The sequence below is a fragment of the Bacillus sp. FSL R5-0443 genome (genome assembly GCF_038608285.1).
Taxonomy (GTDB): Bacteria; Bacillota; Bacilli; order Bacillales; family Bacillaceae; genus Bacillus; species Bacillus velezensis.
On record NZ_CP152013.1, the window covers coordinates 997844 to 1053999 of the forward strand.

The window sequence follows — 56156 nt, forward strand, 5'->3', positions numbered from 1 at the left end:
TGAACCCTCAAAATGATGCGTCGTCGCCGATCAGTGCATTTCTCAATTTTAAGGATGTTCCCGTCTCGACGATAGTCTATGCTGTCATTTTCTATTTGCTCGGCTATTTTCTTTACGCGACGCTTGCCGCGTTTCTCGGCAGTGTTGTCAGCCGGATAGAGGACGTACAGCAGACGATTCAGCCGATGGTTTTTTTAGTCGTGGCAGGTTTTATGATCGCCATGTTCGGCATCGGCAATCCTGACGCCGGTTTTATTACCGTTACCTCTTACATTCCGTTTTTCACGCCGATGATTATGTTTTTACGCGTCGGGATGCTCGATATCCCGTTTTGGCAGGCTGCGGCCGGAATCGCCCTGACACTGCTCACTATCGTGATCTTTGCAGCGGTCGGCGCGAAAATTTACAAAGGCGGCGTTTTGATTTACGGAAACGCCAGCGGATTCAAAGCGATCAAACAAGCGCTGCGCATCTCCAAAAAATAAGTGAAACAGCCCGGAACAGCCGGGCTGTTTTTTTATTTTACAGAACGTGCATTCGTATAAAAACGGTGCTAAAATAAGGGTAATTCAATTTGCAGAAAGGGGAGGGCGAGATGGCTGATCTGACGTTTATTCATGCCGCTGACCTGCATCTGGACAGCCCGTTTTACGGCATTTCGAATCTGCCTGAACCGGTATATGCGCGTATTAAAGAAAGCACATTTCACAGCGTCCGCCGACTGACGGACGGGGCACTCCGGGAGCAGGCAGATTTCGTGCTGCTTTCGGGGGATCTGTTTGACGAAGCCAACAGAAGTTTAAAAGCCCAGCTGTTTTTGAGAAAACAGTTTACGAGATTACAGGAAGCGGATATCCAAGTGTTCGTCATATTCGGCAACCATGATCATTTGGGCGGTAAGTGGTCGCCGATTGAATGGCCGGAAAATGTACATATCTTCACCTCGGATACACCGGAGGAAAAATCTTTCTTTAAAAACGGAGAGCTTGCGGCAAGCATATACGGATGCAGCTATCAGGAAAGAAGCGTAACGGTCAATCAGGCGGCCCGTTACCGGAAAATGACCTGCGCGCCTTATCATATCGGCATGCTCCACGGCATGTTATCAGGAGCGGAAGGGCATGACCCGTACTGCCCGTTTACGAAAGAAGACCTTGAAAAAAGCGGCATGGATTACTGGGCGCTCGGACACATTCATAAACGGCAGGTTCTGTCCGCCCAGCATCCCGCCGCCATTTACCCGGGGAATATTCAAGCCCGGCATTTAAAAGAAACCGGGCCTAAGGGATATTATCTCGTCCGGGCGGCAAACGGTGAGATGTCTTGGGAATTCAAAGAAGCGCATGATGTGTTATGGGAGGAAATTGATCTTGATATCTCCGGAGCTGAACATATGACTTCACTTCTGAAAGCCGCATCGGATACATTCTCCGGCTTGCGCGCGGCGGGCCGCCCGGCATGTGTCAGGCTGGTGCTTCGCGGCGAGGCGCCCCGCTTTTGGACGGAGGCGCCCGCAGGCATCGCGGAGGAGCTTCTTTCCGCTTTACAGGAGGAAGAGGCCGAAGAGGAATGTTTCGTCTGGCCGCTTGCGCTTGAGGATCGGACGGATGAAACAGACACCGTGCCGCCTGATCCGTTTTTTAAAGGGCTCCTTCAGGACATAGAACAATGCGCGGACATGAGCGGTGTGTTTGAAGCCCTTGAGCGTCATCCCGTATACCGGCGTCAGATGGCTTCATTTACAGATGAAGAGATACTGGATATTAAGCGGCAGGCTCAAGCCGTTTTAAGACGCCAGATGAAGGAGCTTCAGCGATGAAAATAACGGCGATGCATATTTACCAATACGGAAAATTTTCCGACCGAAGTTTTCAGCTGTCAGATTCTCCCGTGCAAGTGATCTACGGGTTAAATGAAGCGGGCAAAACGACATTGATGTCCTTTATCAAAAGCGTGCTGTTCGGTTTTCCGAAATCAAAAAAATACGAACCGAAAAACGGCGGGGTTTACGGCGGCACTGTGGAATTGAAGCATGGCGATCACGGCGCTGTCAAAATCGAACGGACAAAAGGCGCTGCCGAAAAAGTCAGAGTGTATACGGCTTCAGGCGAAATCAAGGACGGAGAATGGCTCAAACAGCTTCTCTCCGATACAGACCGGGCGCTGTACGAAGCGATCTATTCGTTCGATGTATTCGGACTGCAGGAGATTCAAGCTTTTAACCGGGACAAAATCGGCGAGTTTCTCCTGTATTCGAGCTTATTCGGGTCGGAAGCGGCGGCAAAGCTTGACGGGCGACTGGCAAAAGAACTTGACAGGATGTATAAGCCGAACGGGCGGAACCCCCGCTTAAATCAGGAGTTGGATACATTAAAGCGGCTCAGCGCCCAGCTGAAACAGGAGGAAGCTGCGGAAGCGGGCTATCACAGCCTTCTGGAAGAGAAAAAAAGCGCCGGCGGCCGTTTGCAGGATGCCGAAGCACGATTGAAAGACATAACTGAAGAAATCAAAACAGTAAAATCGGCGATAGAAGCAAAGCCGCTCGCAGACAAAAAAACAGCCTTGGAAAGCGAACTTTCTTCTTATCCGGTAGCATTGAAGCAATTCCCGAAGGACGGAATGCATCAGCTTGAAAAATACGAATCGCATCTCCATCCGAAAGCGGCCCGTCTTGAGGGGCTTCGGGCAAAAGCGGCTGAACTCAGGCGGCAGGCTGATCTGCTCGCTCCAAATGAGGACTTGCTGCAAAAAGAGCGGCAGCTGCAGGAGCTTTCCGGCGAGCAGCATATGTACGAATCGCGCGGCGAACAGCTTGCCGCCATCCAATCACAGATCCGGCAGACATCTGCCCGCGTTTCGTCAGGATTGCAGCAGCTCGGAAGACATGAGGAGGACGGCATTCTTTCACTGAACACCGATTATGAATATGAATGGCGGCTGCAGGAAGCCGTGCAGAGCGCCGGACAGGCAAGAGAAAGAAAGACACAGCTTGATGCGATTTTCGAACAAGCGCGGCTGGAGCTGGAAGAAGCCGAACGAAAACATGCCTTGACGGCAGAAAACATTTTGGACCCCGCTGTCAGGAAAGAAAAAGAAGCCGCTTTACAATCATATAAGCAAATGGCTGATACAGAAGGAAACGAATGGCAGGCACATGTTCAGCATCTGGAAAAACAGCGCGCCAAACAAAAAAAGCTCTTTCTCGGTGCGGGCATTCTGTTCATTGCGATTTTCGCTATGTTAAAGGAATGGCTGCCCGCCGCCCTTTTTACCGGCGCTCTGCTGCTGTATATGCTGTCCGGCATGCAAAAACCGCTGCCGTCAGAAAGAGGAGGGCCCGGACACAAGAAAAAGAAGCCGGCGATCTCTAAAGAAGCGGCTGATCTTCTGCAGGAAGAGCTTTGGCGTGACGGCCGGCACCGGCAGCAGCTGATTGCGGATCAAGCCGTGCTTGAACAGAAAGAAGCGGCATATGAAAGAGTCATCCGCCAATATGAAGAATGGGAGGCCGAAATGGCGCCGTCTGAAAAACAGGCGGAACTTTTTATGAAGGAACTGGGGTTTTCAGGAAGTCCTTCCCATCTTCTTGACGCATATCATGTGATGAAAGATGTCAAAAAAGAAATCCTTAACAAGCATGAGCTGACCATTGAAGCGGGCAGGCTGCAAAAGCTGCAAAGAGCATTTGAGGACCGGGTCAAAAAGCTGAGTCCTTCAGACGGAAGGGAGCTGTCCGTAAAAGAAAGACTGCACGTTTTGCTGGCGCAGGCGGAACGGGCCCGTGAGGAAGCAAAACGAAAACAGGCGCTCGAAACGGATCTGCTGCATGCACAAGAGCAAATGCGTGAATTAAATGAAGAAGTTCATTACTACGAACAGCAGGTCAAACAGCTTTTCATGGCGGCAGGCGCAAAAAACCGCGAACACTTTTGTGAACTCGCCAGGCTGACTGAAAGCCGCCGGGAAACAGAGCGGCAGCTGCGCGAAATCAAAACGCACTTGTCCGGCATAGGCGGAAAACAGCTGGAGCCGTACATGAGCCGCACAGTGTTCGAACTTGAACATACAGTCGTTCAGAAGGAAACAGAGAAAAAAACGCTTGAGGAAAAAAGCGCCCAGCTCCGTGAGCAAACCGCTTTATTAACGGTGAAGCAAGAGCAGCTGGAGTCCTCGGGGCTTGTATCCGATTTAAAACAGCAGACAGAAATGCAGAAGGAGCGCGTGAAAAAAACCGCTAAAGAGTGGGCCGCATTACAGACGGTCAGACACATTATAAGGGAAAAAATGGAGCGGCATAAAAAAGTGACGCTTCCCCGTCTGTTAGAAACCGCCGGTGCATTATACGGACCGCTTACGGACGGACGCTATCACAAATTGTATTTTTCCGAGGCTGATGATTCCATTATGGTTATGCGGAAAGACGGAACGGTGTTTTCTGCAGGCGAACTGTCACAGGCGGCATGCGAGCAGCTTTATGCGGCGATTCGTTTTGCCCTTGCGTCAGAGAGGGAATCTGCGGTATCACTGCCGTTTTTACTTGATGACAGTTTTGTCCATTTTGACAGGCAGCGGCTGCAGCGGCTGTTTGATGTGCTGAATCAGCTTTCAGAAGGCGGGCGGCAGATACTTTATTTCACCTGCCATGAGCATGTCAGCCGGTCTTTTCACAGCGGACAAGTCATGCGGCTCCTGTCATAAAAGAGTTTATTTTCAAAAAAGAGGTATGTGCTATACTGGTATTATGTAAGATATGGAGGGAGCTTTTAATAGAATGGCAAAAGGTATTATGCTGCACGAGGTCGGCGAGCAGGTCGATCAATACTTTCTGATTAAATCTTCGACTAAGGGAATCGCAAGCAACGGAAAACCATTCCTGACGTTAATGCTGCAGGACCAATCGGGAGATATCGAAGCGAAGCTGTGGGATGCCAAGCCGACTGATGAAGTAACGTACGCGGCGCAGACGATCGTGAAGGTGATCGGAGATGTCCATCACTATCGCGGACGAAACCAGCTTAAGCTGAGAAACATCCGGCCGGCCGGCGAGAACGAAAATGTCAGCATTGATGATTTTCTGGAAACGGCGCCGATTCCGAAAAACGAAATGATGGAAACCGTCACTCAATACATTTTTGAAATGAAAAATCCAAACATCCAGCGGATCACGAGACATCTGGTCAAAAAATATGCGGCTGAGTTTATGGATTATCCGGCGGCGGCTAAAAACCACCATGAGTTCGTTTCAGGGCTTGCGTATCATGTAGTGTCCATGCTGAACCTGGCAAAAGCGATAGCCGATCTGTATCCGTCTCTTGACCGGGATTTACTGTATGCCGGAGTCATTCTGCATGATCTCGGCAAAGTAAAAGAGCTTTCAGGCCCCGTCTCCACAACGTACACCGTGGAAGGGAATCTGCTCGGACACATTTCGATCATGGTGACAGAGCTTTCAAAAGCAGCCGAAGAGCTTCAGATTGACGCTGAAGAAGTGCTGATTCTGAAGCATTTGATTTTAAGCCATCACGGAAAAGCGGAATGGGGAAGCCCGAAACCGCCGATGGTGAAAGAAGCGGAAATTCTTCACTACATTGACAATCTGGATGCAAAAATGATCATGATGGACAGAGCGCTGGAACGGGTGAAGCCGGGCGAATACACAGAGCGTGTATTTGCGCTTGAAAACCGTTCTTTCTACAAACCGACGTTCCATCAATAAGATAAAAAGGCCGATTCTCTATGATCGGTCTTTTTTACGTTCAGCTCTCATAACTTGTCTTTATCAAGCATAGCTTAGAATAAAGACTCTGGGTGAAAAAGGGAGGAAACCGACGTGCTATTTTTTCCTTGGTGGGTATACCTTTGCATTATCGGAATTATTTTCAGCGCCTATAAGCTTTTCACGACAGCTAAAGAAGAGGAAAAGCTTGACCAGTCGTTTATTGAAAAAGAAGGAAGGGTGTATATTGAACGGATGGAACAGGAACGCGAGCGCCGTATGGCGGCGCCCCCAAGTGAAAACGCGGATGCGGAAGAAAACTCCAATCATTCCATCGCATAAAAAAACTGTGCGGCTCGCCGAGAGCCCGCACAGTTTTTTTATTTAGATTCAGAAGAAGTTGAAGTGTTAAACGTGTCTTTTAAGTCTTTGTCTTCCACTTTTACGTCAGCTTTTTTCATGACTTTTTGAATTGCCGCCTGTACAGCTGAGTTGTCGTTTAATTTCTGTTTAAGAACTTCTTCTTTCAGTTCTTTTTTCATGTCATCATATTTGCCGCGTTCTTCCGTCTTTTTGATGATATGATAACCGAATTTTGTTTTGACCGGATCGCTGACTTGTCCGACTTTCAGGCCGAATGCAGCTTTGCTGAATGTTTCATCCATTGACTTTTTATCGAACCAGCCAAGGTCGCCGCCGTTGTCTTTTGAGTTGTCAGTTGAATATTCTTTCGCAAGCGTTTCAAACTTCTCGCCTTTTTTCAGCTTTTTCTCCACTTCGTCAGCTGTCTTTTTGTCAGCGACAAGGATGTGGCTCGCACGGATTTTACCTTTTAACCCGTCGTAATATTCTTTCGTATCGGAGTCAGTCACTTTGATGTTGTCTTTCGCCGCTTTTTGCGCAAGCAGTTCGTACTTCACCTGATCTTTCAGGTAATCTTCGCCGTACTGCTGTTTAAGGGCGCTGTACTGATCGCCGAGCTGCGTTTTGTACTCTTTCAGCTTGGTATCGATTTCTTTATCCGATACTTTGTATTTTTTTGCTAATACTTTTTCTTGTACGAGCTGTGTCAGCACACTTGCGCCCGCGGTTTTTTTCATGTTCGTGTAGAGCTCGCCTTTTGTTACATTTCCGGCATCCGTCTTGGCAATCACGTCGTTGTCGCCGCTGCTGCAAGCGCTGAGAGCCAGGACGCTCGTTGCCGTAATAGCTGCTATCGCGATTTTCTTCATTCCTTTAAACACTCCTAATCATCCAAATTAAATTGCATATGCGTATCATAACATATTGTGGCTTTCTGTAAAAAGATTTTAAATAAAGGGCATTCGTCTAGTCAAACTTTTTCCTGATACATACAAATATATTGATCATGAAAAGGAGGTAATGAACCATGGGCGGAGGATATTCAAACGGTTTCGCACTGCTCGTAGTACTGTTCATATTGCTTATCATCGTAGGTGCAGCTTACATTTGTTAAGCGAAACGGATCGCTTTTTCTAAAAGCGGTCCGTTTTCTTACCCGGGCGCCTAATCGTTTCAGTAGTAAATTGCATATGATGTAATTGGAAAAATAAAACGTTTTGTAGGAGGTGCTTTTGGAGATGGGTGAAGTATTTGCAGGCGGTTTTGCATTATTGGTTGTTCTGTTCATCTTATTGATCATCATCGGCGCTTCTTGGCTTTATTAAGAAAAAAATATGGCTGTCGGGGGTCAGACCTCCGTCAGCCATATTTTTTTGCCTGTTTACACAGTAAAGGAGATCTCGACGAATGAAGAGATCAGTAAAATTAAAATAGATACATTAATAAAACGGAATACCTTATCCTGCCGGTCTTCAGGAATCTCTCTGACAAGGCATAATGTATTTGTGAGCCTGTTTATGAAATAAAGAATAAACAGGGCAGCCACGATAAAATAGAATAAAATGATGGGAGATTCCCCCTCTCTCTGAACTGCTCCCATATTACATTACCAAATATTTATTAAAAAAGATAGAATGTAACCTGAAAAATCAGCGGGACATCAAGACTCCGGCACTTTTTTTACTAAAATATCAAAACCGTCGGATTCCTGGTCAATCAGACATGATTTGGGCGCTTTGACCAGATGCAGGGCAAACAGAAGATCAGGCAGGCAATACCCCGCATGGATGCTCGAAATCATATAAAAGTAATGAGCGTGTCTCGGAAATGCCAGTCCGGCATAAAACAATAACGGCGTAATGAATAAAAACGGGCTGATCGTTGAAATCAGCATCGTCGTTTTCGGTATGCCTTTCCATGTCGGCATCCGCAAGAAGTACATTTTCATTTCCTTTTTTCTTTTTTTACAGATCATCGGCAGGACATGTATGACTTTATGTACAAATAAAGTAACAACGAGCAGAACACAAAAAGCAAACACGTGCCCGTCACTTAAACTGATATTCGGACGCAGCAGCCCGAATGCCAAGAAGTTGCATATAAAAAACAGGATCATAAAACCTACAGCAGTCAATAATAAACGAACCGCACCATAATCTTTGATCAGATTAATGGTTTTCCAGCAATTCATCAGAGTCATCCTTCCGTACAAAGATGGAATACAATCTCAAAATAATTTACTCTCTTCAGGAGAAAAAATCAATCCTTTTTTAAAGAAAAAAATAAACCTGAAAAGAGAAGAACAGAAGAGCTCGGTGAAACATGGAAATGTACGGTTTAACCTTTCTTCTCCATTCATTATCAGCTAAAATAAGATTAAAGATAGAAAGAAGTGAAACGGATGGATTCAATGGATCAGCGTATCGGGCGTTTAGAATATTACATACAATTGCTGGTGAAAACGGTGGATATGGATAAGTACCCTTTTTATGCGATGATGATTGAAAAAGGGCTGACCGAAGAAGAAGGAGAAGAGGTCGGGCGGATCTGCCGCGAATTGGAGGACGAGCTGGAGTCGCAAAAAGCGCAAGGCTTTGTGACGTTTGACAAGCTCCTTGCGCTTTTTGCGGGACAGCTGAACGAAAAATTAGATGTTCATGAAACGATTTTTGCTCTGTATGAGCAGGGGCTTTATACAGCGCTGATGGAAGAATTTATTGAGATTATGAAGCACTTTGATTAACTGTTGATCGGTTCCAGCTCTTCAGCCGTTTCATGGACAGCCGATTCGTCCGTTTTTTTCTTCAGCCTTCCGTCTTCACTATCAAAATCATTGTTTATGTTTGTCAATGATTTCTCGAATATCTCCATAAAATCTTCGCCGTAAATGTGGCGGATGACACAGGTTAATTCTTCAACCTCAGGAAACTTCCCGAATAAGTGGTAGATCGGCTGTGAGCCTTTAAACACAGCGTTTCTCGACGGATCAAACTCCTCAAGCAGGCTTTCGAATACATTTTCCCCTTCTTCTGTTAACTGAATGTACGTGTTCCGTTTATCATTCAGCCGCTTGGAAAATTTCAGATATCCCCGTTCTTCAAGCTTTTTTGAAAAGTTAAATGCAGTTGATACGTGCATAACGCCGAATTTGGCGATTTCTGAAATAGAAGCTCCTTTAAGCTGATAGGCAATCCATAATATATGATGCTCATTAATATTAAGGTCGTACGGCTTCAGCCAATTCTGCCAGTCTTTCTCGATAGATTTCCAGAGCGCTTTGGACAGCTGCGCCATTTTTTGGGTATAGATTAAAGCTTCTTTTAGATCGTAAGGCGGTTCAACACGATTCAATACAGATCACCTGCTTCACATTTTCTTTTCCTCTATTATGCCAATAAAATAAAGATTAATAAAGATGAAAATTTAAGAATTTTATAATAAATTCTTCATCCGTTGCTGGGAAAGGCTTTAAACCGCAAAAAAAAGTGCGGAACGCAATATGTCCGCACTTTTTTTGGTTGTATAGGATATTAGTTTTGTAAGGTTTTCTCCAGCTGTCTGATTTTCTCTTCAATATCAGCGATTTCCTTTTGGAGATCCTGCTGGTGCGGCTTGATTTCCTCCTGCCACCTTTTAATGCTGGTCTGAAGCTCTCCGCCTACGTCTTTAATGACTTCTGCGCTTTCTTTCGCCGTTTGGACAAGCTGGTCCTTAAGCGCCATTCCGTCTTTTTTTAACCGTTTGATTGTGTCCTCAATTGAATTGCAATTCTCTTTGATTTTGCCCCGCAGCTCTTTTCCGGATGAAGGAGCCGAGAGTAACACCGCTGCGCCTCCGATCAATCCGCCTACGAAAAGGCCTGTTAAAAGGGAACGTCCGTCAGCCATTTGAAATCACCCCGTTTTTTTTCTCATAACTTTTATCATTTTTGTTCAGAAGAATAAACTTCTATACATAGCTTGCTTTATTTTAGCATATTTTTTAAGGGAAAAGGAGGGAGAAGGTTGTCTGTCTTTATGATTGTTTTATCTTGTATGGCTCTTGTCTTTGCGGCGGGCGCCGTTTATTACCTGAAACTGCTCGGCCAGGCCGCTTCTTATCCGCCGAAGCGGGTCGTCCGCCAAAAGGCCATCGTCTGCTCAGCAGGAACCGCCCTCGCATTGTTCCTTATTTTTTTCACAAAACTTCTCGTATAAAACATGCTGAAACACATTAAAAAACCTCTTCCGGCCGGAAGAGGTTTCGGTATGCGGTTATTTCACCGTTTCAATCATATTGGACCGTTTTAAGATCGTCTGCACAATCGGATGCATAATGATAATGGCGATCGTATTCAGCGCAGCCGCCGGAAGGACGACCGCGAGCACCAATGCGGTGAATCCGCCCGGCAGGCCGACAATCAGAAGGGCCAGCGCCAAAAAGAGCAAACCGGAGATGAAGGTGCCGGCTATCGTAATGACGGCGGCGGGCGCTGTTTTCACGCTCTTTTTCACCAAAAGCGCCAGCGCGAGAAACAGAAACGCCGTTACCGGTTTTTCAATGATATTCGGAAGCTGTCCGCCCGGAAAAGATGTCGTGAGTGCGGAAATGATTCCCGTTACAATCCCGATCATCAGCACGTTCTGCACACGGGGGAATAACAGAATACCCATAAACATCATCACAAGCATCATATCGGGTTTCATTCCGAATAATACCGGCGGCATAATGGAATGAAGCACCGCTCCGATTGCCGCAAACAGGGCCATAATGACTAATTCTTTTGTTTTCATACTAAGCTCTCCTCTGCTAAGCTTTTTCGCCATCCAATAATATGCTCGTCATTTATTGCGATGGCCGGAAAAATTGATATGCAAACAGTATATCAAAGGAACCGTTATGTTAGAAGAAATTTATTCGTTTTCCTGCTGGAACTTTCTCATAAACTGAGCCAGTTTTTCACAATCAGCCAGGCTGACGGCGTTGTAGATAGACGCCCTGCAGCCTCCGACTGAGCGGTGGCCGCCGAGTCCGGTCATTTTAGCCGCTTTCGCTTCTTCAACGAATTTTTTCGTGAGACTGCTGTCGCGGAGGGTGAACGTGACGTTCATGTGAGAACGGCTGTCTTTTGCGGCATGCCCCGCGTAAAACCCGCCGCTTGCGTCGATTGTGCCGTACAGGACATCGGCCTTTTCCTGATTGCGCCGTTCAGCCGCTTCGACACCGCCGTTTTCAGCCAGCCATTCAAGGACGAGGCTCAGCATATAAATCGCAAATGTAGGCGGCGTATTATACAGTGAATCGGCTTTTGTGTGAGTGGAGTATTTCAACATTTTAGGGACGTTGGCGTTTTCGTTTTCAAGCCATGATTTTTTCATGATGACGACCGTGACGCCGGACGGCCCGAGGTTTTTCTGGGCTCCGCCATAGATGACATCAAACGTTTTGACATCAATTTTTCTGCTCAGGATGTCGCTTGACATGTCGGCTACGAGCGGGATCGGTGAATTCGGGAACTCTTTCCACTGCGTTCCGAAAATCGTGTTGTTTGACGTAATATGCAGGTAGGCGCCGTCTTTGATTCCTGAGAGGTCCGCTTCCGGTATGTGGTTGTGGTTTGAATCTGCGCTTGTTGCCGTGACGGATGTGTTTCCGAACAGTTTCGCCTCGGCGAGTGCTTTTTCAGACCATGCGCCCGTTACGATGAAGTGCGCCGTTTTTTCCGGCGTTAAAAAGTTCATCGGCAGCATGGAGAATTGAAGGCTTGCGCCGCCTTGAAGAAATAAAATATCATAATCGTCGGGAATATCCATCAGTTCTTTCAGAAGGCTTTTTGCTTTTTGGTGCACCGCATCATATTCCGTGCTCCGGTGGGACAGCTCCATGACGGACATGCCGGTATCCTTGAAGTTGACAAATTCTTTTTGTGCTTTTTGCAGCACATCCAGTGGAAGGGCTGCGGGTCCTGCATTGAAATTCGTTGTACGTTCCATGTTTACGATCTCTCCCTGTTTTCCGCTTTAGTGTAAGAAATAATACAATTATCCTATCACAATTTTTTGATTTTTTTGATATAAAAAAATATAATTTATGTTTTTTGTGTTTCCGGACGCAAAAAAACCTCATCTTTAAGATGAGGCAAGCCGTTTTCTGACGGTTGAAGCGATCTCCTGAAGATCGTCAGGCGTATAGTCTTCGGCGTGGGTCTTCCAGACAGCCCCGAAACCGTCGCCTTTTCCGTAACGCGGAATGATATGCATGTGAAAATGGAACACCGATTGGCCCGCTTTTTCACCGTTGTTATTGAGAATATTCAACCCGATCGGCTCGAATTCATCGCGGATGGCGCGTGCGATTTTCGGCACCGCTTCAAAATATTCTTTAGAAAGCTCAGGCGTAAACTCGTACACGTTTTCGATATGTGTTTTCGGAATCACGAGCGTATGGCCTTTTGTGACCTGGCTGATATCAAGAAACGCCACGACGTGTTCATTTTCGTATACTTTTGAAGACGGAATGTCACCGGCAATGATTTTGCAGAAAATACAATCGTCCGCTTTGTGCATAGATGGGTTTCCTCCCTGAAAAGAAATATATGTATATTCTCATCGTACCACAAAAACGGCCAAAACAAAAAACAGGATGAACGGCTGCGCGTTCACCCTGATGCAGAAGTACGAGCTTTATCACAGAAAATTGAATATGCCTTTTGTAAGCACCTCATTTGTTTTTAAAATGAAGACTTATGGGTCTGCTTAATCATTCCTGGGACAAACACCTCATTTGATTATTTCATCATGAATGAAGAACATCATCAAAGCAGTGTGTGAAGAAATTGTAAGCACAGGACATGTTGATTTTCATCCAACTGTTCTAAGACGTCTTTTATAAACACCTCATTTTCAGTTGATTAAAGCTGTTTCCTTCTACATACATTATGATGTCCGCCAAAACGATAACTATGCACACTTTTCACGTGAGAAAAAAAGGGAATCGTTTCAAATCAGACTTTATTTTTGGTACTATGAAGAAAAACGAATCAGAAGGGGAGAAATTATGTCTCTGCTATCGGTAAAAGACTTAACCGGCGGTTATACGAGAAACCCGGTCTTAAAAAATGTTTCATTCACCCTTGAGCCGAACCAGATTGTCGGACTCATCGGATTAAACGGCGCGGGCAAAAGCACGACGATCCGGCATATTATCGGGTTAATGGACCCGCATAAAGGCTCGATCGAGCTGAACGGCAAGACGTTTTCGGAGGATAAGGAAAGCTACCGCTCGCAATTTACGTACATCCCCGAAACGCCGGTGCTGTATGAAGAACTGACGCTCAAAGAGCATCTGGAGCTGACGGCCATGGCGTACGGCCTTTCCAAAGAAACGCTTGAAAAAAGGCTTCCTCCGCTTCTGAAAGAATTCAGAATGGAAAAAAGGCTGAAATGGTTTCCCGCTCACTTTTCCAAAGGGATGAAACAGAAAGTCATGATCATGTGCGCGTTTCTCGCGGAGCCTTCGCTTTATATCATTGACGAGCCGTTTCTCGGCCTTGACCCGCTTGCGATCAATGCATTGCTGGAGCGGATGGACGCCGCGAAAAAAGCCGGATCAAGCGTGCTGATGTCAACGCATATCCTGGCTACGGCAGAGCGCTACTGTGACGCTTTCATTATTTTACATAACGGCGAAGTGCGGGCAAGCGGCACACTGGAAGAACTGAGAGAGCAGTTCGGCATGAAAGACGCAGCTCTTGATGACTTGTATATCGAACTGACGAAGGAAGACGCCGGCCATGAATAATATGTCTACGATTTGGCAGTCCCGGCTTGAAGAGCATATAAAGGAAACCAGAATGTATATGAAATATATGCTCAATGATCATCTCGTCATTGTGCTGATCTTTTTTATTGCCGGCGCGGCAAGCTGGTACAGCAAGTGGGTCAAAGACATTCCCGTTCATTTTCCGTCATTTTGGGTGATGGCGGTGCTCTTTTCATTTGTGCTGACCGGTTCATACGTCCGGACGCTGTTAAAGGAAGCGGACCTCGTGTTTCTGCTGCCGCTTGAACCGAAAATGGGGACATACTTTAAGCATTCATTTAAGTACAGCTATCTGTCACAGCTGTTTCCGCTTATTGCTCTGTCGCTTGTATGCATGCCTCTGTTTTTCGCTGTAAGTCCGGGGGCGTCGCTTGCGTCGTATGCCGCCGTATTTATTCAGATGCTGGCGGTAAAAGCGTGGAATCAGGCCATGGAGTGGCGGATGACGTTTATGAATGACAGAAGCATGAAAATGATGGATGCGGTCATACGCTTTATCTGCAATATGCTGCTTTTATACTTCGTCTTACAGTCGTTTTATGTGTACGCTGCCGCCGTCTACATTGTGATGGCCGGCCTTTATGTGTATTTCACATCGGCCGCAAAACATAAATCATTAAAATGGGAAGCCCATATTGAATATGAATTAAGAAGGAAGCAGCGGTTTTACAGAATCGCCAATCTGTTTACCGATGTGCCTCACCTGAAAAAACAGGCAAAACGCCGGGCGTATCTCGACTTTTTGCTCAGAATGATTCCGTTCGAACAGCGGAAAACGTTCTCCTATATGTATGCGCGGGCCTTTCTGCGTTCAAATGATTATCTTGGCATTCAGGTCAGGCTCACGATTATTTTTATCCTGATTATTATGCTCGTTTCCGCCAATCCGTGGATAACGGCGGCGTTAACCGTATTTACCGTCTTTATTACGGGAATACAGCTTCTGCCGCTGTTCGGGCATTTTCATCATCTTTCTCTGCAGGAGCTTTACCCGGTCAATCAGAAAGCGAAGCTGCAAAGTTTCTTTTCGCTGATGAAATCGGCGTTAACCGTGCAGGCGCTGCTGTTCTGTGCAGCGTCAGCCTATGCCGCGGGAGTCAGCGGGGCGCTGTATGCGGCTGTTGCTTCAGCCGTTCTGATTTTTGTGATCATGCCTTCGTATATGGGCGGAAGATTGAAAAAGTACGGCAAGCTGTAATCAATCGGGTTTTTGAAACCTCAATGAAAGAAGGAGACACAGATGACCGACGATCAGCAGCTGATACAGGAAGCACTGCAATGGAAAGCGCGTTTTTTGCGCAAAGATTCTATGCTTGAACGTTTTTCTAAAGGAATTCAGGCGAAAATAAATGAGCGGATTCCTGATAAAATTCATGCCGTCATCACAGAAAGCATTAAAAAAATGACCGAAGCAACAATGGCGGGTTCAAATCTGGTGAAAGGCAAGCGGGATACAAACGGTATGACGCTTGCTGAAAAAGATGCCCTCGCCAGACAAACCATCGCATCGTACCAAAAGGTCGCGGCAGCCGAAGGTATCGGTACGGGGGCCGGCGGAATTTTTTTAGGGATGGCTGATTTTCCTTTGCTGTTATCCATTAAAATGAAATGTCTGTTCGATCTTGCCTCTATTTACGGCTATGATGTGAAAGACAGGGATGAACGATTGTTTTTGCTGTTTATTTTTCAGCTGGCTTTCTCAAGCGGTGAACAGCGGAAACGCATATACTCAATGATTGAACAATGGGATTCGAAAAAGCATGATGTCGATTGGAGAGTTTTTCAGCAGGAATACCGCGATTATCTGGACGTGGTGAAATTGTTTCAGCTTTTGCCGGTCGTCGGAGCCGCCGTGGGCGGAGCGGCCAATTATAAACTGCTGTCACAGCTCGGTGAGACGGCAAGGCACGTTTTTCATTTAAGAATCACAGCAGCCGGTACGTAATGTACCGGCTGTTTTTTATGCCCTATCGGGGGTAGCTTACCGCGGCGCCGATAAGCACCTTGGCGGCCGTCAGCATCGCTTTTTCATTAAAATCAAATTTCGGGTGGTGATGGGGATAAATGGTTTCCGCATTTTCTAAAGCGGCGCCCGTAAAGAAAAATGCGCCTTTTGTATGCTGCAGATAATAAGAAAAATCTTCTCCGGCCATCTGCGGCTCTCCTTCAATGACCTTCGTGACGCCCTCTGTTTCCGCTGCGGCTGCCGCCGCGTGCGCCGCTTCCTCGGGATGATTAACGACGGCGGGATAACCGCGCTTGAAACGATATTCATAGGAAGCGGAGTGCATGGAACAGATTCCTTTTACGACGGCTTCTATTTCTGCTTCGAGCAGGCTGCGCACACTTTCGTCAAACGAGCGGACGGTGCCTGATATGACTGCCTGATCGGCAATCGCATTAAACGGATTTTCAGCGGTGAACGAGCCGGCTGAGATGACGGCCGGCTGCACCGGATTTACCCGCCGGCTGACGATATGCTGAAGAGCCGTGACGATTTGTGAGCCGATTAAAACGGCGTCCTTCGTATCGTGAGGAATCGCGCCGTGGCCGCCTTTACCGATGACTTTAATCGTAAAGCCGTCAGCGGCGGCCATTACTGCGCCCGGGCGGCATAAGACCGTCCCGACGGGTTCAGTCGCCCAAAGGTGAGTGCCGAAAATGGCATCGACATGCTCAAGGCACCCATCCTCAATCATTGCTTTTGCTCCGCCGGGAGATAATTCCTCGGCGTGCTGGTGGATCATCACAAATGACCCTTTCAGTTTTTCCCGGTTGCAGTACAGCACTTTTCCGACCGCGAGCAGAGCCGCCGTATGGCCGTCATGCCCGCAGGCGTGCATGACGCCGGGAATTTGTGAAGCATAGGGCACATCTTTTTCATCCTGTATCGGCAAAGCGTCAAAATCAGCTCTGAGTGCCACGGCCGGTCCCGGTTCACTCCGTTCAATATAGGCTGTGACACCGTTGCCCCCGACATTCGTCCGGATGGGAACGCCGAGCTTTTCATAAAATGAGGCGATGAACGCCGGTGTTTTTTTCTCCTTAAAGGATGGCTCGGGATTCATGTGAAGGTGACGCCTGATTTCAACCATTTCCTCATACAGCCCGTCAAGCTGAGCGTTTAAGCTTTTTTGAAGTGTCGTTAACGTCAAAAGCGATGCCCCCTCGTCTGCTTTTCCCATGATTGTATAGAAAATGTCAGAAGATTTCAATCCTTTTGCTACGGGAGAATGATGATGGCGGCGATCGTTGTGACGACTAGCCCGGCCGCAACCGGGATAAAGTTTTTCCTGGCAAGCTCAAACGGGTCAACTTTACAAATAGCCGCAGCGGGGATCAGTGCCCAAGGGACCAATGTTCCGCCCCCGACCCAGATCGCTGAAATCTGGCCCAGCGCCGTTAAAATGGCCGGGTCCGTATGAAGCGCGGCGGAAAACAGCTTTGCCATCGAGCCTGCAAGAGATATACCGGAAAACCCTGACCCGTCGAGCCCGGTAATCGCACCGACTGCGGTCAGGGCGATGCCGGCAAATTCTCCGGACATCGGAAAAGAATGGGACAGGGCCAATCCGAGGTCATTGACGATCCCCGCAGATCCTTTCGGCAGCGGGGTGTTCAAAATACTTTTAAATCCCGCGTCACCGAGATAAAAGAAGGCCGCGATCGGAATGACGGGGCCGAATACTTTAAAGCCGAATTGAAAACCGCCGATAAAATACTCGGTGATCTTTTCTAAATGCCGCTCTTTATATACAATGAAATGAATGATCAGGAGAATGCCGATCGCGGTTCCTCCGACGAGTGCCGTCGCATCGTTTCCTTGCAGACGGTATACGATCATGCAGATAATATCGGCGAGAAAAACAAGCGGAATGAAAACCGCCAGGATCACCCTGAGTTTTTTCGGCAGATACATACTTGTGTCCAAAGAACCGGAGCTGTCCAAGGAGAGGGGGGCCTTCGTTTTTTTTCGATCCCGCATGATGAGGAAGAAAGCGGTGATTGTCGTCGTGAACCCCATGATCAAAACGAGCGGAATACTTGCCTGCATGACATCGCTCACGGGAATGCCCGCGGCATCGGCCGTTAATTTCGGGGCCGCCTGAATGACGTAATCCCCCGATAAAGCGAATCCGTGGCCGAACAGGTTCATCGCCATTGCCGCGGCGATCGGAGAAAGGCCCGACCGGATCGCTGCGGGAAGCAGCACAGCGCCGATCAGCGCCACCCCTGGTGACGGCCAGAAAAAAAGAGAGATGGCAAACATCAGACAGCCGATAACCCAATACGCGACAGCCGGCCCTTTCATCACCTTTGCAAACGGAGAAATCATCGCTTCATTAATACCGGTTTTGGTCAAAAGGCCGCTCATCGCCACGATAAAACAAATGATAAAAATCGTCGGCAGCAATTCTCCGGCGGCATACGTGAAGCTGTGAAACAGGCTGCTGACCGAAGCGGAGAATGAATGCGTCGTCCATAGCGCAATCACAAAAATGCCGGCGAGTGAAATAAAGGTTGTATCTTTCCTGAGGAGCATAAAAACGATAATGGCCGCGATAAAAGCAACATAAAGCAGATGTACCGAGTAGACGCCGATCCCCAATTGAACCACTCCGTTTATAAATAGGATTGCTACAGGTTATTCATAGGCGGGCGGAAGGTGCAAAGAAGGATGCGTAAAATCGGGACATTAAAAAAGCCGGAGAATCTCCGGCGGTTTTCAGTCTATTGCGTAATAAGCGGTTACATAAGACGGGCGGGAAAAAATAGACGTCGTGTCGATGCCGGCAGATGTTCCGCGTTTTTTATGAGCTTCCTGATAAGAGTTTGACTGCTGCCAGTCCTGAAAGGCTTTTTCCTCTTCCCACAGGGTCAAAATGACATACGTATCGCCTTCAAGCGGCCTTAATACGCGGATGGCTTGAAAACCGGGTTCATTTTCCACCTTGCCGGCGCGGTTTTTAAACCGGTTTTCAAACAGCGGACGGCCTTCCTGGGTAACGGCAATGTTGTTGAGGACGGCGTAGCCCGGCTTTTTGATTTCCCCGACGCTGTCGATGCTCTCATATGAATGGGGCGCCTGAAAAACGGTTTCTCCATTTGTTTCATGAATTAAGACCGCATTTTCCGCCCCTTGCATCAGCACCATATTCTCACTCGGGTGTTTCTTTACAATCGTCTTTAAAAAATCGGCTGTCCCGTATGTAATATAAACCTTCATATCAGCCACCTCCTGCTTGCTAGTATATCAAAAGAGTGGTATAAGTTTCTATTGGCGACTCATTCTGACATAATTCGAAACAATATTTCCCATACTACAAGTTAAGAAAGGCGAGGTGACTTATGCTGAAAAAGAAAAAAAGATTCTTTATTCCGGCTGTAATTGCGGCGGCAACCGCTTTTCTCGCGTTAATCGGATACATTATCATTATATTTCTCGGCCATTATGTCATCGACGAAAAGAAATTAATACTGCACGCATCTTCAAAAATCGTCGATCAAAACGGTGATGAAATCGCGAGCCTCTATACGGAAAATCGCGAGCCGGTATCCATTCAGCAGGTTCCGGAAGATGTGAGAGATGCCTTTATCGCCGTTGAAGATAAACGGTTTTACGAACATCACGGCATTGATGTGAAGTCTGTCGGCCGGGCGGTGTTCCGGGATGTTTTAGCAGGCGGCAAGGTGGAAGGCGGAAGCACGATCACCCAGCAGCTGGCGAAAAACATTTTTCTGACTCATGATAAAACATTTTTGCGCAAGACGAAGGAAGTCATTATCGCCATCAATCTTGAGCGTGATTACAGCAAGGACAAGCTGCTTGAAATGTACCTGAACCAGCTTTATTTCGGCCATGGCGTTTACGGCATTCAAGCCGCGTCCCACTACTACTTTAATAAAGAAGTAAAAGATTTAACCGTTGCGGAAGGAGCCGTTCTGGCAGCGATTCCGAAGGCGCCATCTCTTTATTCGCCGATTCAGCATCCGGATAAAAATAAAGAACGCCGCGATACGATTCTTGCAATGATGAACGACCAAGGCTATATCAGCGCCAAGGAAGCCGTCAGAGCCCAGGGCCGGACATTGGGGCTTCATGTCAAGAAAACATCAGAAACGCCTTGGTTTGACAGTTATATCGATCTTGTCATCAAGGAGGCGGAATCCCGTTATTCGATGTCGGGTGAACAGCTGCTTCAAGGCGGCTATACGATCCGGACGTCACTTGATTCCAAGCTGCAGAAAACGGCATACACCCTCATGAAGGAAAGCGGCTATTTTCCGGGGACGGATCAGGCGGCAGAGGGAAGCGCCGTCTTTATTGATAATAAAACCGGAGGCGTGCGCGCGGCGGTCGGCGGACGCGACTACGTGACAAAAGGATACAACAGGGTTACGGCGAAGCGGCAGCCGGGCTCAACGTTTAAGCCGATTGCCGTATACGGGCCCGCCATGCAGGAAGACAAGTTCAAACCGTATTCGCTTCTCCAAGACAAACTGACGTCCTACGACGGGTATGAACCGAAAAATTATGACGGACAGTACAAGGGGGAAGTGACGATGCAGGATGCGATCACTTACAGCATAAATGCGCCCGCTGTCTGGACATTGAAGCAGATCGGCGTGGATACGGGAAAATCGTATCTTGAGAAAAACGGCATGAACATTTCTGACAACGGACTCGCGATTGCGCTTGGCGGTCTGTCAGAAGGCGTCACCCCGCTTCAGCTTGCCGGAGCTTATCATACCTTTGCGGCAAACGGAATGTATACGAAGCCATTTTTTATAGAGAACATCACGGACGAAGACGGAGAAACGTTATCCGGGCCTAAAAACGGCAAAACGCGCGTCTTCAGCGGACAGACGGCATGGAATATGACGAGAATGCTTCAGCAGGTCGTAAAAGAAGGAACCGCTTCACAAGGCAGCTATCAAGGTGACCTGGCGGGGAAAACCGGCACGACCACATTTCCCGGCGTCCCCGGCGCGACAAAGGACGCCTGGTTTGCGGGATACACTCCCGGACTGACGGGAGCCGTCTGGATGGGCTATGACAAAACGGATAAAACCCATTACCTGAAAGGCGGAAGCCAATACCCGGTCAGACTCTTTAAAGATATCGTCACAAAAGCGGGGGAAAACGGCCGGACATTCAAAAAGCCTGAAAATGTGAAGGAACTAGGCAGCCCGATTGAGCTGGAGGCGGTAAAGTCCCTGTCGGCCCGTTATACATTTAAGGCGATGGGACTGATTACGGTTCAATTAAAATGGGATATTCAAAAGGATGATCGGGTTGTTTACCGAATATATGAGAAGAAAGACGGAAAAGACAAACTTCTGGATTCGGTGAAAGGAAAAGGCAGCTTTGACATACCGTACGCCAATCTGTTTTCAGGGGCTTCATACAAAGTCGTTCCATATAATTCACAGACGGATCAAGAAGGAGAGGGAACGGAATACGTTCAGCCGAAGCTTTTTTCTTCTTAATCGTGAATTCGGCGATTTTTTGAACATTAAGCCTCAATTCTATACGCTTTTGAAAAAACAAGGTATAGTGTAATGGGCGAAGAACACGAACGTATGGTTGCAGGAGGAAAGGTGGAAATTCAGATGAGTAAACGAGAAGCGTTTAATGATACGTTTTTAAAAGCGGCACGGGGAGAAAAAACAAATCACGTCCCTGTCTGGTACATGAGACAGGCGGGGAGGTCTCAGCCGGAATACCGCAAGCTGAAGGAAAAGTACGGCTTAGTCGAAATTACGCATCAGCCCGAGCTGTGCGCGTATGTGACGAGGCTCCCGGTCGAGCAGTACGGAGTGGACGCTGCCATTTTATATAAAGACATTATGACGCCGCTTCCTTATATCGGAGTGGATGTTGAAATAAAAAACGGAATCGGCCCGGTGATCGATCAGCCGGTGCGCTCTGCTGCGGATATTGAAAAGCTCGGCGAACTGAATCCCGAACAGGATGTTCCTTACGTGCTGGAAACGATCCGATTACTCGTAAACGAACAGCTGAATGTTCCGCTCATCGGTTTTTCGGGAGCGCCTTTTACGCTGGCCAGTTATATGATTGAAGGCGGGCCTTCTAAAAATTACAACAAAACAAAAGCATTTATGCACAGTATGCCGCAAGCGTGGCAAATGCTGATGGACAAGCTCGCGGACATGATTATCGTTTATGCGAAAGCGCAGGTTAACGCCGGCGCAAAAGCCATTCAGATCTTTGATTCATGGGTCGGCGCGCTGAACCGCGAAGATTACCGGCAGTTTATAAAACCGGTGATGGACAGAATTTTCCGGGAGCTTTCAGCAGAACAAGTTCCGCTGATCATGTTCGGCGTAGGCGCAAGCCATCTGGCCGGGGATTGGCATGACCTTCCTCTTGATGTCGTCGGTCTTGATTGGAGACTCGGCATAGATGACGCCAGAAAACAAGGGATTACAAAAACGGTTCAGGGCAATCTTGATCCGTCGCTTCTTCTTGCGCCTTGGGAAGTCATCGAGAAAAAAGCGAAAGCGATACTTGATCAAGGCATGAAAACGGACGGGTTTATTTTCAATTTAGGGCATGGTGTATTCCCAGATGTCAATCCGGCAACGCTGAAAAAGCTGACGGCGTTTGTACATGAATATTCCGCGGCCAAAAAAACGGAACAATCTTCCTGAGCAGATCGTTGGTTATAAGAAGATTTTCCTGTCAAAATCAAGGTAGACAGACCATCAAAAGAGGTGTGTAACAAAATGAGCAGCAAAAAGAAAATGGGACTTCTTGTCATGGCTTACGGAACGCCTTACAAAGAAGAGGACATAGAACGTTATTATACGCATATCAGACGCGGAAGAAAGCCGGAGCCTCATATGCTTCAAGATTTAAAAGACAGATATGAAGCGATCGGAGGCATTTCTCCGCTTGCAAAAATTACGCAGGAGCAGGCGGAGAAGCTCGCACAGCGTTTAAATGAAATCCAGGATGACGTAACATTCAAAGTGTACATCGGATTAAAACATATTGAACCGTTTATTGAAGACGCGGTGGCGGACATGCATAAAGACGGCATTACAGAAGCTGTCAGCCTTGTGCTCGCCCCTCATTTTTCAACATTCAGCGTCCAGTCATACAACAAACGCGCGAAAGAAGAAGCGGAGAAGCTCGGCGGCTTGACCATCAAGTCTGTTGAAAGCTGGTATGATGAACCGAAATTCGTTGATTATTGGGTCGGCCAGGTGAAGAAAACATATGAATCAATGCCGACAGAAGAACGGGATGACGCGATGCTGATCGTCTCAGCGCACAGCCTTCCTGAAAAAATAAAAGAATACGGCGATCCGTATCCTGACCAGCTGGAGGAATCCGCAAAACTGATTGCCGAAGGCGCCGGAATTACCGATTACGCAGTCGGCTGGCAAAGCGAAGGGAATACCCCTGATCCGTGGCTCGGACCGGATGTGCAGGATCTCACGCGCGATCTGTACCAAAAGCATCCTTATAAAGCATTTGTATACGTGCCCGTAGGCTTCGTTGCCGATCATTTAGAGGTGCTTTACGATAATGATTATGAATGCAAAGCTGTGACTGAAGAAGTCGGCGCAAGCTACTATCGTCCGGCTATGCCGAACGCACAGCCTGAATTTATCGACGCGCTTGCAGCGGTCGTGCTGAAAGAGCTGGACAAGTAGAATTAAACGGTAAAGAAGGCGATAAAAATGAGTGGCGATAAAAAACATCTGGTCATCATCGGCGGCGGCATAACGGGATTAGCCGCCGCCTTCTACATGGAAAAAGAAATCAAGGAAAAACAGCTGCCGCTTGAGGTCACTCTGATTGAAGCGGGCCCGAGAGCGGGCGGCAAAATTCAGACGCAGCATAAAGACGGCTACATCATTGAGCGGGGGCCGGATTCTTTTTTGGAAAGGAAAAAAAGCGCGCCGCAGCTCGTCAAGGATTTGGGGCTTGAGCATCTGCTCGTCAACAATGCGACCGGCCAGTCTTACGTGCTCGTCAACGAGACGCTCCATCCGATGCCGAAGGGCGCGGTTATGGGCATTCCGACCAAAATCGCTCCGTTCATCTCCACCGGTTTATTTTCTGTTCCCGGAAAGGCGCGGGCGGCGCTTGACTTTGTCCTGCCTGCGAGCAAACCGAAGGAAGATCAGTCTCTGGGTGAATTTTTCCGCAGACGCGTCGGTGACGAAGTCGTTGAGAATTTAATAGAACCGCTATTATCAGGGATTTATGCCGGAGATATTGATAAGCTGAGCCTCATGTCCACGTTTCCGCAATTCTATCAGACTGAGCAGAAGCACAGAAGCCTGATTCTCGGTATGAAAAAATCGCGTCCGCAGCCTTCGGGACAGCAGCTGACGGCCAAAAAGCAGGGCCAGTTTTTAACGCTGACGACAGGGCTTCAAACGTTGGTGGAGGAGCTGGAAAAGCAGCTTACACTGACAAAGGTGATGAAAGGCACGAAAGTCACCCATATCGGCCGCGAGGAGAAAGGATATTCCGTGACGCTTGATAACGGCAAAGTGCTCTATGCGGAAGGATGCATAGTGACAGCCCCGCATAAAGCCGCGGCGAAAATGCTTTCTGATCTGCCGGCGGTTTCATGTCTTAAAGACATGCATTCTACGTCCGTTGCCAACGTCGCCTTAGGTTTTCCTGAGGGAGCCGTCAAGATGGAGCATGAAGGTACGGGATTCGTTATCTCAAGAAACAGCGACTTCTCCATCACGGCCTGCACATGGACGAATAAAAAATGGCCGCACGCGGCGCCGGAGGGCAAAACGCTTCTCAGGGCGTACGTCGGAAAGGCCGGAGATGAATCCATCGTAGATCTTTCAGATAACGAGATCATTAAAATCGTAATGGAAGATTTGAAAAAAGTAATGAAAATAAATGGTGAACCGGAAATGACCTGTGTGACCCGCTGGAACGAAAGCATGCCGCAATACCATGTCGGCCATAAGGAGCGCATCAAAGAGTTCAGAGATGCGCTGAAAGCTTCCTATCCGGGCGTATACGCGACGGGCGCGTCTTTCGAAGGGGTGGGCATCCCCGACTGTATCGACCAGGGAAAAGCCGCCGTATACGATTCACTGGCTTATTTATTTGAAACGTACCAGCCTCCGTTATCGTAAAACGGAGGTTTTTTTGCATGTTCCCGTTCTGTAGAGGGAACACCAATAAAGAGAGAAAACATTTGAATCTTCTTTGCGACTGTGATAAGTTATCTTATGTACAAAATGACTAAAACGTTCAAACGGTCAATTTAACGAGGTGGGAAACATGTCCGTCGATCGGAAAAAGCTCATTCTGGAAGCGGCAACGAAGTCTTTTACACAATTCGGCTACAAAGCAACGACAATGGATCTGGTGGCAAAGCTTGCAAATGTGGGGAAGGGAACCATCTACACGTTTTTCAAAAACAAAGAAGAACTGTTTGATGATATTTTCACCACTATTTTAAGAGAAATGAAGGAACACGCAGACGAAGCGATGAAACCGGAGCTTTCATTTCACGAAAATGTCCACCGGGCGCTTGTCGCGATTTTGGAATTCAGAAAAACACACCAGCTGACTATTAAAATTTTTCAGGAGAACGCCGAGATTGGTACAATAGCCGTTCAGGATGTCATTGCGAAAATGGAGCGGGCCATTCTGTCATACATTAAAGAAAAGATAGAAACAGCCATTGAAAACGGAAGCATTAAACCGTGTGATCCGGAACTGACCGCTTTTGTGATGCTCAAGCTCTACATCGCGCTGATATTTGACTGGGAAAAAAACCATCCGCCTCTTGAAAAAGAGACGATCGCTGAATTGCTGGAAATGTATGTTGGTCAAGGATTATCTAAATAATAGATGATCCTTCACTTTTTAGGTGCCGTGACCGTTTTGTCAAATGAGTCAGTTTGCGGAAGGAGGCAACAGGGTTGAATACAATAAAAAGCCAGTGGAAAGACATTGTAACGAACAAGAAACTGTTAATCCCCATCATTGCCATATTATTCGTTCCGCTGATCTACAGCGGAGTGTTTTTGAAGGCGTACTGGGACCCGTACGGCACGGTGGATCAGCTGCCGGTTGTCGTTGTCAACCAGGATAAAGGGGCGGACTACGAAGGGAAACATCTTCAGATCGGTGACGATCTTGTGAAAGAGTTAAAGAAAAATGATAATTTTGATTGGCATTTTTCAAGCGATCTTGATCAATCGTTAAAGGACTTATTAAATGCTAAATATTATTTATTGGTCGAGATTCCTGAAGATTTTTCTAAAAACGCCAGCACGGTAATGGATAAAAATCCGAAGAAGCTGGATCTGAAATATCATACGAATGCCGGATCAAACTATGTCGGCGCGACAATCGGGGAAAAGGCGATCGACAAACTGAAAGCCTCCGTGTCGAAAGAAGTGACAGAGCAATACGCAAAAGTCATTTTTGATAACTTTAAAGATATTGCCAAAGGGCTCGGCAAAGCCAGCAGCGGAGCCAAGAAAATAGACGACGGCACGAAAAACGCGAAAGACGGCAGCGCCAAGCTGAAGGAAAATTTAGCGAAGCTTACTGAAAGCACCGCCACCATCGGTGATAAAACACAGCAGCTTGCAGACGGCGCGGCGAAAGTGACAAGCGGAATTCAAACGCTTGACAGCTCTATCGCAAAACTGCAGAGCGCAAGCGCCGAAATTCAAGATAAATCAGGACAGATTGCTTCAGGAGGAGGCCAAGTGGCCAGCGGGCTGAAAACAAGCCTTGACGCACAAAAGCAGCTCCAGCAAAAGCTTCCGGATTTAACGAATGGATTAAGCGCGTTAAACAGCAAGGCGCAGGAAGTGTCGCAAAAAGCGGCGGCATTTGAAGATGCGATCAATTCAGTCAACCTGTCAGACATTGAAAACGCGGTTGGGCAGCTCGAACAGACTGAAAAGGACCTGCAGCAGTTTAAGAAGAAGCTTTCTGATCTGAAAAACAGCCTGGATGCCCGGGATGACGCGGTCAAAAAGGTGATTAAGGACAGTGATTTCTTAACGGATGAGCAAAAAGCGAAACTTGTTCAGCTTCTGAATGAGAAGCTTCCGAAGGCTGACCTTCCGGATTTAGACAATATCGTCAGCCAGCTTCCGTCCGGCGGAGATATTCAGCTTCCGGATATGTCAGTCATAAAAAGCGCGCTCAAAGATGTAAAAGCGAAGGCTGATCAGCTGAAAGCACTGCCTCAGTCCACATCGAAACTGTATAACGGCGCAGCGGCGGTACAAGACGCGATTAACCAGCTGACGGCTGGAACTGATAAATTATACAGCGGAGCGCAGACCGTTTTTGAAAGCCAAAACAAACTGACAGCCGGCATCGGCGAATACAACAGCAAGTTCGGACAGCTCAAATCAGGATCAGAAGCGTTAGTGTCAGGGAGCGGCCAAGTATCAGGCGGCTTAACGAAACTGCTGGACGCGCAAAACAAAATCCATGACGGCTCGTCCAAAATTGAGCAGGGTCAAGCGTCTCTCGGCACCGGTTTAAGCAAGCTTTTAGACGGCACCGGACAATTGTCCAGCCAGCTGAAAGATGCGGCCGATCAAACCGGGGACATTAAGACAGATGACAAAACGTACAGCATGTTTGCCGATCCGGTAAAAACGGACGATAACGCGATTCATTCCGTGCCTAACTACGGTACCGGACTGACGCCTTATATTCTCTCTATGGGCTTGTATGTCGGCGGATTGATGCTGACGGTCGTATTCCCTCTGAGTGAAGCTTCAGGGCGTCCGAGAAACGGTTTTGAATGGTTCCTCAGCAAATTCAGTGTTATTCTGCTTGTCGGACTGATTCAATCCGTTATTGTCGCCACGGTTCTGTTGAAAGGAATCGGGCTTGATGTGGAAAGCACGTGGAGATTCTATCTCTTTACGATGATTACCAGCATCGCGTTCCTGTCCATGATTCAATTATTGGCGACAACGATGGGGAATCCGGGACGCTTTATCGCTGTCATCATTCTGGTGCTCCAGCTCGGGGCAAGCGGAGGAACCTTCCCGCTTGAACTCCTGCCGGGATTCTATCAAGTGATTCACGGGGCACTGCCGATGACTTACAGCATCAACGGGTTCCGTGCCGTCATTTCAAATGGCGACTACGGCTACATGTGGCAGCAGGCATCCATTCTGTTGGGCATCGCCGTTGTCATGATCGCGCTGACCATCGTGTATTTTACGGTGCAAAGCAAAAAAGAACACAAAACGGAAGAAGAAATAACAGCATAAGAAAAAGAGGCTCTGAGCAGATGCTCAGGGCCTCTTTTTTTTAGATTTCGATCGTCGTACTATTAAAATCCCCATCTTACCAACAGTCCGGTATACGTCAATCCTCCGCCGAACCCGAATAATACCAGCGTCTGGCCTTCCGACAGTTTTTTTGCTTTCACAGCTTCATCCAATGCGAGAATAATAGAAACCGATGAAGTGTTGCCGTAATATTCAACGCTTGTCAACGTCCGTTCAAGCGGGAAGGGCAGTTTTTCGCAGATGGATTCGATCATCCGCATGTTGGCGCTGTGAGGAACGAACCAATCCAGATCGTCTTTTGAAAAGCCGGCTTTTTCTAAAAGGGCATTGCATTCCTCAGGCACGGTTCTGGCCGCCCATTTATATACTTCGCGCCCGTTTTGCACCATGTTTCCTCCGCCTTTAAGCGGCTCGCCGTTTAATTCTGCTCTCAGTCCCGTGCGATACAGCACGTCCGCGCTGCCTCCCGCTGTTCCTTGCACGGCTGCCAAAAAGCCCGGCGCTGATTCGTCGCGTTCCACCAATAGGGCGCCAGCAGCGTCTCCGAAAAGAACGCAGGTCGTCCGGTCAGTATAATCCGTTACCTTTGATAATGTTTCACCGGCAATGACAATCACTTTTTGATGGGACCCGGCGGTAATTAATGCGTCTGCGAGCTGAAGGCCGTAAGTGAGTCCGGCGCATGTGGCGTTAATATCAAGCGCCCCCGTGTGCGGCCAGCCGAAGTAAGCCTGCACGCGTGCCGCGGTGCTTGGAAACGCATAGTCCGCCGTCGTTGTGGCGACAAGGATCATATCGACATCATCAAGAGTTCCGCTGTATCGTTCTGCAAGGTTTTTCACCGCTTCCACACACAAATCCGATGTGAATTCATGTTCGCCGGCAATGCGTCTTTCCTTCATACCGGTGCGCTGGACGATCCATTCATCAGATGTATCGACGATACGCTCCAAATCCGCGTTTGTTAATCGGCGTGCCGGAGCATATGTACCGATTGCTGTAATTTTAGATTTTGACATGAAAAAATCACTCCTTTATATCAGATTATAACACCTGATATTATTACTTGGTACTAATTTTAATAAAAAAACCCAAGCAGCATCCGCTGTTTGGGGAGCATGAGATATCTATTTGTAAAACGGGCTTGTGTGAACGATTACCAATGACGGCAGCAGCGGCGGCATGAATGATGATGCTTCTTTTTTTCTTTCTTCTTTTTTTCTTTCTTCTTTTTACAAGGGTCTTCTTTTTTCTTTTTACAGTGATCTTCTTCTTTTTTACAGCCCCAGAAGGCTGCACCAGACCAATCATCCTCAAACCAATCCTCAAACCAATCATTATGAAACCTTTTCCGCTTGTGCGGTTTACGGCTGATCATACATTTCCCTCCTATGCTCATGCTCCCTTCATTCTATGAAAAAAGAGAAGGAAAAGATTGGACGGGTTATGGATCAAAAGAGTATATTTTAAGAAGAATATAATTGATAGGAGGAATGACCTGTGGAAAATATGAAACATACGATGGAACTGATTAAAGAATTGGTGTCGATTCCGAGTCCGACGGGCAATACATACGAGGTTATCGCCTATACAGAAAGTCTTTTAAAAGAATGGGGCGTCTCCTCTTACAGAAACCGCAAAGGCGGTCTTTTTGTCACAATTCCCGGCCGTGATGACAAGAAACACAGATTGCTGACGGCGCATGTCGATACGCTCGGCGCGATGGTAAAGGAGATAAAGGCGGACGGCCGGCTGAAGATTGACTTGATCGGCGGCTTCCGATATAACTCAATTGAAGGAGAATATTGCGAGATCCAAACTTCTTCCGGCAAAACCTATACAGGCACCATCTTAATGCATCAGACTTCAGTGCACGTCTACAAGGACGCCGGCAAGGCAGAGCGGAATCAGGAGAATATGGAAGTCCGCCTTGATGAGCCTGTCCGGACGAAGGAAGAGACGTCCGATCTCGGCATCAGGGTCGGCGATTTCATCTCATTTGACCCGCGCGTGCAGATTACGCCGAGCGGCTTTATTAAGTCCCGTCATCTTGATGACAAAGCGAGCGTGGCTCTGCTCTTGAATTTAATCCGCCGCATCACGGAAGAGAAAATCGAACTTCCGTATTCGACGCATTTTCTGATTTCTAATAATGAAGAAATCGGCTACGGAGGCAATTCCAACATTCCTCCTGAGACCGTCGAATACTTGGCTGTTGATATGGGAGCGATCGGCGACGGCCAGTCTACGGATGAATATACCGTCTCCATTTGCGTGAAGGATGCGAGCGGCCCGTACCATTATCAGCTCAGAAAACATCTGGCCGGGCTTGCGGAGCGCTATGGCATTGATTATCAGCTTGATATTTATCCGTATTACGGTTCTGATGCCTCAGCAGCCATCCGTTCGGGCCATGACATCGTCCACGGGCTGATCGGCCCGGGAATTGACGCTTCACACGCATTTGAACGCACGCATGAATTATCGCTTCTTAATACGGCGAAGCTTTTGCACCGGTACGTTCTATCGCCGATGGCATAAAAAACCCTGCGCGGAAATCATTCCGTGCAGGGTTTTCATTTTAACCTGAGATGGTTGTGTTTTGTTCTGTTTTGGCGAGGCTCATGACCTTCGCGCCTTTAACGGGATCATACTGGCCTTCCCATTTTGACATCACAACGGATGCCAGCGCGTTTCCGGTCAGATTGACGACCGTACGGGCCATGTCCATAATCCGGTCAACACCGGCGATGAATGCAAGGCCTTCTGCAGGAATGTTGAATGCGCCTAATGTCGCAAGCAGGACGACGAAAGAAGTCCCGGGCACGGCAGCCATTCCTTTGGAAGTGACCATCAAGACAAGCACAAGGGTAATCTGCTGCCAAATGGACAAGTCAATGTGGTATACCTGAGCGAGGAATAAAGCGGCGATAGATTGGTACAGCACAGATCCGTCTAAGTTAAAGGTATATCCGATCGGCACAACAAAGGAAACAATACCTTTCGGACAGCCGATTTTCTCCATTTTTTCCATAACGCGGGGGAGTACGGTTTCGGAGCTTGACGTACTGAACGCTAATAAAATTTCATCCTTCATATAGGCGAGGAATTTGAAAATGTTTACTCCGGCAAGCTTTCCGACGATTCCGAATACAACAATGAGAAAGAAAGCCAAAGCTACATATACTAAACCGACCAGTTTACCGAGTGAAAGCAGGGAACTGAGCCCAAATTTGGAAACGGTAACACCAATCAACGCAAAAACACCAAACGGCGCAACTTTCATGACGAGGTTCACAACATGGAACATCGCATGAGAAACACCTTCAAAGAAGGCCAATACGGGCTTTCCTTTTTCACCGATTGCCGAGATGCCGAGTGCAAACAGCACGGTAAAGCAGATGATGGCAAGCAGATCTCCTTCGGCTAATGATTGGAAGAAGTTTGTCGGTACGATATGCAGGAATGTGTCTGCGATAGATTTGTTATTTTGTTCTTTTTCTGTTTCAACATATTGACTGATATCTGTTTTTTGAGCTTCATGTATATTAACGCCTGTTCCCGGATGAAACAGATTCGCCAAAGCCAGCCCGAGAATAATGGCAAAAGTGGTAATGATCTCAAAATACAAAATCGTTTTGAAGCCTAATTTTCCGACTTGTTTTCCGCTTCCCGCGCCGGCAACGCCGATGATTAAGCTGGAGACGACAATTGGAATCACTATCATTTTGATTAAGCGTAAAAACAAATCGCCGATAGGCTGTAAATATGTTGGAATGGCGGGATTGCCGTACCAGATGACACCGACTACAACCCCTAGTATGAGTCCGACGAAAATTTGCGTCGCTAGTCCAAAGCGTAATTTTTTCATAGATTACCTCCCGAAGAAAAAAGTGCAATAAGTATCTAAAAAGATAGCTATTAGAACAAATTATAATAGAAAAGAAAACAATCCGTCTATAGAAAAATATAGATTGAAAATACTGAATCTTTTAAAACGTACAGATAATTGCTAATAATGGTGAATAACGCCCTATTCAGAAAGTATGATGAGGGCCGAAAAAACGGGCGCCGCACAACTTAGAATTGTGCGGCGCCCTATTGTCACATATCCTTAATTTTCAAGCAGTCATTGCACAGATTAATGTGACACTCATACTGCTCAACAATCTCATTTCCGCATTCTTCGCATTTCTTACCGGGTAAATTTCTGAAAAAATCCGACATCTTTTCCAACATACCCATCCCTCTTTCATTATTTTGTCTCTACATTGTATTATAACAGTTTGAGAAAATCAACGGCTGTTTGACACAATGTTTAAAACATGCAATTTGTACGAAAAATAGGTATATTGGAGGAAAGGATCTTTTTATCATAAACATTCGGAGGATTATATGAAAGTTACAGTTATTGGATGCTGCGGCGGGTTTCCGGCCGCAAACGAAGCAACTTCAGGCTATCTGTTTCAGTCCGGCGGCTATTCTCTGCTCGTCGATTGCGGAAGCGCCGTATTATCAAAGCTGTTTGCCTATGTTCCGGCAGAAGAGCTTGATGCCGTCATTTTGTCCCATTATCACCATGATCATATCGCTGATATCGGGCCGCTTCAATTTGCCAAACAGGTCGGCTCCTTTCTCGGAAAAGGGACGCATGCACTGCCGATTTACGGGCATGATGCTGATATAGAACAGTTTGAGCGCCTTACATATAAAACGCATACAAAAGGAGTGGCCTATCAGCCGGACCGCCCGCTTTCTCTAGGTCCGTTCACCATTACCTTCCTGAAAACGGTGCATCCGGTCACTTGTTATGCGATGCGGATTACTGACGGTTCAGCTTCTGTTGTGTATACGGCTGATTCAAGCTACCAGGACGCGTTTATCCCTTTTGCGGAAAATGCCGATCTGCTGATCTGCGAGTGCAATTTTTACGCGGACCAGGACGGCACGTCAGCCGGCCATATGAACAGTTTGGAAGCCGGACGTATCGCGAAGGAGGCCGGAGCGGGGGAGCTGATTCTCACGCATCTGCCTCATTTCGGCGAGCACCGGAAGCTGAAAGAAGAAGCGGAATCCGTGTTCGGGGGCGAAGTGACAATCGCTGCTTCCGGATTGAAGTGGGAGAAATAAAGGAGGAGCACCATGTTATTTATCGACAACCAAAACATAACCGACCCGAGGATCAACCTCGCGATCGAGGAATATTGCGTGAAGCATCTCGACCCTGAACAGACATACCTGCTGTTTTATGTCAATCAGCCGTCGATTATCATTGGTAAGAACCAAAACACAATAGAAGAAATCAATACGAAATACGTAGAAGATAACGGAATCATCGTCGTCCGCAGGCTGTCAGGAGGCGGTGCGGTTTACCATGACCTCGGGAATCTGAATTTCAGTTTTATCACTAAGGATGACGGCGACAGCTTTCACAATTTTAAAAAATTCACCGAACCCGTTATTCAGGCGCTGCGCCAGCTCGGTGTGGAAGCTGAATTAAGCGGCCGAAATGACATCGTGGCGGACGGCAGAAAAATTTCCGGCAACGCTCAATTTTCGACGAAAGGGCGTATTTTCAGCCACGGAACATTAATGCTGGATTCCGCCATTGATCATGTTGTGTCAGCCTTGAAAGTGAAAAAAGACAAAATCGAATCAAAAGGCATTAAGTCGATCAGAAGCCGTGTCGCTAACATCAGCGAGTTTCTTGATGACAAAATGACGGCGGACGAATTCAAAAAGCATCTGCTACACCATATTTTTAATACAAATGATCTTTCCGAAGTGCCGGAATATAAACTGACCGATGAAGACTGGAAAGCGATCCGGAAGATTTCCGAAGAGCGCTATCAAAACTGGGACTGGAATTTCGGAAGGTCGCCCGCATTTAATCTTCAGCATTCGAAACGTTATCCGGTCGGATCGATTGATCTGCGTCTTGAAGTGAAAAAAGGAATCATTCAGGACTGCAAAATTTTCGGTGATTTCTTCGGTGCGAAAGATGTGAGTGAAGTCGAACAGGCGCTGACAGGAAAACAGTATGACCGAACCGCTATCAAGGAGGCGCTGGCCGGAATCGATCTGAAACAGTATTTCGGCAAAATAGAGCTGGAAGATTTCCTCGAGCTGATTTATTAGAACATTTGCCGAACGCATGATTTGAATCAGCGCCCGTTTTTGTGAAATGATAGAACCATAATGAATGGGGAGGGATCATGATGAAAGTATTTCTCATCGGAGCAAACGGACAGATCGGACAGCGGCTGACCGGGCTGTTTCAAAAAGACGGCACGCATACGCTGCGGGCGATGGTCCGGAAACAAGAACAGAAAGAAGCGCTTCAAGCCGCGGGAACAGAAGCCGTTCTTGCAGATTTGGAAGGAAGCCCGGAAGACATCGCGAAAGCCGCTGAAGGCTGTGACGCGATTGTGTTTACCGCCGGATCAGGAGGAAGCACCGGATACGATAAGACGCTTTTGATTGATCTTGACGGAGCCGCGAAAGCGATAGAAGCGGCAAAGATAGCCGGCATCAAGCGGTTCATTATGGTAAGCGCCCTTCAGGCTCATAACCGCGGCAATTGGAATGAAGCGCTGAAGCCGTATTACGCCGCAAAGCATTATGCGGACAAAAGTCTTGAAGCGAGCGGTCTGACGTATACGATTATCCGGCCGGGCGGGTTATTAAATGATCCCGGCACAGGAAATATCAAAGCCGCGGCCGATTTGGAAAGAGGTTCCATTTCAAGAGACGATGTCGCCAAGACCGTTATCGCATCCCTTGATGAACCGAATACGTATGAAAAAGCGTTCGATCTGACAGCGGGCGGCACGCCGGTCAGTGAAGCGCTGAAACAATTATAGTTTCCGGTTTTACGGCACTCGGGGCTTTTTGCCCTTGAGTGTTTTTCTATATTTTTCTATAATAAAAGTGAACGTTTATTCCGGATAAATGAATGACTATTCATTCATTACAATTTTTAAAGGGGTGGGAAAATGAATCTGGTTTCCAAATTGGAAGAAACGGCATCGCAGAAACCGGAAAAACCAGCTTGTCTGTTTCAAGATCAGTACATGACGTATGAGGAGCTGGCAGGTAAAATCAAAGCATTTGCAAACGGCTTGGAGGACAGGGGACTGAAAAAAGGGGATCATCTCGCGCTGCTGCTCGGAAATACGCCTGATTTTGTTATTGCGTTTTTCGGCGCGTTAAAAGCGGGAATTGTCGTCATACCTGTAAATCCGGCATATACACCTTCAGAAATCGCATACATGCTGAAAAACGGCGATGTCAAAGCGATCGCCGGCATCGACCTTTTAATTCCCGTATTTGAAAGCCTGCACGGCTCGCTGCCGCTGCTGGAGCATATCATTATCAGCCAGACAGCAGAGAACGCTCCATCGACAGAAGACCCTCAATTGCGCTTAAAAATGACAACGTTTACAAAAATGCTTCGCCCGGCGGAGCGCAGCAGAACTTATCCGACATTGTCCAAAGATGATACTGCCGTCATTTTATACACCTCAGGGACGACCGGAAAACCGAAAGGCGCCATGCTCACCCATCAGAATCTTTTCTCCAATGCAAATGATGTCGCCGGATACTTAGGAATGAATGAGAAAGACAAAATTGTGGCGGCATTGCCGATGTTTCACGTTTTTTGTTTAACTGTTTGTATGAATGCGCCTCTGATGAGCGGAGCGTGTGTCTTAATCGAGCCGCAATTCAGCCCGGCTTCTGTGTTTAAACTGATTAAAAGCCGTCAGGCAACCATTTTTGCCGGTGTTCCGACGATGTATAACTATCTGTATCAATACGAGCACGGCAAGGCGGAGGATTTTGCGTCCGTCAGACTGTGCATTTCAGGCGGGGCCTCCATGCCGGTCGCTCTGTTGCAGACATTTGAACAAACCTTTGACGTCACCATTCTGGAGGGGTACGGACTTTCTGAAGCGTCTCCGGTTACTTGTTTTAATCCATTTGACCGGGGGAGAAAGCCCGGCTCGATCGGGACGAATATTTTACATGTCGAAAATAAAGTCGTCGATACGCTCGGACGCGAATTGCCCGACCATCAAGTGGGAGAATTGATCGTGAAAGGGCCGAATGTGATGAAAGGCTATTACAAGATGCCCGAGGAGACGGAGCACGCGCTGAAAGACGGCTGGCTGTACACGGGTGATTTGGCGAAGCGCGATGAAGACGGTTATTTTTATATCGTCGACAGAAAAAAAGATATGATTCTCGTCGGCGGATACAACGTCTATCCGCGCGAAGTAGAAGAAGTGCTCTACAGCCATGAGGGCATTAAAGAAGCCGTGGTCATCGGCGTTCCCGACGCCAAAACGGGGGAAGCGGTGCATGCTTATATAGTGCCGGGGGACGGTGAGCTGACAGAGCAGGCGGTTTTTGATTACTGTGAAACACATTTGGCAAAATATAAACGGCCGGCGGAAGTGGTTTTTCTTGATGAAATTCCGAAGAACGCGACCGGGAAGCTGCTGAGGCGGGCGGTCCGGGACATGCTTCCGAAATGACGGACGAAAAGCGAAGCCGGGGGCTTCGCTTTTACATGCTGATCCGGTCAGCTCTGCGATTCTTCCTTAATGATGCTTTGCACAAGCTTCGTATCATGCCGGGTCAGTTTGTAATACGTGTTTTTATACTTGTACAGCATATAATTGCCGCCTTCGAGCCACATGCTGAATGAATCGAAACGGTCTTCATGGTATTTGACCGTTCCGTCGTAATCGGGAGATACGCTTTTGGTCAGTTTGACTTGTTTTCCTTGGTTCAAGATATCGAGCATATCTTTTACATTCTGCCTGTCTTTAATTTTGATTTCTTTTTTTCCGTGCTCAGACAGAATAATCAGATCTGCGTTGCTTGATGGAAACACATCGCCGGTCCGGCTGTATACATAGAAGAAAGCAATAACCAAAAGGGCGATTACTACAATAAACGCGATTATTTTTTTCATATTCATCACTCCGTTTTTTAGTCTTTCCCGCTTCCTGTTGTTCCATTCTTTTCTGTTGTGAAAAGATTAACATCCGTTTCGGAGGCTTGGTTCTATTTATTTGCATTTATGCTTACAATAGGAGTAAGTCATAAGGCTAAGGAGGGAGACTTCCATGCGCAAATGGATAGCGGCAGCGGGACTTGCCTATGTGCTGTACGGCCTTTTTTTCTATTGGTATTTCTTTATGACAGGCGACTCCGCCGTCCCGGAGGCCGTAAAGGGAACGAAAGCCGATCCGTCCTCGTTTATGGACCCGGGCCGCCTGGAAGCCGCTGAAAACTTTTCAAATGTAAAGGATTTTTTATTTTTCATCGGTGCGCCGTTAGATTGGTTTTTATTTTTTCTGCTGCTCATTACGGGGCTTGCCAAAAAAATAAAGCATTGGCTGGAAGCAGCGATGCGCTTTCGGGTGCTGCAAATCGGAAGCTTCGTATTTGTGATTTCACTCATCGTTACGGCGGCTTCGCTTCCGCTTGAATGGATCGGATATCGGGTTTCGCTTGCGTATCATATTTCGACGCAGACAGCAGCAAGCTGGATAAGAGACCATGTCATTGATTTCTGGATCAGTTTTCCGCTGTTTGCCGTGTGTGTTCTTGTGTTTTACTGGCTGATCACGAAGCATACAAAAAAATGGTGGTTTTACGCTTGGTGTCTTACTGTGCCGTTTACCCTGTTTTTGTTTTTCCTGCAGCCGGTCGTGATTGATCCTTTATACAATGATTTCTATCCGCTGAAAGACAAGGAGCTGGAAAGCAAAATCTTGTCGCTTGCCGACAAGGCCGATATTCCGGCCAGCCATGTTTATGAAGTAAATATGTCGGAGAAAACGAATGCGCTGAATGCGTATGTGACGGGAATCGGTTCGAATAAGCGAATCGTTTTGTGGGATACGACGCTTAACAAACTGAAGGATCGGGAAATTTTGTTCATTATGGGGCATGAGATGGGGCATTATGTGATGAAGCACGTGTACATCGGTCTGGCCGGGTATCTGCTGCTGTCATTAGCCGGGTTCTATATCATTGACAAGCTTTATAAGCGGCTGTCCAAATCCTTCGGACGAATGCTTCATATAAAGGGGCCTGAAGATCTGGCCGCCCTCCCGCTGTTATTGCTGCTCATATCCGTTCTGAGTTTTGCTTCTGATCCGATTACGAATGCCGTCTCCCGGTATCAGGAAAACGCCGCCGACCGCTACGGCATTGAGCTGACCGGAAACCGGGAAGCGGCGATTGAGACGTTTCAGGACTTGGCCGATACGGGACTGAGCCGGGTCAACCCGCCGTTTCTCGTCAAAATTTTCAGAGGGAGCCACCCGTCGATCATGGAGCGGATTGAACATGCGGAGGAAGAAAAATAATAAAAAAACCGGCGGGGCCATGGCCGACGCCGGTTTTTTTATGTTTTACTGAGCTGCCGCCTGTACGTTGATCAGCCCTTTTCCGTAGTAGAAAGCATCACCAAGTTTTGTAGTGGTGTTTTCTAAACTGCTGCGGACTTGAGTGTTTGTCCAGTTCGGGTGCTTAGAAAGAATCAAAGCAGCCGCTCCGGCAACGTGCGGAGATGCCATTGACGTACCATTGTACGCGCCGTATTTGTTTCCAGGAAGCGTGCTTTGGATAGAGACGCCTGGTGCCATGACATCAAGCTCAGAACCTACGCTTGAGAAAGATGCTCTTTGGTTGCTGCTGTCAACAGCGCCAACCGCAATGACAGAAGGGTATTTACCAGGATAGCCCACTGTGCTTGAGCCGCCGGAAGTGCCTTCGTTACCGGCTGCCGCTACGACTACGACGCCGGAAGCAACGGCTTTGTCAACTGCTGCTTTTAACGCTGCAGAACCAGAAGGTCCGCCGAGGCTCATGTTAATAACGTCCATATTGTTTGCGATCGCCCACTCAATTCCGTTAATGATCCAGCTGTACTGGCCGGAACCGTCAGCGCCGAGAACTTTTACAGCGTAAAGAGATGCGCTTGGCGCAACGCCTAATACACCGACTGAGTTATTAAGAGCCGCAACTGTACCGGCAACGTGAGTTCCGTGAGAGTTGTAGTCTTGGAAAGGATTTGTTTCAGAAGGAACCATGCTGGCTCCGCCTGCTACTTTTAAATCAGGATGAGAAGAATCGATACCGCTGTCGATAACCGCTACTTTCACATTTGATCCAGTGAAGCCTTGAGAGTGCAGAGCAGGGGCTTTAATTTGTGATACGCCGTAAGGCACGGACTGCGCGTACGCTTTTGCAACGTGATCTTCTTCAACGTAAGCGACGCTTGGGTCTTTTTTCAGCTCTTTTACAGCTTTTTCATTTAATGTAGCTGAAGCTGCGTCTACATATTTGAATTGCTTTTGCACTTTCCCGCCTTTTTCAGAAATGACATCTTTTTTCTTAGCGGCGCTCATCGTGCTCATTGTCTGTTTAAATCCGACAATGTATTTCTTTTCCCCGTTTGATTTCCCTGCCGCCTGGGCAGGAGACGTGCTGCCGAACGCCATCGTAAAGATTAACGCTAAAGCAAACAGCAAACTGATCCATACCTTTTTGCCTCTCACTCTTTATCCTCTCCTTTTTTTCATTTGCAGAACAACCAATAGACAGATTATTCTGTGGATTAATTGTATAGCATGGAATAATATTTTAGTAGACCCAATTTTTTTCAATTTGTTTTATTTCTATTTAGGTATATCATCTCTCTTTCGTTTAATAGGAACCCGAAATATTTAAATTTTAATGGAAAAAACCGATGGAAGGACATGAGTATTTGTACACAGCCGCAATCGCTCTCTTGTTTGCTGGGTCGAACGGTTTGATTCCATTTTTGGAAGCTGCGGCAAAAACAGGATAAATGTCACCTTTTGTTGAATGCAGAAGTCTGATGGAAACGAAAGCGGAATGAAATAAAGCGGGCGGCATGAATCAGTCTTCGGTTTTCTTGACGGAGAAAAGCTGTGAAACCATTTTATAAAAATAATGATAATGAATATCATTGATACTTATATTGTCAATGATATAATTGCGGAAAAACGAAAGAGGGGGAACAGATGAAACCAATTTTCAGTATGCTGATGATCTTATCCGTTCTCTTCATAACGGCATGCTCAGAACAGGAACATGAAACCGCCGTCAGGCACGATCTGGGGACGGCGCATGTGGCTGCGCACCCGCAGCGCGTTGCCGTGTTGAATCCGGGCTTTAATGATATTCTCCATGATCTCGGCATAAAGCCTGTGGCTGCGGCGGATAATCGGACAGAGCGAAACGACGGCAGTCCGTCCGTCGGGCCCCCGTCACATCCCGATTTGAAAAAGATCACTTCGTTAAAGCCCGATCTCATCATTGCAGACTCAAGCCTTCACAGGGGGATATACCGAAAACTGACAAAGATCGCTCCGACAATCGCTTTAAAAAATGAAGCTGCGGATTATCAGGATGCGGTTGACGCTGCCCTTACTATTGAAAAGGCGGTCGGTAAAGATGGCATCATAGAGAAACAATTGTCGGCTCAGGAAGAAAAGCTGAATGACATCAAAAGAAAGCTGGATGCAGAAGGCGGCACGATTTTATTAATTGACGCTGCAAATGACAGCATTTCCGTAAAGGATGATCAGTTTTTTACGTCCCGGCTTTTGACGCTCGCAGGGTTTACCTATGCGGTCCAGACGGATTCCGGCGGGAAATCAGACTCTATCAAGATGACGCCCGGGCAGCTTTTGCATATCGATCCTGATTACATCGTACTGATGGACGGTGAGAAAGAACTCGAAAAAAATCACCTCTGGAAACAGCTGACAGCCGTAAAAAACGGACACGTTTACCGCGCGGACAGGGCGGTATGGACGGAGCGCCGGAGCATTGACGGGGCGGACGCCATATTACATGATCTTCAGAAAAAAATGCTCGCCAAAAAGGCCCAAAACTGAATTCGGGCCTTTTTGTTATGATTCTGATAGGTGGCTGCTTACATTGTAATCTTTGACGCGCCACTTATTTTCAATTCGTTCGATATTGCTTAGGCACGCATTGACAAGCTTTGCGTTTTGGATGTCGATATCACCGTCAGAAATGGCCGACAAGAGGGCGTGAATGGCTGCGCCGTGAGCGACGATCAGTACTTTTTGATCAGGAAACCGCTCCTGAACTTTCACTAAACCGGCAAGCATTCTGTCTGTCAGCTCTTCTGCTGTCTCCATGTTCGGGTAGTTTTTATCCGGGTAGCGCTTCGACCGTTCCGGTAAAGACATTCCTTCCGCATCACCGTAGCTCCGTTCTCTGAAATCTTCCATGACCACAATGGGAAGATTCAAAAACCCGTTAATAATGTCAGCTGTTTTTCTGGCCCGTTTCATCGGGCTTGAGACGATGACATCCCATTCGGACCCCTTTAAGTACTCTCCTGTTTCTTTCGCCTGACGCTCTCCCGTCGCATTTAACGGAATATCCGATTTGCCTTGAAGCTTCTTTTGGGCATTCCAATCAGTCTCTCCATGTCTTACTAAACAAACGGCAGTCATAAAGTCTCCACTCCGATCATTTTTTATCGATATCATCTATTATACTGCCGTTACGTTAACACTTCAAAGAGAAGCGCCAGTCCGACTCCGCCTCCGCTGCCGATCGCTGCTGCTGCGTAGCGGGCATCCGGGCGTCTTTTTGCTTCATAAAAAAGCCGGGTGACAAGCGCCGCCCCGGAAGCCCCGTACGGATGCCCGACCGCCAGAGCGCCGCCCCGGACATTTATTTTAGAATACGGCACTCGAAGCTGCTGTGAAAAAACGCATATTTTGACGGCAAACGCCTCGTTGATTTCGTATATATCAATATCATCCGGTGACAGGTCCCGTTCCTTCAAAAGTTTTTTGACGGCATACACCGGAGCTGCTGACGGATAATGCGGATGGACGCCGCTTACCGCGCTTCCGATAAAACGCAATCCCGGCTTTAAACCGAGAGACCGCGCTTTTTGTTCTTCTATCACACAAACTGCCGCCGCCCCGTCAGAAATTCCGCAGCTGTTGGCGGCGGTGACAGAGCCTCCAGACTGAAAGACGGGTTTGGCACGGGAGATGAGAGGCTCCATGTTCCGCTTTTTCAGCATGTTTTCGTCAGCGGCGAATCCGTGACAGGGAAGAATTTCCCGGCGGTACAAGCCGTCTTCGTGCGCTTTGGCGCTCCGTTCATAGCTGAGAAGGGCATATTCGTCCTGCATCTTTCTCGTTACGCCGTAAGCCTGTGCCGTATACTCGGCTGCTATGCCCATATCAGGATCGCCGATGTGTTCAGGAGAAAAGCGCGCCCGGGATGAGAAAGGGGAACGGCTGCTGCTCTCCGCTCCTCCCGCGATGTATGTGCTCCCCGCGCCGGCTTTAACAAAGTGGCACGCGACCCTCACGGCGTCCAATCCGGAGCCGCACTGCCTGTCGATGGTCGTACCGGACACGCTCAAAGGAAGCCCGGCGGCCAAGGCTGACAGCCGGGCGAGATTCCCGCCGCGGCCCGTCGCGTTTCCGATCAGGATTTCATCAATGTCTTCGGGGATGTTCCGGCTCAAATGGCGGATCAGCGGAGCTGCCAAATCTTCTGGGAGACAGCCTTTTAACAGGCCGTTTTCCCGGGCGAAAATTGTCCGTTTCGCATCCGTAATTACAGCTTCCATTCCATCATGTCCTTTGCCTGCTTTTGTACGGCGGCACGGGCGATCTTTCCGCCGGCTGTTTCCGGTATTTCTGAAAACAGCCATTTTTTCGGGATTTTATATGCCGCCAGCTGCTCGCGGCACTGTTTCTTCAGTTCCTTTACATGTGCATCTCCGTCGATCACCGCAACGGCGATGCTGCCCCAATAATCATCAGGAATGCCGATGACGGCCGCTTTTCTGACGCCCGGACAGCGGTTGAGCACACGTTCTATCTCTTCAGGGAATACATTCAGGCCGCCTGATACGATCATCCCGTTTTCACGTCCTTCGATATAAAGATAGCCTTCACGATCGATATATCCCATGTCATCAACCGTCATCCAGCCGGAATCATCAGGTTTTGCGCCGTTGATGTATCCGGAAAATTTCATCGGGCTGTTCACAAAAATCTTCCCCGTTTCGCCCGGCATGCAGCGTTCTCCGCCGGGCCGGCGGATTTCGATTGTAACATTTTCAAACGGGCGGCCCGCCGCGTCAGGCTTTCGGGCGCTGTCTTCAGGCGATAAGAACGCCACGAAACTCAGCTCGGACGTTCCGTAAAAATCGTACAACCGCAAATGGGGATAGCGCTCTGACAGCGCTTGTTTAGACGAAGCGGGCCAGTCTGCACCGGAAGAAATCACCTTGAGCGGTGTATCCGGAAACGCCTCTAGTGAGAGCAGGGCGTCCGTCATTGTCGGAACGGTATATAGAACGTCAGCTTGTCTGAGCCGGTCTTTCATTCCGGCCGGATTGAATTTTCTTTGAAGGATGACGGTTCCGCCGATAAACAAAGTGCTGACGGCGCCGTATAAAAAGTGTGACGAGCGAAGCGTGCCCGGTACCAGCACTTTGTCATCAGGGGAAATGCCGAATTCACGTTTCGTACAAGAAAAGCTCTCCAGCCACGAACGGTGAGAGCGGGTGAAGGCTTTCGGCTTACCGGTCGATCCCGAGGTGAATCCGGTATAAAAGGGCAGGCCGTCGTTTTTGATAAAAGCGCCTTCCGTTTTTTCCGCCTCGATCAAAGGCCTGCATTCATCCCACAGAATGACAGGCGTTTTGACGCCGTCCAGTCTGCCGCTCAGCCGGCGGTCACAGATGACGAGGCCGGTTTTGCTGATGTGCAGCTGGTCCGCGAGTTCCGCCGCTGCCGAGCGGGGATCTAACGGAACCGCCGTGCAGCCGGCATGCGCCGCCCCTGCGAAAAGTTGTAAAAAAGGGATGCCGTTCGGCAGTAATATTGCAATGTTTTCGGGCTTATCTGAAAGGCTGCCAAGCCAGTTTGCGGTTTGATTAACCAGCCTGTTCCAAGTTTGATAGGTGATCTGTTCTGTTTCTGTCTGAATTGCGATCTGTTCCGGCGCTTGTCCGGCTGTATCTGAATATGATGATGTAATCATGATGACTAAAATCAGCTTCCTTTCGTCGGCAAAAGCCGGCTAGCTTGAAGAGTTTTTCTGATTCTTACGGCTGCGAATGAGGCTGCGGCCGCTTTAAGCAGATCTCCGGGCACATAGATGAGGCTGAGCTTTACGGCAGTTAAGATATCAATGTGCATCATAAAAGCCTGAACGGGAATGCCGATGACATACAAAAACAGCACGCCGAACAAGAACTGTCTGATAAACAAATGGGGGACAGCAGCTGAGCGAAGGCCTTGGATGCTGAGGCTCAGCAGTAATGCCGCCAGCGGATATGCGATGAGATATCCGGCGCTCGGCCCGAAAAAAACCCCGAACCCGCCTCTGCCGCCTGAAAGGAGGGGCGCTCCGCATGCCACAATCAGCAAAAAAAGCAATTGGCTTAAAAACGCCGCTTTCGGTTTTAGGATGCTTCCCGATAAGAGTACACCGATCGTCTGGAGCGTAATCGGAACCGGCGTAAAGGATAAGAAAAGCGGCGGGAGCAGCCCCAAAAGTCCCATAATGGCGGTAAACACGGCAATATGCATCATTTCTGTCAATTTCATTATGTATTCCTCCAGCTTATCAAAATATGTTTATACAATAAAGCGAGTCTTTATGTATGTCAACTCTATTATATTTTAAGTTAACATTAAAAAGACCGGCCCTTTATGAAAAAGGCCGGTCGGTTTATCTTTATTCTTCTGTAAGGATAACAAGTGAATCAACGGATGATGCAACGTGGGAAACGGCACGGCTGACTTCTTGAAGGCCGCCGAGAAAGGCCTGCAAATCAACGTCGATTTTGCCTGTCTGGTCTTTGCTCGTTTTCATGCTTTGGACGATGTCATCAAACAGACGGTTGATCTGCGCCATTTTTTCTTTCGTTTCACTTACAAGTCCGTTTACATCTTTAATATGTTTGGACACGATGTTGATTTGTGTATTGGTATTGTTCACAAGCTCTGATACGGTGGAAACGGTTTTTTTCGTATCCTCTGAAAGCTTTCTTACCTCCGTCGCGACAACGGCGAACCCTTTGCCGTGCTCCCCGGCTCTCGCGGATTCTATTGAAGCGTTGAGTGACAGGAGATTCGTTTGCTCGGCGATCCCCGTCACGATGCCGAAGATTTTTTCGATCTGCTGGGCGATTTCATTCAGCTTGTCCATTTCTTCTTCAATCTGCAGAAGGCTGGCGTCGATTTTATTCATCTGCTGCTGCTGGCTTTCAAGCTCTTTTTTCCCGCCGATTGATTTTTCTTCGACATGTACGGAAGTGACGGTGCCGGCTTTTGACGCCTCGGAAATGCCCTCGGATTTATCGACCAGCTCCTGCACGGCTCTGCTCGTTTCTGAAAACAAATCAGCGAGTGATCCGGATGTTTCCTGGATTTTTTGATGAAGGCGGGCTTTCTTTTCCTCTTGTTCGTCACGCTGGCAGTTATATTCGCTCTGGAATGCTTCAAGGACGAGCTGCTGTTCAAGATTCAATATTTTCGTCGTCGCTTTGATCGCTTTTAAAAGCTCATGCAAATCCGGAATGGTTGCTTCATATATGTTCATCATCGACAGAAGCAGATCCTGAAACGCTCCCATATACCATTTCGGTTCAAGGCCGATCCGCAAATGGATGGAAGCGATGCGCTGTCTTTTTTCAATGAATTCATCATCAATCGTGCCGGCAAACATCTCATGGATATGACGCCGTAATGTTTTTTTCAGGCGCTCGACCGTGCTGTGGTCGTTAATGATCGTCATTAATGATTTTTCGTGATCCAGGTTTCGGTAAAAGGAATCGACGATTGTTGAGATATGTTCTTTAATTAACGGCTGCAGCTCTTCAAGCACATGAAGTTCTTCGTTTCCGAGCCTGACCATTTTCAGCTGTTTTTGGACATCTGCATATTGATTTGAAAGCGCGATGCGTTTTTTTCCATCGGCTTCCGAAAAATAAGCTGTTTCTTTTTTGCGGTCTTTTTTAAATAACAATATAAGTTCCCCCAGATATTCTCTTTTTCTTTTTATCGGTATGGAAGGAACTTGAATGAAGGAATCTGATAAAAATATTTTAATGCGAAAAAAATAAAACCATTCGTACAGAATGGTTTAGTTAATCTTGGCTGAGGCGCTTCAGCGGCTTGATGGCGGGACCTTCGGCAACCCCGCCGTCAGGTGTGAACCGGGACCCGTGACAAGGACAGTCCCACGTCCGTTCGCCGTCATTCCATTCGACCTCACAGCCCAAATGGGTGCATGTCGTATCGACAAGATGCAGACAGCCTTTTTCATCTTTATAGGCGCCGGCCCGTTTGCCGTTTACCGTTACGATTTTTCCCTCCCCGGGCCGAAGAGTCTCAGGTGAAGCGTCCGGCCTCTCAAGTTTGCCCGAGATAAGGTGTTTGGCCACGTCGGCATTATAGGAAATCAGTTTTTTCAGTCCCGGATCTGCGTGGAAGCGTGACGGAATAAACAGGCCGGAAAACGGGTTCTTTTTGTTTTGAATATGATCAGCAAAAAGCTTCGCGGCGAGCGCTGAGCTTGTCATGCCCCATTTTTTAAAGCCTGTCGCCGCCAAAATATGTTCTTCATCGCCCGAGATGGGACCGATGAACGGAATTTTGTCAATGGTCACAAGGTCTTGTGCAGACCAATGATATGGGATGCTTTCAACCCCGATTGTGTCTTCCGCAAATTGTTTCAGCGCTTCGTAATGCTCGGACATTTCTTTTCCCTGGCCTGTTTTGTGGCTTTCGCCGCCGACAAGAACCAGTTTTTCACCGTTCAAATCGGTGTATCGCAGTGATCTGGACGGCTTGTCTATGCTGAGATACATCCCGTCCGGATACGCTTGTTTCGGTTTTACCGCGAGTACGTAGGATCTGCTGGCATACATTCTGGCGGCGTAAAGCCCGCCTCCGTCATAAAAAGGAAAGTGGGAAGAGCAGACAATGTAGCTGCACTTGATGCCGTGTCTGTTTTTCGTGACCACTTCCGGCTGCGGTTCTTTTTTTATGTCGATCGCAGCCGTCTGTTCAAAAATCCGCGCCCCGTTTTTAACGATCTCTTTAACGAGCGCCGCACCATATAAAAGCGGATGGAATTGCGCCTGATTCTTCATGGCGAGACCGAGCCTGCAATCAACGGGGACGGGAAGTTCTTTCACAAGCTCGTGTTCAATACCGAGCTTGGTATAAGCTTCCTGCTCACTGCGGATTTTTTTGACGCCTGATTCTGTATTGGTGTAAAGATATGCGTCTTGTTCAATCAGTCTGCAGTCAATCGAAAGGTCCTTGATGATCTGCTTCATGTCTTCCATGGCGCGGAGATGGGCTTCGAAATACAGCCTTGCGCTGGTCAGGCCGATCTGCTGAATAAGATCGGCATAGATGAAATCATGCTGGGCGGTGATTTTTGCGGTCGTGCCCGCAGTCGTCCCGTTTAAAATCCGGTCTGCTTCAATGACAGCGACACGGAAACCTCTTTTCGTCAGTTCGTATGCCGTTGTCAGGCCCGTAATTCCTCCGCCGATAATCGCAACGTCACATTCCGTATCTTCAGTGAGGGCGGGAAAGGAAGGAATGTCAGCTGTTGCTTTCCAATAGGAAGCCGGTTCCTCGTTTGAAAAAGTAGTCAATTCAGATTTACCTCCTCTGTTGTATATTCTTAATTTTTCCAATAAGACTCTGTTCATACATGAAATTCGTATAAGATGCTCAAATTACTCATAATATAGTAATTAATGTAAAGGAGTGATCAAAATGGCTAACCAGAAGAAGAAAACCTTGCCGCCGCAGCATCAAAACCGGCAGCCGGGCTTTGAATATGTAATGGACCCGCGCCCCGTTTTTGACAAACCGAAAGCGGCGAAAAAACTTGAAGGGAAAACGGCGATCATCACGGGCGGAGACAGCGGAATCGGCCGCGCCGTATCCGTTTTATTCGCGAAGGAAGGCGCTAATGTGGTCATCGTTTACTTTGATGAGCATCAGGATGCCGAAGAGACGAAGCAATATGTAGAAAAAGAGGGGGCGAAGTGTCTGCTGATCGCAGGGGATGTCGGCGACGAAGCCTTTTGCAACGATGTCATCCGCCAGGCGGGCCAAGCCTTTCCTTCCATTGACATCCTGGTCAACAACGCAGGTGAGCAGCACGTGCAGCCGGGGATTGAGAAAATCACGAGCCACCAGCTCATCAGAACGTTTCAGACGAATATTTTTTCAATGTTTTACTTAACGAAAGCCGCGCTCCCTCACCTGAAAAAAGGAAGTTCAATCATTAATACGGCCTCCATTACCGCCTATAAAGGCCACAAAACATTGATTGACTATTCAGCGACAAAAGGGGCGATCGTCACGTTTACAAGATCTCTTTCCCAATCTCTTGTCACTCAGGGCATCAGGGTAAACGCAGTGGCTCCGGGGCCGATCTGGACGCCGCTGATCCCGGCGAGCTTCTCGGCGAAGGAAGTGGAAGTCTTCGGCTCAGACGTGCCGATGCAGCGCCCGGGAGAGCCTGTTGAAGTGGCGCCGAGCTATTTGTACTTAGCAAGCGATGATTCTTCCTATGTCACGGGACAGACGATTCATGTGAACGGCGGCACCATCGTAAACGGATAATGTAAAAAAAGCCAATCCATATGGATTGGCTTATTCACTCTGTTTGAGTGCGGCATATTCTTTTGAAAGCGTGAGGAACGCTTCTTTATTTTTATCATCAAGCGCCTTATTAATCTGCATGGTCAGCATGGCGAGCCGGCGTTTATACAAGGATTCATCAAGCACCATTTGAATGTAAATATCGGCCATTGTCACATCGAATTCGTTTGCTATTTGCGTGTTGCGGGACTTCATGAGCTCAGTGTACGACTTTTTCTCTTTCATAAAGAATCCCCCCAATGCCTTTTTTATAGTATATGGATAACGGCCGGAAAAATCAATTAATTTTTATAATCTTTAGACAACTAATACTTGGAAATATATCGACATATCCTGCAAATTGACGAAAAAACGAAAATTAGCATTGTATAAATGAGGTGAAATGAAAAAGAAAAATAATATTTAAATAGTAATTTAAGACTAAATTACATCTTTAAAAGGTGATTTTTAGCTATATTCAAAAAAAACCTGTCGTTTTCCAATGACAGATGATAGATTATTAGTATAAATTTTCAAGAAAAGGATTGGAGGCTGCACATTATGTGCCAGAAAACACACGCACCCTTAGAAAGCTATGAAGTAAATCGTTCAACCATCGCTGTTTTGCCTGAGGAAATAAACGGTAAAATGGGGTCGAAGGTCATTGAAAAAGACTGCATTCTGTATGTCAGTATGAAGCCGATTCACATCATCGACAGAAGCTGCCGCTACTTTGGCTCCAGCTATGCCGGGAGAAAAGCGGGAACATATGAAGCGATTAAAATTTCTCACAAGCCGCCGATTATGGTGGACCCTTCAAATCACATCTTTTTATTCCCTACACTTTCTTCTGCAAGGCCTCAATGCGGCTGGATATCTCATGTGCACGTTAAAGATTTTCAACCGACGGCATTTGATGACACAGCGGTCACGTTCTCAAACGGCAAAACGATGGAGCTGGAAGTATCCTATCATTCTTTTGAAAATCAGGTTTACAGAACCGCCTATCTCAGAACCACTTTTCAGGACAGGATGGGCAGTCATATCCCGAAGCGGCAGGAATTCATGCTGTATCCGAAAGAAGAGCGGACAAGAATGATCTACGACTTTATTTTGCGGGAGCTGGGGGAGAGATATTAGAGAAAGCTGTGATGTGAAGGGACGGGTCCTCTCCTTTGGGGAGGGCTTTTTTCGATTTACATGCCTGGCCAGAGTTGTATCGTGTCCGTCTGTTGGCTATGATGATGTAAAGAGTAATGATATTTCATTTTAGGAGAGATGGGCATGGATGTGTTTGCAAAATATGTATCAGGAATCGATAACCCGGATCACCGTCTCAAAGCAGAGGAAATTTTGTCGTGGACGGCTGGCCAATTTCCGAACTTAGAAGCGCAGATCAAGTGGAACACGCCAATGTTTACCGATCACGGCACCTATATCATTATGTTTGCCGCGGCAAAAAATCATTTGAGCATTTTACCTGAAAAAGAGACGATGGAGCATTTTGCCGATGACATCGCTCAAGCCGGGTACAGCGCTTCTTCGCGCCTGTTCAGAATTCGATGGACTGATCCGGTGCACTATGATCTGCTTAAGAAGATCATCGAATTTAACATCAAGGAAAAAGATGGAAATCCGGGGTTTTGGCGCTAGCGGACGTGATGATGAAGGAGGAAGACATGGACGTTTTCAAAGACTATTTATCAAGTATCGACAGCCCTGATCATCGTCTGCGAATGGAGGAAATTCTGTCGTGGACGGCTGACCAATTTCCGAACTTAGAAGCGCAGATCAAGTGGAACACGCCGATGTTTACCGATCACGGCACCTTTATTATCGGCTTTGCGGCAGCAAAGCATCATGTAAGTGTTTCCCCCGAAGAAGCTGGAATTGCGCATTTTGCCGAGGACATTGCCTGTGCCGGCTACAGCGCTACTTCCCGTTTGTTCAGAATTCAATGGACTGAACCGGTGCATTATGAGCTGCTTGAACGCATGATTCAATTCAATATTCAGGATAAGGCGGACTGCTCAGCATTTTGGCGGAAATAATGAAAGAAATGTTAAAAAAACAACCCTGAGGAGGGCTGTTTTTTTATTGGAAACACATGATCAGCCCATTTTAATCAAGAAGCAATGGATGACGTACTATAAAAAATAAGGAGTACGAAGCAGTGAATGAATTTTATAAGGCGTTAACATATGTAAATAAAATTTTTTATGAACCAAATCACTTAACGATACATGATATTCAAGAAGAAGCTCAAAACTCAGAGTATGGGGCCGGTATGTTTCAACTGCATTCAAAGTCAGTTCGATTCAGAGTCGCAAAAATAACGCCTAACAAGATAGGACAGTTTGTTGCTTTTTGGGAAAAAGATGGAGATGGTAAAAACCAAGCCTTTTCATATGAAAAAGCTGCTGATTTATTGGTTATCAATACTTTTGCCAGTAATCATCATTTTGGACAATTTGTTTTTCCAAAAGAAGTTCTTGTAAAACAAAATATCCTTAAAACAGCCGCTGCAAAAGGAAAAATGGCAATTAGAGTTTACCCTGAATGGGAAAATCCCACTAGCAAACAAGCTATCGAAACACAAAAATGGCAGTTGGCATATTTTGTTGAGGCGAACGATGCAGATCGTTTTCCAGCACAAGACCTGTTAAAGCTATATTCTAACTAAAATTGGACAGCCCTGAGCCGGCTGACAGTATGTGAAGTTAACCGGTGCGTGAGTTGGAGAATAACGGGGAACCTCAACAAATGAGGTTCCTCTAATTGTTATATAGAAATCGACATTTTGAATGTAACAGAGTTTGTTTATTAAACGTAATCCGAAAAATAAGGCATTTGCGTATCCGGCAGACCCTCACGAAACGCACGATGCAAGAAATCGTGCGTTCAACATTCTTTATTTGACGACAGACATGCTGACGCTGCTGCCTGACACTGTCAATTTGGCAAAATCCTGTGTATCAATCACAGGTGTGACTGCTTTATTGTCAATCGTGATGTTCGTAAAGGCTGTTGAGAAGTTTGATTTGATGTAAGGGCGCTGATCCTCTGATGTGACCGCGACGGTGGCGAGCGCTTTCCATTTTGAGACAGAGCCTACATTTGTTTGGGCGAGTTCTGAGATGATGCGGCCGGTGTATCCGTCATTATTCGTGCCCCAGTATGTGGCGCGGGTATTGCCGTTCAGATTTTTGTAGATGGTCAGCTGTACGGTGCTGCCGGGCCGGAAGCCTTTCGTATAGGTGAATTGGCTTTCTCCTTCCAGATACCGGACCTGGCCTTGTCCCTTTGAACCGACTTTCATGATCGGTTTCCATACATGATAGGTGTCACTGTACTGAAGTCCGATATCAGCCTCTGTGCCTCCGGTAAATCCTGAGTAAATATAGGCTGTCCCATTTGACACCTGAATTGAGCTTGGAAGCTGAATTTTCGTGACGAGTACAGAACCCGTGCTATTCAGGTAGGCCCTTCCGCCGATTCCTTTGCTGAGCTGGGACGCCGCTTCCGCCGTATTGGGGCTGATCACCCCCGGAATTTCCGCCGTACATGTGCCGAATAGAACGGCTGTAGTGAGCACACCCGCAAAAAGCCCTTTTTTCATCATCATTTCTCCCCCTATCATCATAGTCAGATAGCGCTATCAATTCATATTATAAAAGGTTTTGGGAAAAATTCCATAAAAGATATACGGGCGGACGTAAATTAAAACTATTTTCCTATTTATCTTGTAAATGGATATTATTTGAACTATGATATGTTCAGCAATACCGCATAACTTAGGAGAGGGGATAGGATAGAAATGAAAAAGACGGCAGCTGTGCTTTTGTCTTTCGGTCTTGTGTTCGGTTGTTCATACGGAGCGGGGCAGACGGCAGAAGCGAAAACAAAGGTAAAAACGTATCAAAACTGCAAGGCGCTGAACAAGGTGTATAAGGGCGGCGTGGCCAAATCGTCGAAAGTGAAAAACAAGGGCGGCAGAACAAAGTACAAGCCGTATGTATCAAAAGCGCTTTACAATGCAAATAAAAGACTTGACCGAGATAAAGACTATATCGCATGTGAGAAATAAAAAAACAAGCCTCTTTAAAGAGGCTTGTTTTTTAAATGGATTCGGCGGTGACGGCGGTTCCGTATCCGATTAATTCGGATGTGTTCTGTCCTGCGGTCAGTTCGAACCGCAGGCCGACGATGGCGTTCGCTCCGAGCTGCTCCGCCTCTCTGATCAGCCGCTCTTTCACCGCTTTTTTGGAGTCTTCCAGCATTTCAGTATAGCTTTTCAATTCACCGCCGACGACAGATTTTAAGCCTGCAAGCAAGTCTTTGCCGATGTGTCTGGACTGGACGATACTGCTTGTCACCAAGCCTTTCACTTCCGTAATCTGTTTTCCGGCGACAGTTTCGGTCGTTGTCATGATCATGCGTTTTTCCCCTTTCGTGTATCTTACCGCTATCTTACCATTTAAGCCGCCTTTTCGGCTGCGCTGATTTGTTTTTTTCTGACTGCGGCGCTGACTGCAAACATGACGGCAATGTTCAGAACCAGTGCGATGATGCCTGTATTCATATCTTTAACGATCTGCGGAAGAAACGGAAAGAGGGTTCCGATGGTTGATTCGGTCAGCGTAATGAAGGCCACCGTTCCGACCCCGGCCGTTATGCCGGCAAAAGCGCCGTGGCTTGTGATGAAACGCCGCTTCGGCAGGCTGAATAAGAGGGCGGGGAAAAGCTGGGTGACAAGGCTGTAGCCCATTAAAAGCAAGGTGACGATGGTATTTCCGCCTTTCAGCGTAAAATATACGGATATCAGCGCGATGACGGGTACGGCGTATTTTGCGAGCCGTGAGACTTTGTCGTCAGTCGTGCCGGGCAGAATGGCTTTGTACACATTTTTGGCGAACAGCGTGCTTGAGGCCATTAATATCATTGAACCGGGTACAAGCGCCGTCAGAATGCCCGCCGATCCGATCAGTCCGACAAACCAGGGATCAAAGGTTTTCACAGACAGCTTTAATAAGGCGAGATCCGTGTCCGTCCCTTTTAAACCGGGCACCTGCAGAATCGCCGCAAATCCGGTAAAGATGACAAACAGCAGGACGAGCTGATAAAGAGGCATGATGATCGCGTTTTTCCGAAACACCCGCGGATGCTCCGCCGAATAGGAAGCGGCAAAGGTATGAGGCCACATATAAAAGCCGAGGGCGGTCAGCAAAACCGTTGAGCTGAACCAGGAAACGCTCTGTCCGGTTTCCGGCAGCGTGAGAAAACCGGGTTTTGCGGCGTCAATTTGTTTGAACATCTCCGTAAACCCGCCATAGTAATGAATGGGCAGATAAATGCCTAAATACAGGACGATGCCTAAAATCATGATATCTTTAACGACTGATATCCACGCTGAACCGTGGATTCCTGATATCATCACATAAATCGTGATGGAGACAGCGCCGATCCAGACAGCGGCTGAGGGCGGAATCTGTCCGTATGACGTTGCTGAAACAATTAATCCGAGCCCTTTCAGCTGCAGGACGAGATAGGGGATGAGGGATGCGATGCCGACGAGCGATACGAGAATGCCGAGGAGCGGGCTGTTGTATTTTGAAATAAAAAAATCTGATTGCGACATCAGTTTGTGTTGTTTGGCGTAATTCCACACGGCTGGCAGAAGCCAATATGACAAAATGTAGGCAAGGCAGCCGTACGCGATAATATAAAAGGCGGGGCCTCCTTTTCCGTAAGCCCATCCGCTTCCGCCGAGGAATGTAAAGGTCGTGTATATTTCTCCCGCCATTAATAAAAAGACAAACATCGTGCCGAAGCCGCGTCCGCCAACCGTCCATTGTTCAAGGTCCATATGTTTTCCTTTTCGGGCCCGGATTCCGAGATACACACAAAACAGGAGCACGGCGGCCATTACGGGAAATGCTGCGTTCATTCCGCCTCACCCGCCTTGTTTTCTTTGTCCAATTTGTAAACGGCGGCCATCAGAACGGAAGTCAGCACCGCCCAGATGACGACATACGCGAGAATGAAAGGCATTCCGAAAACATAAGGCGTCACCCGGTTGGCAAATGGAATGCCGGCGAGAATTCCGAAAAAGGGCAGGGCGGCGAGAACATGAATCAGTTTCATAACATTCCTCCTTTTCATTGAAAACAGCGTGTCCCGATTATAAAGAAAATCATGTCGAATGTATAGTGTGAATAGTCTGAAATTTATCAGTTGAAAAGGAAAAGCAGTCCCGGCTGCTTTTTAAATGGTCGCAAGAGACAGGTAATATTCTAATAAGGCGGTTACCTGTTCCCGTATTCTCGGGTTGAAATAACGGTGTTTTTCTTCATAGCCGTTAATGGTGCATATATAAAGCGTAAATGCTTCGTCTCTTTCCGCTTCGTATATTTTAATTTTACGCTTTCTTAACTCTTTTCGAACATCACTCAAATCCTTTTGTGCTAATTTTAAAGAGCAGCCGATAAGCTGTTTATAGGGTTGTTTTAATTTAAACGGGCACGAATCAAGCGCTTCGAGGTCCCGGTTCAGGATGGCAGCCGCCATGGGCAGAAACAGCCCTTTTTCGATGAGATCGCGGGTGCCGCTCCGGATGTCAGGCATAAATACTCCTTCTTTCTTAAAAAAGAGAACGTTTGTTCTTATTTTATACTCGCTTACACGATATTTCAAGTCGGAAAATCTCGTAAACATTTTCGTTTTTTGGAGATAATGTGTAGAATAAGGATAGACAAACTCGTTAAGGAGTATAAACGTTGGAGCAATTTTTATCATATTTGACTGAGGAACAGCTGACGGAATGGTTCCAAAGCTATAGAGCTTTCGGCCCGGCGGCTGCGGCTGCACTGCCTTTTATTGAAGCGTTTCTTCCGTTTTTGCCGCTTGTTGTATTTGTGGTGGCGAATACGAATGCATTTGGTTTGTGGGAAGGTTTTTTTCTGTCGTGGCTCGGATCTGCGGCAGGATCGATGCTGATGTTTTATGCCGTCCGCCGTTTCGGACAGAAAAGAGCTTTCGGTTTCATCCGCAGGCATCAGACCATAAGGCGGATGATGCTCTGGGTTGAGCGGCACGGTTTCGGTCCGCTGTTTATTTTACTTTGCTTCCCCTTTACGCCGTCCGCTGCGGTTCATATCGTTGCCGGCCTGTCACGGGTCGGGGCGCTGCAGTTTATATCAGCAGCCGCTATGGGGAAAATGGTCATGATTTTTATGATC

Annotated in this window: 61 protein-coding genes (2 of these 61 running past the window's edge); 32 read left to right on the forward strand and 29 right to left on the reverse strand. The window is 47.4% G+C overall.

The features are described 5' to 3' along the window. From NYE28_RS05135 to NYE28_RS05155, 5 genes are all read left to right on the forward strand, one after another. Positions 1–485 carry the 3' end of an ABC transporter permease gene (locus NYE28_RS05135; protein ID WP_025284501.1) on the forward strand. It extends 775 nt beyond the left edge of the window, so 485 of the gene's 1260 nt are visible here — the last part of the coding sequence; its start codon lies beyond the left edge, outside the window; it ends in the stop codon at positions 483–485. Between the two features lie 110 nt (positions 486–595). Then, entirely contained in the window at positions 596–1819 is a 1224-nt protein-coding gene (locus NYE28_RS05140) for a DNA repair exonuclease (protein WP_337681283.1), read from the forward strand. Beyond that, a complete protein-coding gene (locus NYE28_RS05145; protein WP_342490327.1) occupies positions 1816–4698 on the forward strand; it encodes an AAA family ATPase in 2883 nt (960 codons plus the stop codon). Before NYE28_RS05140 ends, NYE28_RS05145 begins: the two co-directional genes overlap by 4 nt. A 73-nt stretch (positions 4699–4771) precedes the next feature. Continuing rightward, the gene (yhaM, locus tag NYE28_RS05150) at positions 4772–5716 is read left to right on the forward strand and encodes a 3'-5' exoribonuclease YhaM (protein ID WP_003155251.1); all 945 of its coding nucleotides are present in this window, start codon (positions 4772–4774) and stop codon (positions 5714–5716) included. 114 nt (positions 5717–5830) lie between these two features. Continuing rightward, positions 5831–6058: a sporulation YhaL family protein gene (locus tag NYE28_RS05155; protein WP_015417149.1), complete on the forward strand. Its 228-nt coding sequence runs from the start codon at positions 5831–5833 to the stop codon at positions 6056–6058. A 38-nt stretch (positions 6059–6096) separates the two neighbouring features. On the opposite strand, the gene NYE28_RS05160 is transcribed toward NYE28_RS05155, so the two are convergent. Further along, a complete protein-coding gene (locus tag NYE28_RS05160; RefSeq protein WP_253599801.1) occupies positions 6097–6948 on the reverse strand; it encodes a peptidylprolyl isomerase in 852 nt (283 codons plus the stop codon). Between the two features lie 158 nt (positions 6949–7106). Between NYE28_RS05160 and yhzE1 the strand changes: the two genes are divergently transcribed. Both yhzE1 and yhzE2 read left to right on the forward strand, forming a co-directional pair. After that, complete coding sequence (gene yhzE1, locus NYE28_RS05165) at positions 7107–7193, forward strand: sporulation protein YhzE1 (RefSeq protein ID WP_017417375.1); 87 nt, start codon at positions 7107–7109, stop codon at positions 7191–7193. Positions 7194–7317: 124 nt separating this feature from the next. Continuing rightward, positions 7318–7404: a sporulation protein YhzE2 gene (gene yhzE2 / locus NYE28_RS05170; protein WP_003155248.1), complete on the forward strand. Its 87-nt coding sequence runs from the start codon at positions 7318–7320 to the stop codon at positions 7402–7404. A 56-nt stretch (positions 7405–7460) separates the two neighbouring features. On the opposite strand, the gene NYE28_RS05175 is transcribed toward yhzE2, so the two are convergent. Together NYE28_RS05175 and NYE28_RS05180 are read right to left on the reverse strand one after the other, a co-directional pair. Next, a complete protein-coding gene (locus NYE28_RS05175; RefSeq protein WP_003155245.1) occupies positions 7461–7679 on the reverse strand; it encodes a hypothetical protein in 219 nt (72 codons plus the stop codon). A 60-nt stretch (positions 7680–7739) separates the two neighbouring features. Further along, positions 7740–8270 carry a DUF3267 domain-containing protein gene (locus NYE28_RS05180; RefSeq protein ID WP_007409225.1) on the reverse strand — a complete coding sequence of 177 codons (531 nt, stop codon included), beginning with the start codon at positions 8268–8270 and terminating at the stop codon, positions 7740–7742. Between the two features lie 210 nt (positions 8271–8480). Here NYE28_RS05180 and NYE28_RS05185 point away from each other — a divergent pair, with 210 nt between their 5' ends. Further along, the gene (locus tag NYE28_RS05185; protein ID WP_003155243.1) at positions 8481–8822 is read left to right on the forward strand and encodes a YhaI family protein; all 342 of its coding nucleotides are present in this window, start codon (positions 8481–8483) and stop codon (positions 8820–8822) included. Here NYE28_RS05185 and NYE28_RS05190 read toward each other — a convergent pair. Further along, entirely contained in the window at positions 8819–9430 is a 612-nt protein-coding gene (locus NYE28_RS05190) for an HTH-type transcriptional regulator Hpr (RefSeq protein WP_003155240.1), read from the reverse strand. The genes NYE28_RS05185 and NYE28_RS05190 overlap by 4 nt on opposite strands. Positions 9431–9609: 179 nt before the next feature. Next, positions 9610–9966, reverse strand: a complete 357-nt coding sequence (locus NYE28_RS05195; RefSeq protein ID WP_014417330.1) for a YtxH domain-containing protein — start codon at positions 9964–9966, stop codon at positions 9610–9612. Positions 9967–10083: 117 nt separating this feature from the next. Between NYE28_RS05195 and NYE28_RS05200 the strand changes: the two genes are divergently transcribed. Further along, positions 10084–10275 (forward strand): hypothetical protein, encoded by a 192-nt coding sequence (locus NYE28_RS05200; RefSeq protein WP_007409223.1) that lies wholly within the window; start codon positions 10084–10086, stop codon positions 10273–10275. A 57-nt stretch (positions 10276–10332) separates the two neighbouring features. Here the strand turns inward: NYE28_RS05200 and NYE28_RS05205 are convergent, their stop codons facing one another. The 3 genes from NYE28_RS05205 to NYE28_RS05215 all read right to left on the reverse strand — a co-directional run bounded on the left by NYE28_RS05205 (position 10333) and on the right by NYE28_RS05215 (position 12624). Next, positions 10333–10851 carry a tryptophan transporter gene (locus NYE28_RS05205; RefSeq protein WP_007409222.1) on the reverse strand — a complete coding sequence of 173 codons (519 nt, stop codon included), beginning with the start codon at positions 10849–10851 and terminating at the stop codon, positions 10333–10335. Between the two features lie 120 nt (positions 10852–10971). Beyond that, positions 10972–12051 (reverse strand): 3-phosphoserine/phosphohydroxythreonine transaminase, encoded by a 1080-nt coding sequence (gene serC / locus NYE28_RS05210; protein WP_216062182.1) that lies wholly within the window; start codon positions 12049–12051, stop codon positions 10972–10974. 135 nt (positions 12052–12186) lie between these two features. After that, complete coding sequence (locus NYE28_RS05215) at positions 12187–12624, reverse strand: HIT family protein (RefSeq protein WP_007409220.1); 438 nt, start codon at positions 12622–12624, stop codon at positions 12187–12189. Between the two features lie 490 nt (positions 12625–13114). Here NYE28_RS05215 and ecsA point away from each other — a divergent pair, with 490 nt between their 5' ends. The 3 genes from ecsA to NYE28_RS05230 are packed head-to-tail and all read left to right on the forward strand — an operon-like array spanning position 13115 to position 15824. Further along, complete coding sequence (gene ecsA, locus NYE28_RS05220) at positions 13115–13858, forward strand: ABC transporter ATP-binding protein EcsA (protein ID WP_003155231.1); 744 nt, start codon at positions 13115–13117, stop codon at positions 13856–13858. Continuing rightward, positions 13851–15077 (forward strand): ABC transporter permease, encoded by a 1227-nt coding sequence (locus NYE28_RS05225; RefSeq protein WP_007409219.1) that lies wholly within the window; start codon positions 13851–13853, stop codon positions 15075–15077. The genes ecsA and NYE28_RS05225 overlap by 8 nt, the downstream gene beginning before the upstream one ends. Before the next feature lie 42 nt (positions 15078–15119). Then, positions 15120–15824, forward strand: coding sequence for an EcsC family protein (locus NYE28_RS05230; RefSeq protein WP_337681284.1), 705 nt, complete (start codon positions 15120–15122; stop codon positions 15822–15824). Between the two features lie 22 nt (positions 15825–15846). On the opposite strand, the gene NYE28_RS05235 is transcribed toward NYE28_RS05230, so the two are convergent. The 3 genes from NYE28_RS05235 to hmoB form a co-directional block, all read right to left on the reverse strand. Then, entirely contained in the window at positions 15847–17034 is a 1188-nt protein-coding gene (locus NYE28_RS05235; RefSeq protein WP_342490328.1) for a M20 family metallopeptidase, read from the reverse strand. Between the two features lie 68 nt (positions 17035–17102). After that, positions 17103–18488: a hypothetical protein gene (locus NYE28_RS05240; protein ID WP_342490329.1), complete on the reverse strand. Its 1386-nt coding sequence runs from the start codon at positions 18486–18488 to the stop codon at positions 17103–17105. A gap of 117 nt (positions 18489–18605) precedes the next feature. Beyond that, complete coding sequence (gene hmoB, locus NYE28_RS05245; RefSeq protein WP_061890522.1) at positions 18606–19106, reverse strand: heme-degrading oxygenase HmoB; 501 nt, start codon at positions 19104–19106, stop codon at positions 18606–18608. Between the two features lie 122 nt (positions 19107–19228). On the opposite strand from hmoB, the gene NYE28_RS05250 reads away from it, so the two are divergent. The 6 genes from NYE28_RS05250 to NYE28_RS05275 all read left to right on the forward strand — a co-directional run bounded on the left by NYE28_RS05250 (position 19229) and on the right by NYE28_RS05275 (position 28156). Continuing rightward, positions 19229–21370, forward strand: coding sequence for a PBP1A family penicillin-binding protein (locus NYE28_RS05250; RefSeq protein ID WP_015417157.1), 2142 nt, complete (start codon positions 19229–19231; stop codon positions 21368–21370). A gap of 123 nt (positions 21371–21493) precedes the next feature. Continuing rightward, positions 21494–22555, forward strand: coding sequence for a uroporphyrinogen decarboxylase (gene hemE, locus NYE28_RS05255; RefSeq protein ID WP_039254959.1), 1062 nt, complete (start codon positions 21494–21496; stop codon positions 22553–22555). Between the two features lie 75 nt (positions 22556–22630). Further along, on the forward strand, positions 22631–23566 hold the full coding sequence (gene hemH / locus NYE28_RS05260) for a ferrochelatase (protein ID WP_160222938.1): 936 nt from the start codon (positions 22631–22633) through the stop codon (positions 23564–23566). Between the two features lie 27 nt (positions 23567–23593). Continuing rightward, positions 23594–25027 (forward strand): protoporphyrinogen oxidase, encoded by a 1434-nt coding sequence (hemY, locus tag NYE28_RS05265; protein ID WP_012117218.1) that lies wholly within the window; start codon positions 23594–23596, stop codon positions 25025–25027. A gap of 148 nt (positions 25028–25175) precedes the next feature. After that, positions 25176–25748, forward strand: a complete 573-nt coding sequence (locus tag NYE28_RS05270) for a TetR/AcrR family transcriptional regulator (RefSeq protein ID WP_003155219.1) — start codon at positions 25176–25178, stop codon at positions 25746–25748. A gap of 74 nt (positions 25749–25822) precedes the next feature. Beyond that, complete coding sequence (locus NYE28_RS05275; RefSeq protein WP_007409209.1) at positions 25823–28156, forward strand: YhgE/Pip domain-containing protein; 2334 nt, start codon at positions 25823–25825, stop codon at positions 28154–28156. A 62-nt stretch (positions 28157–28218) separates the two neighbouring features. Here the strand turns inward: NYE28_RS05275 and fabHB are convergent, their stop codons facing one another. Together fabHB and NYE28_RS05285 are read right to left on the reverse strand one after the other, a co-directional pair. Then, positions 28219–29196 (reverse strand): beta-ketoacyl-ACP synthase III FabHB, encoded by a 978-nt coding sequence (fabHB, locus tag NYE28_RS05280; protein ID WP_337681287.1) that lies wholly within the window; start codon positions 29194–29196, stop codon positions 28219–28221. A 137-nt stretch (positions 29197–29333) separates the two neighbouring features. Beyond that, complete coding sequence (locus NYE28_RS05285; protein ID WP_007610440.1) at positions 29334–29555, reverse strand: hypothetical protein; 222 nt, start codon at positions 29553–29555, stop codon at positions 29334–29336. 122 nt (positions 29556–29677) lie between these two features. Here NYE28_RS05285 and NYE28_RS05290 point away from each other — a divergent pair, with 122 nt between their 5' ends. Further along, on the forward strand, positions 29678–30718 hold the full coding sequence (locus NYE28_RS05290; protein ID WP_337681288.1) for a M42 family metallopeptidase: 1041 nt from the start codon (positions 29678–29680) through the stop codon (positions 30716–30718). 40 nt (positions 30719–30758) lie between these two features. Here the strand turns inward: NYE28_RS05290 and NYE28_RS05295 are convergent, their stop codons facing one another. Beyond that, on the reverse strand, positions 30759–32048 hold the full coding sequence (locus NYE28_RS05295) for a cation:dicarboxylase symporter family transporter (protein ID WP_003155211.1): 1290 nt from the start codon (positions 32046–32048) through the stop codon (positions 30759–30761). Positions 32049–32281: 233 nt separating this feature from the next. Further along, positions 32282–32416 (reverse strand): protein YhfH, encoded by a 135-nt coding sequence (gene yhfH, locus NYE28_RS05300; RefSeq protein WP_003155209.1) that lies wholly within the window; start codon positions 32414–32416, stop codon positions 32282–32284. Between the two features lie 156 nt (positions 32417–32572). On the opposite strand from yhfH, the gene NYE28_RS05305 reads away from it, so the two are divergent. The 4 genes from NYE28_RS05305 (at position 32573) to NYE28_RS05320 (ending at position 36714) form a co-directional block, all read left to right on the forward strand. Then, positions 32573–33307 carry an MBL fold metallo-hydrolase gene (locus NYE28_RS05305; RefSeq protein WP_007409205.1) on the forward strand — a complete coding sequence of 245 codons (735 nt, stop codon included), beginning with the start codon at positions 32573–32575 and terminating at the stop codon, positions 33305–33307. Between the two features lie 12 nt (positions 33308–33319). Continuing rightward, the gene (lplJ, locus tag NYE28_RS05310) at positions 33320–34315 is read left to right on the forward strand and encodes a lipoate--protein ligase LplJ (protein WP_007409204.1); all 996 of its coding nucleotides are present in this window, start codon (positions 33320–33322) and stop codon (positions 34313–34315) included. An 80-nt stretch (positions 34316–34395) separates the two neighbouring features. Then, entirely contained in the window at positions 34396–35040 is a 645-nt protein-coding gene (locus tag NYE28_RS05315; RefSeq protein ID WP_337681289.1) for an SDR family oxidoreductase, read from the forward strand. A 132-nt stretch (positions 35041–35172) separates the two neighbouring features. Next, positions 35173–36714 carry a fatty acid--CoA ligase family protein gene (locus NYE28_RS05320; RefSeq protein WP_007409202.1) on the forward strand — a complete coding sequence of 514 codons (1542 nt, stop codon included), beginning with the start codon at positions 35173–35175 and terminating at the stop codon, positions 36712–36714. 47 nt (positions 36715–36761) lie between these two features. Here NYE28_RS05320 and NYE28_RS05325 read toward each other — a convergent pair whose 3' ends face one another. Further along, positions 36762–37157, reverse strand: a complete 396-nt coding sequence (locus NYE28_RS05325; RefSeq protein WP_012117225.1) for a hypothetical protein — start codon at positions 37155–37157, stop codon at positions 36762–36764. Positions 37158–37311: 154 nt separating this feature from the next. Here NYE28_RS05325 and NYE28_RS05330 point away from each other — a divergent pair, with 154 nt between their 5' ends. Then, positions 37312–38562 (forward strand): M48 family metallopeptidase, encoded by a 1251-nt coding sequence (locus NYE28_RS05330; protein WP_337681290.1) that lies wholly within the window; start codon positions 37312–37314, stop codon positions 38560–38562. A gap of 45 nt (positions 38563–38607) precedes the next feature. Here NYE28_RS05330 and NYE28_RS05335 read toward each other — a convergent pair whose 3' ends face one another. Continuing rightward, the gene (locus tag NYE28_RS05335) at positions 38608–39756 is read right to left on the reverse strand and encodes a S8 family peptidase (RefSeq protein ID WP_332274685.1); all 1149 of its coding nucleotides are present in this window, start codon (positions 39754–39756) and stop codon (positions 38608–38610) included. A 489-nt stretch (positions 39757–40245) separates the two neighbouring features. On the opposite strand from NYE28_RS05335, the gene NYE28_RS05340 reads away from it, so the two are divergent. Next, positions 40246–41124 (forward strand): ABC transporter substrate-binding protein, encoded by an 879-nt coding sequence (locus NYE28_RS05340; protein ID WP_064107922.1) that lies wholly within the window; start codon positions 40246–40248, stop codon positions 41122–41124. Positions 41125–41139: 15 nt separating this feature from the next. Here the strand turns inward: NYE28_RS05340 and NYE28_RS05345 are convergent, their stop codons facing one another. The 6 genes from NYE28_RS05345 to NYE28_RS05370 form a co-directional block, all read right to left on the reverse strand. Continuing rightward, positions 41140–41715, reverse strand: a complete 576-nt coding sequence (locus NYE28_RS05345) for a histidine phosphatase family protein (protein ID WP_337681291.1) — start codon at positions 41713–41715, stop codon at positions 41140–41142. A gap of 50 nt (positions 41716–41765) precedes the next feature. Further along, positions 41766–42857 carry an acetyl-CoA C-acyltransferase gene (locus NYE28_RS05350; RefSeq protein ID WP_337681292.1) on the reverse strand — a complete coding sequence of 364 codons (1092 nt, stop codon included), beginning with the start codon at positions 42855–42857 and terminating at the stop codon, positions 41766–41768. Continuing rightward, the gene (locus NYE28_RS05355) at positions 42845–44281 is read right to left on the reverse strand and encodes an acyl-CoA synthetase (RefSeq protein WP_337681293.1); all 1437 of its coding nucleotides are present in this window, start codon (positions 44279–44281) and stop codon (positions 42845–42847) included. Before NYE28_RS05355 ends, NYE28_RS05350 begins: the two co-directional genes overlap by 13 nt. Positions 44282–44292: 11 nt before the next feature. Beyond that, a complete protein-coding gene (locus NYE28_RS05360) occupies positions 44293–44850 on the reverse strand; it encodes a biotin transporter BioY (protein WP_003155185.1) in 558 nt (185 codons plus the stop codon). Positions 44851–44980: 130 nt separating this feature from the next. Then, entirely contained in the window at positions 44981–46273 is a 1293-nt protein-coding gene (locus tag NYE28_RS05365; RefSeq protein ID WP_015417166.1) for a globin-coupled sensor protein, read from the reverse strand. 121 nt (positions 46274–46394) lie between these two features. Then, positions 46395–47918 (reverse strand): FAD-dependent oxidoreductase, encoded by a 1524-nt coding sequence (locus NYE28_RS05370; protein ID WP_337681294.1) that lies wholly within the window; start codon positions 47916–47918, stop codon positions 46395–46397. A 124-nt stretch (positions 47919–48042) separates the two neighbouring features. Between NYE28_RS05370 and NYE28_RS05375 the strand changes: the two genes are divergently transcribed. After that, on the forward strand, positions 48043–48900 hold the full coding sequence (locus NYE28_RS05375; protein WP_007610477.1) for an SDR family oxidoreductase: 858 nt from the start codon (positions 48043–48045) through the stop codon (positions 48898–48900). 30 nt (positions 48901–48930) lie between these two features. Here the strand turns inward: NYE28_RS05375 and NYE28_RS05380 are convergent, their stop codons facing one another. Continuing rightward, the gene (locus NYE28_RS05380) at positions 48931–49164 is read right to left on the reverse strand and encodes an IDEAL domain-containing protein (RefSeq protein WP_012117233.1); all 234 of its coding nucleotides are present in this window, start codon (positions 49162–49164) and stop codon (positions 48931–48933) included. 315 nt (positions 49165–49479) lie between these two features. Here NYE28_RS05380 and NYE28_RS05385 point away from each other — a divergent pair, with 315 nt between their 5' ends. From NYE28_RS05385 to NYE28_RS05400, 4 genes are all read left to right on the forward strand, one after another. After that, on the forward strand, positions 49480–50058 hold the full coding sequence (locus NYE28_RS05385; protein WP_144664068.1) for a competence protein ComK: 579 nt from the start codon (positions 49480–49482) through the stop codon (positions 50056–50058). Positions 50059–50202: 144 nt separating this feature from the next. Beyond that, the gene (locus NYE28_RS05390) at positions 50203–50571 is read left to right on the forward strand and encodes an iron chaperone (protein WP_342490330.1); all 369 of its coding nucleotides are present in this window, start codon (positions 50203–50205) and stop codon (positions 50569–50571) included. A 26-nt stretch (positions 50572–50597) separates the two neighbouring features. Next, the gene (locus tag NYE28_RS05395) at positions 50598–50969 is read left to right on the forward strand and encodes an iron chaperone (RefSeq protein ID WP_015239528.1); all 372 of its coding nucleotides are present in this window, start codon (positions 50598–50600) and stop codon (positions 50967–50969) included. 122 nt (positions 50970–51091) lie between these two features. Continuing rightward, positions 51092–51601: a MepB family protein gene (locus NYE28_RS05400; RefSeq protein WP_337681298.1), complete on the forward strand. Its 510-nt coding sequence runs from the start codon at positions 51092–51094 to the stop codon at positions 51599–51601. 228 nt (positions 51602–51829) lie between these two features. On the opposite strand, the gene NYE28_RS05405 is transcribed toward NYE28_RS05400, so the two are convergent. Further along, on the reverse strand, positions 51830–52540 hold the full coding sequence (locus NYE28_RS05405; RefSeq protein WP_227051463.1) for a YrpD family protein: 711 nt from the start codon (positions 52538–52540) through the stop codon (positions 51830–51832). 195 nt (positions 52541–52735) lie between these two features. Between NYE28_RS05405 and NYE28_RS05410 the strand changes: the two genes are divergently transcribed. Further along, entirely contained in the window at positions 52736–53005 is a 270-nt protein-coding gene (locus NYE28_RS05410; RefSeq protein WP_003155168.1) for an excalibur calcium-binding domain-containing protein, read from the forward strand. 31 nt (positions 53006–53036) lie between these two features. Here the strand turns inward: NYE28_RS05410 and NYE28_RS05415 are convergent, their stop codons facing one another. The 4 genes from NYE28_RS05415 to NYE28_RS05430 all read right to left on the reverse strand — a co-directional run bounded on the left by NYE28_RS05415 (position 53037) and on the right by NYE28_RS05430 (position 55542). Further along, positions 53037–53354, reverse strand: coding sequence for a YbjQ family protein (locus NYE28_RS05415; protein WP_003155166.1), 318 nt, complete (start codon positions 53352–53354; stop codon positions 53037–53039). A 41-nt stretch (positions 53355–53395) separates the two neighbouring features. Further along, positions 53396–54865, reverse strand: coding sequence for a sodium:solute symporter (locus NYE28_RS05420; RefSeq protein WP_337681303.1), 1470 nt, complete (start codon positions 54863–54865; stop codon positions 53396–53398). Further along, the gene (locus tag NYE28_RS05425; RefSeq protein ID WP_007409181.1) at positions 54862–55062 is read right to left on the reverse strand and encodes a DUF3311 domain-containing protein; all 201 of its coding nucleotides are present in this window, start codon (positions 55060–55062) and stop codon (positions 54862–54864) included. Before NYE28_RS05425 ends, NYE28_RS05420 begins: the two co-directional genes overlap by 4 nt. A gap of 120 nt (positions 55063–55182) precedes the next feature. Beyond that, positions 55183–55542, reverse strand: a complete 360-nt coding sequence (locus NYE28_RS05430) for a hypothetical protein (protein WP_029325958.1) — start codon at positions 55540–55542, stop codon at positions 55183–55185. 152 nt (positions 55543–55694) lie between these two features. On the opposite strand from NYE28_RS05430, the gene NYE28_RS05435 reads away from it, so the two are divergent. Further along, a protein-coding gene (locus NYE28_RS05435) for a TVP38/TMEM64 family protein (RefSeq protein ID WP_012117242.1) crosses the window boundary here: on the forward strand, positions 55695–56156 show its 5' portion. It continues 165 nt past the right edge of the window; 462 of the gene's 627 nt are visible here — the first part of the coding sequence; its start codon is at positions 55695–55697; its stop codon lies beyond the right edge, outside the window.

What these genes read in the sequence shown, in the direction of transcription:
- NYE28_RS05375 (WP_007610477.1), top strand. Translation starts at nt 48,043, where the DNA reads ATGGCTAACCAGAAGAAGAAAACCTTGCCGCCGCAGCATCAAAACCGG.
- NYE28_RS05230 (WP_337681284.1), top strand. Translation starts at nt 15,120, where the DNA reads ATGACCGACGATCAGCAGCTGATACAGGAAGCACTGCAATGGAAAGCG.
- NYE28_RS05185 (WP_003155243.1), top strand. Translation starts at nt 8,481, where the DNA reads ATGGATTCAATGGATCAGCGTATCGGGCGTTTAGAATATTACATACAA.
- NYE28_RS05415 (WP_003155166.1), bottom strand. Translation starts at nt 53,354, where the DNA reads ATGATCATGACAACGACCGAAACTGTCGCCGGAAAACAGATTACGGAA.
- NYE28_RS05160 (WP_253599801.1), bottom strand. Translation starts at nt 6,948, where the DNA reads ATGAAGAAAATCGCGATAGCAGCTATTACGGCAACGAGCGTCCTGGCT.
- NYE28_RS05405 (WP_227051463.1), bottom strand. Translation starts at nt 52,540, where the DNA reads ATGATGAAAAAAGGGCTTTTTGCGGGTGTGCTCACTACAGCCGTTCTA.
- NYE28_RS05390 (WP_342490330.1), top strand. Translation starts at nt 50,203, where the DNA reads ATGGATGTGTTTGCAAAATATGTATCAGGAATCGATAACCCGGATCAC.
- hmoB (WP_061890522.1), bottom strand. Translation starts at nt 19,106, where the DNA reads ATGAAGGTTTATATTACATACGGGACAGCCGATTTTTTAAAGACGATT.
- NYE28_RS05420 (WP_337681303.1), bottom strand. Translation starts at nt 54,865, where the DNA reads ATGAACGCAGCATTTCCCGTAATGGCCGCCGTGCTCCTGTTTTGTGTG.
- NYE28_RS05175 (WP_003155245.1), bottom strand. Translation starts at nt 7,679, where the DNA reads ATGGGAGCAGTTCAGAGAGAGGGGGAATCTCCCATCATTTTATTCTAT.
- hemY (WP_012117218.1), top strand. Translation starts at nt 23,594, where the DNA reads ATGAGTGGCGATAAAAAACATCTGGTCATCATCGGCGGCGGCATAACG.
- NYE28_RS05250 (WP_015417157.1), top strand. Translation starts at nt 19,229, where the DNA reads ATGCTGAAAAAGAAAAAAAGATTCTTTATTCCGGCTGTAATTGCGGCG.
- NYE28_RS05315 (WP_337681289.1), top strand. Translation starts at nt 34,396, where the DNA reads ATGAAAGTATTTCTCATCGGAGCAAACGGACAGATCGGACAGCGGCTG.
- NYE28_RS05355 (WP_337681293.1), bottom strand. Translation starts at nt 44,281, where the DNA reads ATGATTACATCATCATATTCAGATACAGCCGGACAAGCGCCGGAACAG.
- NYE28_RS05225 (WP_007409219.1), top strand. Translation starts at nt 13,851, where the DNA reads ATGAATAATATGTCTACGATTTGGCAGTCCCGGCTTGAAGAGCATATA.
- NYE28_RS05360 (WP_003155185.1), bottom strand. Translation starts at nt 44,850, where the DNA reads ATGAAATTGACAGAAATGATGCATATTGCCGTGTTTACCGCCATTATG.
- NYE28_RS05385 (WP_144664068.1), top strand. Translation starts at nt 49,480, where the DNA reads ATGTGCCAGAAAACACACGCACCCTTAGAAAGCTATGAAGTAAATCGT.
- NYE28_RS05395 (WP_015239528.1), top strand. Translation starts at nt 50,598, where the DNA reads ATGGACGTTTTCAAAGACTATTTATCAAGTATCGACAGCCCTGATCAT.
- NYE28_RS05295 (WP_003155211.1), bottom strand. Translation starts at nt 32,048, where the DNA reads ATGAAAAAATTACGCTTTGGACTAGCGACGCAAATTTTCGTCGGACTC.
- NYE28_RS05350 (WP_337681292.1), bottom strand. Translation starts at nt 42,857, where the DNA reads ATGGAAGCTGTAATTACGGATGCGAAACGGACAATTTTCGCCCGGGAA.
- fabHB (WP_337681287.1), bottom strand. Translation starts at nt 29,196, where the DNA reads ATGTCAAAATCTAAAATTACAGCAATCGGTACATATGCTCCGGCACGC.
- NYE28_RS05345 (WP_337681291.1), bottom strand. Translation starts at nt 41,715, where the DNA reads ATGACTGCCGTTTGTTTAGTAAGACATGGAGAGACTGATTGGAATGCC.
- lplJ (WP_007409204.1), top strand. Translation starts at nt 33,320, where the DNA reads ATGTTATTTATCGACAACCAAAACATAACCGACCCGAGGATCAACCTC.
- NYE28_RS05430 (WP_029325958.1), bottom strand. Translation starts at nt 55,542, where the DNA reads ATGCCTGACATCCGGAGCGGCACCCGCGATCTCATCGAAAAAGGGCTG.
- NYE28_RS05205 (WP_007409222.1), bottom strand. Translation starts at nt 10,851, where the DNA reads ATGAAAACAAAAGAATTAGTCATTATGGCCCTGTTTGCGGCAATCGGA.
- NYE28_RS05140 (WP_337681283.1), top strand. Translation starts at nt 596, where the DNA reads ATGGCTGATCTGACGTTTATTCATGCCGCTGACCTGCATCTGGACAGC.
- yhfH (WP_003155209.1), bottom strand. Translation starts at nt 32,416, where the DNA reads ATGTTGGAAAAGATGTCGGATTTTTTCAGAAATTTACCCGGTAAGAAA.
- NYE28_RS05305 (WP_007409205.1), top strand. Translation starts at nt 32,573, where the DNA reads ATGAAAGTTACAGTTATTGGATGCTGCGGCGGGTTTCCGGCCGCAAAC.
- yhzE2 (WP_003155248.1), top strand. Translation starts at nt 7,318, where the DNA reads ATGGGTGAAGTATTTGCAGGCGGTTTTGCATTATTGGTTGTTCTGTTC.
- hemE (WP_039254959.1), top strand. Translation starts at nt 21,494, where the DNA reads ATGAGTAAACGAGAAGCGTTTAATGATACGTTTTTAAAAGCGGCACGG.
- NYE28_RS05325 (WP_012117225.1), bottom strand. Translation starts at nt 37,157, where the DNA reads ATGAAAAAAATAATCGCGTTTATTGTAGTAATCGCCCTTTTGGTTATT.
- yhaM (WP_003155251.1), top strand. Translation starts at nt 4,772, where the DNA reads ATGGCAAAAGGTATTATGCTGCACGAGGTCGGCGAGCAGGTCGATCAA.
- NYE28_RS05215 (WP_007409220.1), bottom strand. Translation starts at nt 12,624, where the DNA reads ATGCACAAAGCGGACGATTGTATTTTCTGCAAAATCATTGCCGGTGAC.
- NYE28_RS05270 (WP_003155219.1), top strand. Translation starts at nt 25,176, where the DNA reads ATGTCCGTCGATCGGAAAAAGCTCATTCTGGAAGCGGCAACGAAGTCT.
- NYE28_RS05410 (WP_003155168.1), top strand. Translation starts at nt 52,736, where the DNA reads ATGAAAAAGACGGCAGCTGTGCTTTTGTCTTTCGGTCTTGTGTTCGGT.
- NYE28_RS05285 (WP_007610440.1), bottom strand. Translation starts at nt 29,555, where the DNA reads ATGATCAGCCGTAAACCGCACAAGCGGAAAAGGTTTCATAATGATTGG.
- hemH (WP_160222938.1), top strand. Translation starts at nt 22,631, where the DNA reads ATGAGCAGCAAAAAGAAAATGGGACTTCTTGTCATGGCTTACGGAACG.
- NYE28_RS05330 (WP_337681290.1), top strand. Translation starts at nt 37,312, where the DNA reads ATGCGCAAATGGATAGCGGCAGCGGGACTTGCCTATGTGCTGTACGGC.
- NYE28_RS05195 (WP_014417330.1), bottom strand. Translation starts at nt 9,966, where the DNA reads ATGGCTGACGGACGTTCCCTTTTAACAGGCCTTTTCGTAGGCGGATTG.
- NYE28_RS05380 (WP_012117233.1), bottom strand. Translation starts at nt 49,164, where the DNA reads ATGAAAGAGAAAAAGTCGTACACTGAGCTCATGAAGTCCCGCAACACG.
- ecsA (WP_003155231.1), top strand. Translation starts at nt 13,115, where the DNA reads ATGTCTCTGCTATCGGTAAAAGACTTAACCGGCGGTTATACGAGAAAC.
- serC (WP_216062182.1), bottom strand. Translation starts at nt 12,051, where the DNA reads ATGGAACGTACAACGAATTTCAATGCAGGACCCGCAGCCCTTCCACTG.
- NYE28_RS05425 (WP_007409181.1), bottom strand. Translation starts at nt 55,062, where the DNA reads ATGAAACTGATTCATGTTCTCGCCGCCCTGCCCTTTTTCGGAATTCTC.
- NYE28_RS05340 (WP_064107922.1), top strand. Translation starts at nt 40,246, where the DNA reads ATGAAACCAATTTTCAGTATGCTGATGATCTTATCCGTTCTCTTCATA.
- NYE28_RS05145 (WP_342490327.1), top strand. Translation starts at nt 1,816, where the DNA reads ATGAAAATAACGGCGATGCATATTTACCAATACGGAAAATTTTCCGAC.
- NYE28_RS05180 (WP_007409225.1), bottom strand. Translation starts at nt 8,270, where the DNA reads ATGAATTGCTGGAAAACCATTAATCTGATCAAAGATTATGGTGCGGTT.
- NYE28_RS05320 (WP_007409202.1), top strand. Translation starts at nt 35,173, where the DNA reads ATGAATCTGGTTTCCAAATTGGAAGAAACGGCATCGCAGAAACCGGAA.
- yhzE1 (WP_017417375.1), top strand. Translation starts at nt 7,107, where the DNA reads ATGGGCGGAGGATATTCAAACGGTTTCGCACTGCTCGTAGTACTGTTC.